The sequence below is a fragment of the Pseudomonas sp. S3_C06 genome, from assembly GCF_054667675.1.
Map to the genome: position 1 here is coordinate 3,976,067 of NZ_CP162747.1, position 41,434 is coordinate 4,017,500.

The following is a 41,434-nucleotide window of genomic DNA, read 5'->3' on the forward strand; positions in this document are numbered from 1 at the left end:
GGGGCGATGGCCAGCATCAGCCCGGAGAAACCGCCGATGGAAAACAGGATCACGAACGCCACGGCAAACAGCATCGGTGTCTCGAAGGTCATCGAGCCTTGCCACATGGTGCTGGCCCAGTTGAACACCTTGACCCCGGTCGGCACCGCGATGAGCATGGTCGCGTACATGAAGAACAGCTCGCCCACCAACGGAATGCCGACCACAAACATGTGGTGCGCCCAGACGATGAACGACAGGAACGCGATGCTCGCCGTGGCGTAGACCATCGAGGTGTAGCCGAACAGCGGTTTGCGCGCGAAGGTCGGGATGATCTGGCTGACCGCGCCGAACGCCGGCAGGATCATGATGTACACCTCCGGGTGGCCGAAGAACCAGAACACATGCTGGAACAGCACCGGGTCACCGCCACCGGCAGCACTGAAGAAACTGGTGCCGAAGTGGATGTCCATCAGCATCATCGTCACGCACCCGGCCAGCACCGGCATCACCGCGATCAGCAGGAACGCGGTGATCAGCCAGGTCCAGACGAACAGCGGCATTTTCATCAGGGTCATGCCGGGGGCGCGCAGGTTGAGAATGGTGGCGATCACGTTGATCGCGCCCATGATCGAACTGATCCCCATCAGGTGGATGGCGAAGATGAAGAAGGTCACGCTTTCCGGCGCGTAAGTCGTCGACAGCGGTGCGTAAAAGGTCCAGCCGAAGTTCGGCCCGCCACCGGGGCTGAACAGGGTCGAGACCAACAGCAGAAACGCCGCCGGCAACAACCAGAAGCTGAAGTTGTTCATCCGTGGCAGGGCCATGTCCGGCGCGCCGACCATCAGTGGGATCATCCAGTTGGCGAGGCCGACGAACGCCGGCATCACTGCGCCGAAGACCATCACCAGTCCATGCATGGTGGTCATCTGGTTGAAAAACGCCGGTTCGACGATCTGCAAACCGGGCTGGAACAGCTCGGCGCGGATCACCATGGCGAACGAGCCGCCAAGCAGGAACATCAGGAACGCAAACCACAGGTACAGCGTGCCGATGTCCTTGTGGTTGGTGGTCAGTACCCAGCGCATCAGGCCTTTGGCGGGGCCGTGGGCGTGGTCGGCATGACCGTGGTCATCGATGACAGCGCTCATGGCCGGTCTCCTTTACGTGAGTGGGCGGGGCGGGCCGGGGCGTGATGCCCCGGCCGGTTCACGAGGTACGCGATAGACCGGCTCATTTGCTTTCCGCCTGTTTCAGCTCCAGCACTTCTTTTGGCGTGACCATGTCGCCCTTGTTGTTGCCCCAGGCGTTACGTTCGTAGGTCACGACCGCTGCGATATCGACTTCCGACAGCTGTTTGCCGAACGCCGCCATGGCGGTGCCGGGTTTGCCGTGGAAGACAATGCTCAAGTGATCCTTGATCGGGCCGGTGGCAATTTTCGAGCCCTTGAGCGCCGGGAACATCGGCGGCAGGCCTTGGCCTTCGGCCTGGTGACAGGCAACGCAGGTGGTGTGATACACCTTGTCGCCGCGCTCCTTGAGTTCGTCGAGGGTCCAATCCTTGCTGGTCAGCTCTTTAAGCTGCGCGGCCTCGGCCTTGCGCTCGGCCAGCCACTTGTCGTAGTCGGCCTTGTCCTTGACCTCGACCACGATCGGCATGAAGCCGTGATCCTTGCCGCACAGCTCGGCGCACTGGCCACGGTAAAGTCCGGGCTTGTCGACACGCGTCCAGGCCTCATTGACGAACCCGGGGATCGCATCGCGCTTGACCGCAAACGCCGGCACCCACCAGGAGTGGATAACGTCGGCGGAGGTCACGAGGAAGCGCACCTTGGCCCCGGTCGGCAGTACGAGCGGCTTGTCGACCTCAAGCAAGTAGTGCTCGCCCTTGGCTTCCTTGTTGTGGATCTGCTCGGCGGGGGTGGCCAGGTTGCTGAAGAACTCGACGTCCTGGCCCAGGTATTTGTAGTGCCACTTCCACTGGTAGCCGGTGACCTGGATATCAATATCCGGCTCACTGGCGTCGTACATCTTGATCAGGGTGGCGGTCGCGGGTACGGCCATGGCCACCAGAATCAGCAGCGGCACGACGGTCCACATGATTTCGACGCCGGTGCTTTCGTGGAATTTTGCGGCGACCTGCCCGGTAGAACGGCGGTGCACCATCATCGACCAGAACATGGCGCCGAAGACGATGATCCCGATCACCACACAGATCCAGAAAATGGTCATGTGCAGGTCGAATACTGCGTGACTGATTTCAGTCGCTCCAGGCGCCATATTCACAGTCCAGGCGGCGTTGGCCTGGCTGAAAATCGACCACAACAGGAGGCCCATCCAGACGTGTGGATGTCGCATCATTGCGGGTTCCCCTTATCGTTCTTGTTATCCCGCCGGCTTTCGCCTGCGGCAAGGGAGCGGCTGCATCAGACTACGAACTTGAATCGCCGGGCCTTGCTGCGGGTGCAGTCGGGCGTCATCAGCTAACTCCATTCACTGGCGAGTATAGACAGCGACGGGAAATTGCAATGTGCGCACGTAAATCAACTGAAACAGCCGGGACTTGCGTTCAAGGGCACGAATGGAGAAGGATGCAGACGAGTGGTGGCAAACCGATATAACGCAGGTGCATCAAGGATGAAATAATTATGACAAATGCGTCTTAGCATTTTTCGTAAGCCAGCTAAGTTATGTCTTCCCTATTTCATTGCCTTGTTTCCTGGAGTTTTCATGAACACCGCCGCATTGCGCGAGCAGATCCAAAAAGCCCAACAACACGAAAAAGACACCGGCCTGCTGACCCGTCAGCTGGAAAGCAAGCTGCCTCATTTACACCCGGCGATCCAATTGCCGGAAGCCGACGCCAATGGTGTGCTGACGCGTTTTGTCGCCGCCTACATTGATGAAGTGCCAGACCTGCTGGATGCAGCCAATGAAGTTGCCAGGGAAGCGGGAATCGAATCGCAGATCAAACCGGTGCTGAAAATCGCCGAGCAGTATTTCCTCCAGCCGCCAGCCATCATGGCCGGGCACGTTGGCCTGGACAGCCTGCTTGATGAAGCCTATCTGGCGCACCGTTTTGTCGAAGAGGTCAACGACCTGTACATCAAGCATTTCGGCCAGCCACTGATCCCCCTGGACATGACGGTCGCCAACTTGATTGCTCACCAATTGATCGGTGAGGAATTTGCCAACCAACTGGACGAAGCGGTGCATCACGCGATCGACGAGATGCTCAACGACGAAAGTTTTGCGCTGGAGTCGGTAGAGGTTTACCGCGACAAACTCAGCAGCCCGGACACCGGCGCCGCGTGGAAACGCTGGCCGTGCATGGGCCGCCGACTGGGTGTGGGCCTGGAACTGGACCAGCCTGCTGCCTGAGTTACACACAATCGAATGTAGGAGCTGCCGCAGGCTGCGATCTTTTGATCTTTTACAATCAAAATCAAAAGATCGCAGCCTGCGGCAGCTCCTACAGGGGTTGAGTTCAACCAGCAAATTTAGCCGGCCGCGCCGATTCCGGTATTGGTCCGCACCCTGCCTTCAAGCCTGCGCTTCAACCCCCGCGACTCAATCAACAGCTTCGACCCCTTCGCCGCATTCGCCCGGCCCCACTCCTCCAGCAACTCCAGACACGAATGGTCGATGTAGCTCAGATTATTGAGCGGCACATGCACCGTCGTCCCCTGCGGAATACTGCCCAGCACTTGCGTCAGCGCCGGCACCTTGAGGAATGTCGCCGCACCGACCAGACGCAATTCCATCTCACCATCCTGTGGCAGATCGATCAGGCTGATCTTCAACCGCGACGCCTTGAACGCCAGTTTCAACATCGTCAAACCGAAACCGATCAACACACCGGTCAGCAGGTCAGTGAAGATGATCGCCAGTGCCGTCGCCGCGTAGGTGAACATCGGCATCCGCCCATAACGGCCCAGACCTCGAAACGCCTTGAGATCGACCAGTTTGAAACCGGTGTACACCAGCACCCCCGCCAGGCTCGCCACCGGAATGCTTTGCAGCACACTCGACAGCAACAGCACGAACGCCAAAAGCCACAGGCCATGGAAGATCGTCGAGTAACGCGTGGTCGCGCCGGCCTGGACGTTGGCCGAACTGCGCACGATGACCCCGGTCATCGGCAGCGCGCCGAGCAAACCGCAGAGCATGTTGCCGACACCTTGCGCCGACAGTTCCCGGTCGAAATCCGAACGCACGCCGCTGTGCATGCGATCCACCGCTGCGGCGGACAACAACGTTTCCGCGCTGGCGATAAATGCCACGGCAAACGCAGCGATCAACAGCGTCGGATCGGCCAGACTGAGCAGATCTGCCGGCTTCAACCAATCAATGGCTTCCGCCAGATTCGCTGGCACTTCAACGCGCTTCACCTGCAGGGCCAGCAACAGACTTGCCCCGGTCGCCAGACCCACACCGAGCAATGCCCCGGGAACGAAGCGCAGCGAATGCGGGCGAAATTTCTCCCAGAGCCACATCACCGCGATGGTCGACAGCCCGAGCAACCCGGCCTGCCAGCCAAACGACGGCAAGGCCTGCGCCACCGCCGCGGGGAACGCCGTAAGGTTATCCAGCCCCGAGGGCTTCGGTGATGCATCGAGCATCACATGCACCTGCGACAGCACGATCAACACGCCAATCCCCGCCAGCATCCCATAGACCACCGCTGGCGCTGTGACCCGAAACCAGCAACCGAGCTTCAAGCGCCCGGCCACCAGTTGCAGAAAACCGGCAAGCAAAAGAATCGGCCCGAGCATCTCGATGCCGTGCTGGCGCACCAGTTCAAACACCAACACCGCCAGACCCGCCGCCGGCCCACTGACCTGTAACGGCGAACCTGCCAGCCAACCGACCACCAGACCACCGATGATCCCGGTGATCAGCCCTTTGGCCGGCGGCAACCCTGACGCGATCGCAATACCCATGCACAGCGGCAGGGCGACCAGAAACACAACCACTGAAGCGAGCAGCTCCCGTGGCAACACCGCTTTCAATTGAGCCGCACGCATGGCGATTCTCCCGAAGTTTTCTTCAGGCATGGCAAGGCCGGGTCGCTGAATCAGCGACCGGCGTCAAACCACACAGATGTTTAGGAGGATTTAGAAGCGCGCTTTGGGCGTCGCCACCGGAATCGGATGGCTGCCGTCGAGCGGCAGGAAACGTCCCTGATCCGCGTCGTAAGCTTTGATTTCGCTGGTTTCGATATCGTAGACCCAGCCATGGATGAACAAATGACCGTTCGCCATGCGCGAGGCTACCGAAGGATGGGTACGCAAGTGCTGCAATTGGGCGATGACGTTTTCCTCGGTGAGGATCGGCATGCTTTCTTTTTCGTCGGCGCAGTTACAGTTCTCATGCACCATGGTTTTCGCGACTTCAGCGTGGCGCAGCCAGGCTTTGACTGTCGGCATTTTTTCCAGGCTGTCCGGATTGAGCACTGCACGCATGGCGCCGCAATCGGAGTGGCCGCAGATGATGATGTGCTGTACGCCGAGCGCCAGTACCGCGTATTCGATTGCGGTGGAAACGCCGCCGTTCATCTGCCCGTAAGGCGGCACGACGTTGCCGACGTTACGGGTTACGAACAGATCGCCGGGCGAGCTGTGGGTGATCAGCTCGGGGACGATGCGCGAGTCGGCGCAAGTGATGAACATCGCTTTTGGCGCCTGGGCCGTGGCGAGTTTCTTGAAGAGTTCTTCCTGCTGTGGGAAGACCTCATGATGAAAATGCAAAAAGCCGTCTACGATCTGTCGCAGCGCTGCATCGGCGGATTCCGCTTCAGGGGTTTGCGCCGACGCAGCCAACGGCTGTTTATCCTTGTCACTCATGATTCATCCTCTTTGGCGGATTAGGGGAGTCATTCCCATGTATTCCGGTATGAAGCCAGTGGCTGTTTAAAACATCCGGGTCATCCCGACCCGTCAGTCACTCGATGAACAAGGTAGCCGCCGAAACTTAACTCAAACTGAATCAAACGCTCTAGAACGTGTGTTCCAGGTCACAAAAAACGTGACTGGGTGATTTCGGCGGAAGGATTCCAACCCCTCAACCATAGGTCAATTGTCGCTAAATCAACGACATCTGGCGACCCGGCGGACAGAAGGCCGTGCAATCGAGGTTATAGCCCTCGCGGTGATTCAGGCCCAGACGTTTGATTGCCTTGGCGAAACGTTGCGCGAGCAGGTCGGCGAACACCCCTTCACCGCGCATACGCGCACCGAAACGACTGTCGTAGAGCTCACCGCCGCGGCTTTGGCGGATCAGGCTCAGCACATGCGCGGCCCGTTGCGGATAGTGCGCCGCCAGCCATTCTTCGAACAGCGGCGCCACCTCCAGCGGCAGACGCAGCATCATGTAGGCAGCGCTTTGCGCGCCGGCGGCGTGGGCCTCGCTGAGCAGGCTTTCGATTTCGCTGTCGTTGATCATCGGAATCATCGGTGAACACAGCACGCCGACCGGAATGCCGGCCTCGCGCATCACCCGAATGGCGCGCAACCGCGCTTTGGGTGCGGCGGCGCGCGGTTCGAGGATGCGTTTGAGTTCGTCGTCCAGCGTGGTCAGGCTGATCATCACCGCCACCAGCCGTTGCTGCGCCAGTTCGGTGAGCAGGTCGAGGTCGCGCAGAATCAGCGAGCCCTTGGTGACGATGGTCACCGGGTGCTTATAGCGCAGCAGCACTTCGAGGGTCTGGCGGGTGATTTTGTGTTCACGCTCGATTGGCTGATACGGGTCGGTGTTGGAACCCAGATTGATTGGCGCGCATTGATAGCCTTTTTTCCCGAGCTGTTCTTCCAGCACTTGGGCGGCGTTGGTCTTGGCGATCAGCTTGGTTTCGAAATCCAGCCCCGGCGACATGTCCCAATAGGCGTGGCTGGGCCGTGCGTAGCAATAGATGCAGCCGTGTTCGCAGCCTCGGTAGGGGTTGATCGAGCGGTCGAAGGGCAGATCCGGAGAGGTGTTGCGGGTGATGATGGTTTTTGCGGTTTCGATCATCACCTCGGTGCCCTGGGTCAGCGGCACTTCCTGATACCAGCCGTCATCCTCGGCGACCGAACGGTTCGGCGCAAAACGGTTGTGCGGGTTGCTGGCGGTGCCGCGGCCACGGGGCGGGAGAGGATTGATCATTGGGGCAGGCTCCGTGTCTGTATATGCATACAGTACCTGAGCCAGGCCGGTACGATCCAGTACCGTTCAGCGTTGGAATAATGGCTGAGTGGCAAAGTTAATATATATGCAAAGGCGAAGTACAACCCGAGATACATATGTTCCGTTGTCGCGACAAGTTATCGAATATAGTCTTTGGCACTTCCAAGGGCGGTTGTCCGGTAATCAGGTTAAAAGGATTTAATTAATGTCTTATCTCAATCAGCGTGGCGTATTCGTGCAAATGATGCTGCCAAATGCTTCGGAACCCAACACCATTGTTTCGATGCAACTGGCGCGCAAGGAGCTGGGCTGGAATGCCGAGCAAGAGCTGTCCACCGAGACGCTGGTCGATTCGATCTACGTGGTGGCGGTGTCCGGCGACCGTGGCAAGACCTTCACTATTCGCACCAACAAGAAAGATGTCGACGGCGATGGTGATATTGATAACGATGACAAGGCGAAGTTGATTGCACTGGCCAAGGCTTATGTAAGTATCGTTAATCCTTAAAAGCGAAGTTTGTTGCGCTATACGTATAGTAAAAACCCTGCATGAATGATTCATGCAGGGTTTCTGCTTTTAATGATGTTCTGTTACTTGGCCAAGATCATCAGTGGATGTTGTTTTCATATCGTCGCTGCGTAGGCCCGCAACCTCCTTGGCGCTGACCGGCGCGCCTTTGTTACCCCAACTGCCACGGATGAAACTCACCACATCCGCCACTTCCTGATCCGACAGGCGCCAGGCGAAACCGGGCATGGTGAAGGTCGAGGGTGCTGTATGCGTCGCCGGCAATGTGCCGCCCTTGAGCACGATGTGGATCAGCGACGTCGGGTCTTCCGATTGCAGTACCGGATTGCCCGCCAGCGCCGGGAACACCCGGGTGTAGCCATGGCCATCGGTGCGATGGCACGCGGCGCAGTTGTCGATGTATACCGAAGCACCGCGCTGACTGTCATCGCCGTTCCACAGGGCTTTCGCCGCTGTCTCGTCGTACTGATGCGGCTGATCGTTCGGATCAGTGGCCGGCAGTGACTTGAGGTAGCGGGCAATCGCTGTCAGGTCGGCATCGGTCATGTATTGCATGCTGTGGGTGACCACATCGCTCATGCCGCCGAACACCGCGCTGCGATCGCTGCGACCGGTCTTGAGGAACTGCACCAGTTGCTCCTCGCTCCAGCCGCCGAGGCCATCCTTGTGATCGCCGCGCAGGCTTTTGGCGATCCAGCCTTCCAGCGGCGCACTGCCGGCGAGGAAGGTTGTACCGTCAGCGGCGCTCAGGGATTTCTCCTGCATGGTCAGCGCACGTGGCGTATGGCAGGCACCGCAATGACCGAGGCCTTCGACCAGATACGCGCCACGATCGATCACCGGGTCGGTACTCGTCGCTTGGTAATCCTCGACCTTCGGCGCAAACATCCAGCGCCAGCCCATCAGCGGCCAGCGCATGCTGAGTGGCCACGGAATATCGCTGGCCTTGTTCTCTTGCGCCACCGGTTCGACGCCGTGCATGAAGTACGCGTACAGCGCTTGCATGTCGGTTTCGCTGACACGCGCGTAGGACGGATACGGCATCGCCGGGTACAACGTACTACCGTTTTTGGCGACGCCATGGCGTACGGCCTGATCGAAGTCTTCGAAGCTGTATTCGCCGACGCCGGTCTTGTCCGGAGTGATGTTGGTCGAGTAAATGGTGCCGATCGGGGTTTCCATCGGCAGGCCACCGGCAAACGGTTTGCCGCCCTTGGCGGTGTGGCACGCCACGCAGTCACCGGCGCGGGCCAGATATTCGCCCTGTTTGATCAGACTTTGATCAACGTCGGCCGCATGAATGGAGGCACTGCCGAGCAGCGCCAGGGTCGCGATAACGAGATTTTTCATGGTCATCGCTCCTTAAGCCTGAACCAGCGGGCCGGGGTTTTTCAGGTATTGCTCGCGGATCGCCTTCGCCGACCAGTAGGTCAGTGCCGCAACCAGGCCGGTCGGGTTGTATCCAAGGCCCTGCGGGAATGCCGAGGCACCCGGCACGAAGACGTTGTGTACGTCCCAGCTCTGCAGATAACGGTTCAGCGCGCTGGTCTTCGGATCGGTGCCCATGATCGCGCCACCGTTAAGGTGCGTGGTCTGGTAGGACGCAGTGTTGAAGTGGTCGCCGACTTTCTTGCCGATCACCGCGATGGCTTTCGGCCCCATCGCTTCAGCGACCTTGCCCATTTTCTCGACCATGAAGCGGTTCATCTTGATGTCGTTTTCCTGCCAGTCGAAGGTCATCCGCAGCAGTGGCAAACCGTAGGCATCGCGGTACACCGGATCGAGATCGAGGTAGTTGCCACGGTAGGACTGATGCGCGCCGTGGGCGTCCATCGATACCTGGTGGGTGTAGTAATCGGCGGTCGCACGTTTCCACGCACTGCCCCACGCCGGTGTACCCGGTGGATTCGACGTGCCGGCAATCGGTCGGCTACCAGCCTGGTTGACCCACATCGGCGAACCGCCGACGAAGCCGTGCGGGCCATGGTCAAAGTTGTCGGCGTTGAAATCGTCCAGCGCCACACCGTTGCCGCCGGCGCCGATGAAGTTGTTGGTGTGGGTGTCCTTGTCGAAGAACGCCTTGATGGTCGCCATGTTCTGGTAGGCGAAGTTACGCCCGACCACGCCTTCGCCGGTGATCGGGTCGTACGGTTTGCCGATGCCTGAAAGCAGCATCAAGCGCACGTTGTGCAACTGGAACGCGCCGAGGATCACCAGATCCGCCGGTTGCTCGATCTCGCGACCCTGAGCGTCGATGTAGGTGACGCCGGTGGCTTTGCTTTTCGTGCTGTCGAGGTTGATCCGCAGCACGTGGGCGTTGGCGCGCAGCTCGAAATTCGGCAGCGGTTTCAGCGCCGGCAGAATGTTCACGTTCGGCGAAGCCTTGGAATACATGTAGCACACGTAACCGCTGCAGAAACCGCAGAAGTTGCACGGTCCCATCTGCGCGCCGTAAGGGTTTGTGTATGGCCCGGAAGTGTTCGCGGAGGGCAGGTTGTAGGGTTTGTAGCCGACTTCTTTCGCCGCTTTGCCGAACAGCTGTGCGGAAACCGTATTCTTCTGCGCTTCCAGCGGGAACGGGTTGGAACGGTCAGGCGCGTAAGGGTTGCCGCCCTTGCCCTGACCGACCAGTTGGCCTTTAACGGTCCAGGCCTGACCCGAAGTGCCGAAGACTTTTTCAGCGAAATCGAAAAACGGCTCCAGCTCTTCATAGCTGACGCCGAAGTCCTGGATGGTCATGTCCTTGGGGATAAAGCTTTTGCCGTAGCGCTCTTCGTAGTGGCTGCGCATGCGCAACTCGATCGGGTCGACCCGGAAGTGCACGCCCGACCAGTGCAGGCCGGCACCGCCGACCCCATTGCCCGGCAGGAACGCGCCCAACTGGCGGTTCGGCAGGGCGATGTCATTGACGCTGTGGCGGATGGTGACAGTTTCTTTGGATATGTCCTGAAAGAGTTTTTTCCGAACGCTGTAGGTGAGTTCGTCGATCACCTGTGGATAGTTGCCGTCGGGGTAAGTGTCCTGCATCGGCCCGCGCTCCAGCGCCAGCACGTTGAGGCCCGCTTCGGTCAATTCCTTGGCCATGATCGCGCCGGTCCAGCCGAAACCGACGATCACTGCGTCAACCTTCTTCATTACCGTTGCCATGCTTACGCCCTCTCGCCGCGAATCGAAACTGCCGGGAAGGGGTATTGCTCGTTGCGTTCCACCCAATCCATGAAATCGGCGCGGGCGCCGGGGAAGCCGATCATGGTCCAGCCGACCATGCCTTTGTTGCCACCGTGGATCGGGTCGCAGAAGAACCCTTCCTTGGTGTTTTGCAGCAGCAGGTTGAAGAAAATCTTTGCCGGAACCGCATCGAATTGCGGCTTGCCCGCTTCAAGTTGCTTGAGCAAATCGTCTCGGGTAGCGCTGTCTTGCTCAGCAAATACTTTACCGTTGAGGGATTTTGCCCACTGATCCGTGGCGGCGATGCCGAGGCGGTAGATCTCTTTGGGCACCAGTTTGCTCTGCCAGCCCATTTCCGGCACGGCGTCGGCATTGAACGGGCCTTGCATGTACCAAAGGGCACCGGCGGCGTACGGCGTGTTCATCTGGCGGTCGATGTATTCCGGTACACCGGCTTCCAGCGCGCCCGGGCCTTGGGCATCGCTGGGGATCAGTTGCGCGACGGCGGCATTGATGAACGCCCATTCTTCGGCGGTGAAGTAGTTCGGCTGATACACGCCGGCTTCAGCGCGAGCGGGTTGCGCGACCGGTGCCGCAGGCGCGGCTTCGGGCGCCGCTTGCAGGACGCTGCTGCCCAGGCTGGTGCCAGCCAGGGTGACCACCGGGATCAAGGTCAGGGATTTGCGCAAAAACTCACGCCGCGGGTTGTCTCGATCTTCATCAGACATGGAGAAGCACCTCATCAGGGCATTAGGGGTGGCCGCTTCTGCGAGCGACTTGAAGATTTCTTGTCGAGACGGGACCGGTCTGACCCGGAGAAAAGGGACACGTCTGCAACATCATGTGACAAATGGTAGCAGGCTAAGGATCCGGATAAACCGATTCAGCGGAAAAAAGTCTGGTTTGTCGCCCCGGCGCGCGATGAAAGCACACGGATTCACGTTTCTTTGACCAGCGGCTCACGGGGCTTTGACTGCTAACCATCGAAGCTGCGATTCCTTTCATCGATGAATCCCGAAACGGTCACCCCAGCATGTCCCAAGTTCGTTTTCTTTCTGTTTTGTGCCTGTCGCTTTTCGCTCTGTTGCCGCTGATGCCAGCCCAGGCTGCTGCCGGCGCCGCCACTGGCCGCCCGGCTGATTGGGCGCAGACGGTCGAAGTGCAATACAACTTGTTCCAGATGTCGCCGACCCTGTACCGCAGCGCTTTGCCTGACGCCGGCGCGGTGCCGCTGCTGAAAAATCTCAAAGTCGCCACGGTGATCAACTTTCTTCCGGAAGCCGATAGCAATTGGCTGTCCGAACCTGGCATCAACCAGGTGCAGTTGCCGTACCGCACCAATCATGTCGACGACGCTGATGTGCTCAAAACCCTGCGTGCGATTCAGGCTGCCGAAGCCAATGGCCCGGTGTTGATGCATTGCAAGCACGGTTCCGACCGCACCGGCCTGATGGCGGCGATGTACCGAGTGGTGATTCAGGGCTGGAGCAAAGAGGATGCCTTGAGCGAAATGACCCAAGGCGGTTTCGGCGACAGTACCCACTTCAAGGACGGTATTCGTTACATGATGCAGGTGGATGTCGACAAATTGCGCACGGCGTTGGCCAATGGCGATTGCAGTACCAGTGCTTTCGCCACCTGCTCGATGAAAAGCTGGTTCAAGTCCGCCCACGTCGAGTGATCGGTCAGTCCGGTTGCGCTGCCAGATCAGCGGCGACCGGCTGGCCCATAAAGATTTCCAGCGCGCTGAACAGCGAAGTCGAATCACCAGAGAAGAACGCTTCACGCAGTTCCCGGCCGGTTTGCGCATTGAAGACCCCATCGCGCTCAAAGCGCTTGAACGCTTCGCTGGCCAGTACGCCTGACCATTTGTAGGCGTAGACCGAGGCTTCGTAACCGGTCACCAGATAATCGAAACTGTTGGCAAGGCGGCAATACGCGGGCAGTTTCAGCTGCGGTATTTGTTGCAGCACCGCTTCGAAGCACTGTTGCGCGTTTCGGCCGTTTTCTTCGCTGCGGTGCAATTCCAGATCGAATAAAGCCTCAAGCAGCAACGTGGCGGTATCGCGGCTGGTGTGCGTCGCGATGGCGGCCAGCGCTGACGTTAGTCGTGTGCGGCTTAGTGGCGCACGGGTTTTGTAGTGTACTGACAGCCACTGAAGCAGCTCCTCTGAAAGACTTAATTGTTCGAACAGTTGCCCGGCGAACTCGCCCGTATCACGCCCCAGTTGCGAGATACCCGACAGGTTGTGATGGGGCGAGCGGGTCAGCACCTGTTGCAGGCAATGCCCGAACTCATGGAAAAGCACGCGCAGGTCTTTATGTGAAAGCAGGCAGGGATGCTCGCTGGTCGCGGACGGGAAGTTGCAGTGGAGGATGGCGATCGGCAGGGCTGGCCGGCCCTCGGCATTGATGCGTCGGTTGCGCACAGTATTGGTCAAGGCAAAGTCAGGGGCGTCCTCGCGATGAAACGGATCAACGTAGATGTACCCCATCACCTGATCGTATTCGCTGACCTCCAACAGGCGCACATCCTCGTGCCAATGGCTGAGGTCTTGCTGCTCTGCCAGTTTGATACCGAACAGGTGTTCATTGAACTGGCAGAACCGGCGCAGCGTTTCATCCAGCGGAAAATACTCGCGAAGTCCTTTCAGTGTGCTCGCCGAGTGTTGCTGGCGTAATTGCTCAGCAAAAAACTCGAAATCCCAGGCCTGCAGTTCTGCGACGCCTTGCGTTGCGGCGAATGCTTGCAGCGCCTGTATGTCCTGCTCCAGTGATGCGCGATTGTGCTCGATCTGCTGCTTTAGAAAATGTTCGACCTGAGCGGGCGAGTTGGCCATGTGATTCGAAAGCCGCAGATGGGCAAAGCTCTCGAAACCCAGCAACCTGGCTTTTTCATGGCGTAACCCGAGTAACTTTTGCAAGACCGGACCGTTGTCGAACCGAAGAGCCTGCGGTCCTTGATCCGAGGCCCGGGTGCAATAAGCGCGGAAATACTCTTCGCGCAAACTCCGGTCTCGCGCATTTTTCATGAAGTATTCGTAAGTGTTGCGATCCAGCGTCAGCAACCAACCGCTTTTTCCCGTTCGACGCGCATTCAGCGCCAGTCGATCCTTGAACGCGGCTGACAAGCCGTCGAGCGTCGCCGCCTGGTCAATCTGCTTGCTCCAGGCGGCATTGCTGCGCTCCAGATTGATCTGGAACAATTGCTCCTGAAACTCGATGTCGAGGTTTATTGCGGTTAACCGCTGTCGCTGATCGGCGGGCAATTCGATGCCCGACCGACGAAAAGCGCGCAGTGTCTTGGCCAGCGACGCTTTGCGAAAGTCATCAAAGCTGTCGGCGATCGGGCTCTGCTGGAGACGTTGATACGTGTGGTAAAGCTCCAGGTTGGCAGCCTTCTGCACCCGATAGCGAGCCGCAGTAATGCTGCACAGGGCGCTTTGCTCTATCCAGTCGATATCCGTGGTTTTGACGGTTGAGAGCACTTCAATGATGCCCATGGTTTCAGCGAGCCGTGCGTCGGCTTCCGCGACGGCCACCACCAGATCATCCCAATTGGGGTGGTCGGTCTGGGTGGCGATCACTTCGGCGATGATCCGCTGATTATCGGCCACGATGGCATTGATGGCGGGTGCCAGGTGCTCGGCCTTTACGTCGGACCAGGCCGGCAGTTGCCAGCGTTGTAGCAGGGGATTGGTAGGGGGCATCGCGTCTTCCTTGACCGCAGGTTGAAAAAAATCAGCCTACGGAGAAAGCGCAAGGGCAAGGCATTAGATAGATACCACCTCGCACCGCTGATTCGGTGCGAGGCAGTCATGGCTCAATTGGGTTGGTCAGGCTTCTTTTTCAGTTTCGGGTTGGGAAAAAACTGCACGGCCTGCACGGTCTTGTCCGGCGCGGGTTTGTTCAGCGCGCTGGTGTTGACCCGCGTGCCCAATTCTTTCGGCACCGAAAGTCCTTGCTCATTGAGCGTGTCGGAGTAACCGCAAGCCACACATTCACGGTGCGGCACGCTGTCCTCGTTCCACATCATCAACTTGTCCGGCTCGCTGCACGCCGGACACACAGCCCCGGCGATAAAGCGTTTCTTGGTAATCACAGGCCCCTCACTCATGCTGCCGCGTCCTCACTCAGGCCGCTGTGGCGCAACAGTGCGTCAATCGACGGCTCACGGCCACGGAAGTCGACGAACAGCACCATCGGTGCCTGCGAACCGCCGCGCGCCAGAATTGCTTCGCGGAAGGCGCGACCGGTGTCAGCGTTGAGCACGCCGTCTTCTTCGAACTTCGAGAAGGCATCGGCCGACAGCACCTCAGCCCACTTGTAGCTGTAGTAACCCGCCGCATAACCGCCGGCGAAGATGTGCGCAAAACTGTTGGGGAAGCGGTTGTAAGCGGGTGGACGCATCACCGACACCTCGTCACGCACGCCTTCGAGCACTTGTGCAACGCTGCGGCCGTCACCGTGGGTGGCGTGCAGCTCGAAGTCGAACAGCGAGAACTCCAGCTGACGGACCATCATCAGGCCGGACTGGAAGTTTTTCGCCGCGAGCATTTTTTCCAGCAGATCCTGCGGCAGCGGCTCGCCGCTTTCGTAGTGACCGGAAATCAGCGCGAGGCCTTCCGGCTCCCAGCACCAGTTTTCCATGAACTGGCTCGGCAACTCGACCGCATCCCATGCCACGCCGTTGATGCCGGAAACACCGGCATGCTCGACACGGGTCAGCAAGTGATGCAGACCATGACCGAATTCGTGGAACAGCGTGGTCACTTCATCGTGGGTCAGCAGCGCAGGCTTGCCGGTGTCGGCCGGGGTGAAGTTGCACACCAGATTGGCCACCGGGCTTTGCAGCACGCCGTCGACGGTACGACGACGGTCGCGCGCGCCGTCCATCCACGCACCGCCTCGCTTGTTGGCGCGGGCATAGAGGTCGAAGAAGAAGCGGCCGACGTGCTGGCCGTTTTCCTTGATCTCGAACAGACGAACATCCGGGTGCCAGGTGTCGAAGCCTTTCTGTTCGGCGATCTCGATGCCGTACAGTCGCTGGACGATGGCGAACAACCCGCCCAGCACTTTATCGATCGGGAAATAGGCACGCAGGGTTTCCTGAGCAACGCTGTAGCGTTGTTCACGCAGTTTTTCACCGTAGAAACCGCTGTCCCAGCTTTGCAGATCGGCGCAGCCCTGTTCGGCGGCGTAGGCGCGCAGCTGTTGCAGATCCTGCTCAGCGAACGGTTTGCTGCGCTTGGCCAGATCGCGCAGGAAGCTCAGCACCTGATCGCTGGACTCGGCCATTTTGGTGGCCAGGCTTAGCTCGGAGAAGCTGGCGAAACCCAAGAGTTTGGCCAGTTCCTGACGCAGGTCGAGGATCTCTTCCATCACCGGGCCGTTGTCGTTCTGGCCGGCGTTCGGGCCTTGATCCGAGGCGCGGGTGCAGTAGGCGGCGTAGACTTCTTCACGCAGCGCACGGTCTTGCGCGTAGGTCATCACCGCGTAGTAACTCGGGAATTCCAGAGTGATCAGCCAGCCTTCGAGGCCTTTGGCTTGCGCCGCTGCTGCCATTTGCGCCTTGGCCGAATCGGTCAGGCCGGCGAGGGCGGCTTCATCGGTGACGTGCTTGGTCCACGCCTGCGTGGCGTCGAGCAGTTGGTTGGAAAAGCGGCTGCCCAGCTCGGACAGTTTGCTCTGCACTTCGGCATAGCGCTTCTGCTCGGCTTCTGGCAGGTCGATACCCGACAGACGGAAGTCACGCAGGGCGTGTTCCAGAATAGTCTTTTGCGCCACGTCGAAGCCGGCGGCTTGCGGGCTGTTGGCCAGCGCTTCATAAGCCTGGAACAGTTCTCGGTTTTGGCCCATCTCGGTGGAGTAGGCGCTCAGGGCTGGCAGGCACGACTCGTAGGCTTCGCGCAGTTCGGCGCTGTTGCACACGGCGTTGAGGTGGCTGACCGGGCTCCAGGCAGCGCCGAGGCGGTCATTGAGTTCGTCCATCGCCAGGACCAGGCCGGCCCAGGTCGGGTTCTGGACTTGGGTCTTGAGAATGTCGGCGATGGCGGCGCGGTTGTCGGCCAGGATCGTTTCGATGGCGGGCAGGACGTGTTCGGCACGGATCGTGGAGAACGGTGGCAGGTCGTAGGACTGCAGCAGAGGGTTGTTCACGCTCACGGTTGGCACCTTGGCTGGGGAAACATGCAACCATCTTAATTACAATCGGCATTCACCGCAGCTATCGACGACAGAGAGAGAAATTATCGTGTCCGTTCGCAAGTACCAGAATCACACCCCGCGCTTGAGCAAAGGCGCGTTTGTCGACGGCTCGGCGGTGGTTATCGGCGACGTCGAAATCGGCGAAGACAGCTCGGTCTGGCCGCTAACCGTGATCCGTGGCGACATGCACCGCATCCGTATCGGTGCGCGCACCAGCGTGCAGGACGGCTGCGTGTTGCACATCACCCACGCCGGCCCGTTCAACCCCGACGGCTTTCCGCTGCTGATCGGCGATGATGTGACCATCGCCCACAAAGTCATGCTGCATGGTTGCACCATTGGCAGCCGCGTGTTGATCGGCATGGGCAGCATCGTCATGGACGGCGCGGTGGTCGAGGACGACGTGATCATCGGCGCCGGCAGCCTGGTGCCGCCGGGCAAGCGCCTTGAAAGTGGCTTCCTTTATGTCGGTAGCCCGGTGAAACAGGTCCGTCCGCTCACCGACAAGGAAACAGCCTTCTTCACCTACAGCGCGGCGAATTACGTGAAACTCAAGGACCTGCATTTGGCCGAAGGCTACGACCAACTCTGAATTGAATTCGCGACTGCTCAGGAATTCCCATGCATTACCAAACCGTATTGTTTGACCTCGATGGCACCCTCACCGACCCGCGTGAGGGCATCACCCGCTCCATCCAGTTCGCCCTCGCCAAGCTCGGTATCGACGAGCCGGATCTGACCAAGCTGGAACACTTCATCGGCCCGCCGCTATTGCAGGCGTTCATGCAGTTCTATGAGTTTGACGAGGCCAAGGCTTGGCAGGCGGTGAATTTCTATCGTGAGCGCTTCAAAGTCACTGGCCTGTATGAAAACCGTGTGTTTGCTGGTGTTACGCCTTTATTGGAAACCCTGAGCGGGCAGGGACGGCAGCTGTATATCGCCACCTCGAAGCCATGGGAATTCGCCCGCGAGATCGCGCGGCACTTCGACTTCGCCCGGCATTTCAAGGTGATTTACGGCAGCGAACTGGATGGCACGCGGACCAACAAGGTTGAGTTGATTGCGCATCTAGTGAAGGAAGAAGGGCTGGATCCGGCGGATACGCTGATGATTGGCGATCGCAAGCATGACCTGATCGGTGCCCGGAGCAATGGGCTGGATGCGGCGGCGGTCGGTTACGGGTTTGGCAGTTTTGAAGAGTTGAATGCCGAGGCGCCGGCTTATCACTTTGAAACGCTGGAGGAGTTGCATCAGGCCTTTCTGCGGCGCTGATCAAATTGCTTTCGCGAGCAGGCTCGCTCCCACATTTGGAATGCATCCCCCTGTAGGAGTGAGCCTGCTCGCGATGACTTACTCCCAATCAACTCAACCGTTTGGATCTGCCAACATTTTCAAAGCCGCCTTACGCTCAGCCCCCGGCAACCGACCCAACCGCTCAACCTGCGCATAAAACCTCAGCCAATCCCCCCCAACCTGCCTGAACAACGCCGCAAACGCCGGCACCCACTGGTCATACAGCCCAAACGGCAACAACCGCGCATTGTTCAACGGCGCATTCACCCAAGCGTCATAACGCTTGTCCCCGGCCCACTGGCTGTCCCTCATCATTCGGTATTCGCGGCGAAACAGCTCGAACTCCGCCGCTTTGCGTTCGCGCATTTGTTCAGCGGGCAATGCCTGCGCATACAGCTTCTCCAGCCGTGACCGCACATCAAGCACCAACTCGATGAACTGATCACGCTGCTGTAACCGTGAGTCAGTATCCGCCGGCAACCCGCGAAACGCCCGCCACTGCCGCGTGCCTTCCTGCTCGACAAATGTGGCAAAGGACTCGTTGAACTCGGTGTCGTCCTTCACATAAAAGCGTTGATGCGCCAGTTCATGAAAGATCAGCGTGGCCAGACGCTCATCGCCCCAACCCATCATCGAATTGAGGATCGGGTCGTTGAACCAGCCGAGCGTCGAGTAAGCCTCAACACCGCCAATCGACACGTCCATGCCCTGCAGGCGCTGGATCGCCGCTTCGCCACGCGCGGCACTCTGACTGTAATAACCGCGATAGGCCACGCAGCCGGCAATCGGGAAGCAATGGTTCTGTGGCGTCAGGGAGAACTCCTGAGTGGCGAACACATTCCACACCACAAACGGCCGGCCGATGTCGGCATACAGGCGATAGCTCTGGTTATCCGGCAAATGCAGGTGTTCGCTGGCGAAGGCGCGGGCCTTCTGCGATTGCGCCAGGTGTGTGCGCAATTTCGCGTCGCGGCTTGGGTCGGCAATGACTTTTTCCACGGGTTCCCGCGCCCGCAGCAGTTGCAGTTGGCCGCTGGCCAACTGACTGTAATAGCTGACGCTGGTGCAACCGTTGAGCAACAAAAACAACACACCCGGAAACAAAACCCGAAAAACGCGATCAAGTAACCCAAGGCTTGGAAATGGCCTGATCAAAATAAGAAATCCCCCGGAGAGTCTGCCCGCAAGACTATCCCGCCTAAAGGAGCACCGCTATGCGCATATTGATGCTGACAGGGGGCCTGCTGACGCTGGCCGGTTGTGCCAATTTCGGAATGCCCGATCCCGACCCTTCGCAAGCCTGGATCGACCTTGATGCCCGGCAGCAGGACACGTCGTTGCAAGCGCTGAAGGTCGATAGCAGCGTGACCGACGACAAACGTTACTTCGAAGTGCAGCCAGGCAGCCATGAGTTGAAGGTGCGTTATCAGTTTCCGGTGGAGGCGACCAATATCGGTCCCGACGCTGAGCCGCTGTGGCGCGATTGCCAGTTGAGCGTGAAATTCAAGGACTTCAACGCCGGCCAGCGTTATCAGTTGCAGGCCGGCAGTATCGGCTTTCGACCATGGGCCAGGCTTTATGACGAGCAGCGCAAAGTGGTAGGTCAGGGCACACCGGCAGGCTGTCAGCGCACCTGATCGGCGCTATGCTGAGGATTCACATCCGTGGATATTCATCATGCGCCAGTTGCTGTTGTTGCTCGCTGCCGGTCTTTTGGCCGGTTGTCAGACGCCTTTGCCCCCGGCCGATCCGCACATGGCCTGGGTCGATTTTTCGACGCCGACACCCGGCGGTAAAGTGCTGATGGCCGAGCGTCTCGACAAACAGCGACTGAATGACGGGCGCTACTTTCAGGTCACCCCCGGCAGCCACGAATTACGCGTGCGGTTCGATTTCGAAGTGTTTGGTGGTGGCGGCAGCTTGATGAACGGCCCGGTGGAGCGGCTGTGCTATCTGTACATCCGCTATGACCATTTCGAGGCCGGGCAGCGTTATGTGCTGGAGGGGCGTTCGCTGGGGTTCACTCCGAGTGCCCGGCTGTACAACGCCAAACGCGAAATCGTCGCCGAGGATCGCGACTACGACTGCATTATCTAGCCAGGCTCAGCGATCGTTCTTCTGATAGATGATCGCTTTGGTGCCGTTCTCGCATGAGCCGACCACCATGGCGATGTCATGTTTTGCGGCTTCTTCCTTGCTTACGATTTCCAGTGTGTAGGACGGCACTGCTTTGGCCTGAATCTTGATCTCAATCTCGTTCTTCAATTCTTCGCAGTCTTTGGGTGCCGCAATTACCGAGGTGGCCAGTGCACTGCAGAGAATCGCCAAGCCAATACGTTTCATGAGTGAAGCTCCCTGAGGCAGCGCGCACGGGCGTGCGCTGAAGCTGCTGTCATTGATTCGACCATACTTTTACAGCGAGGGTTCTGACTTCGCTCACAAGTTGTGCTGAAGGTTTCAAACCTTGGTTGATCTGCAGATGGCTATCGCGAGCAGGCTCACTCCTACAGGGGATCTTCGTCGCTCACAATAATTGTGTCCGCTGGAGATCAACTGTAGGAGTGAGCCTGCTCGCGATAGCGTCAGACCGGTCAGCGACAAATTAGCTGACCAGCGAAGCGTCTAGCGTAATCTTCGCATTAAGTACCTTGGACACCGGGCACCCTTCCTTGGCCTTGTTGCTCAGTTCTTCGAACTGCGCCTGCGTCGCCCCCGGAATTTTCGCCTTGAGGATCAGTTTCACCGCCGTGATCGCGAACCCGCCCTCTACCTGATCGAGGGTCACTTCAGCCTGAGTGTCGATGCTGTCGGCCTTCAGCCCCGCATCGCCCAGAATCATCGAAAACGCCATGGAAAAACAGCCGGCATGCGCGGCACCGATGAGTTCCTCCGGGTTGGTGCCCTTGCCACCCTCGAAGCGGGCCTTGAAGCCGTACGGTGCTTCTCTGAGGACACCGGTTTCAGTGGAGATCGAGCCAATACCGGTTTTCAGATCACCTGCCCAATGTGCGGATGCTTTCTTAACGATAGCCATGTCTGCCTCCTCAATATCTGGCGCGGAAACGCCGCGTCGTCGTGGTTTTTACTTGCAAGGCTTCTGAGGATAGACGCCGCAGCAAAGTTCAGCCCGGTTGAATCGTTGACTTTTTTAGTAGGAAATTTCGACTCGGCTATTGAAACTCGGGTATATGCCCTCATTGCACAAAACACGCTTATGAATTCGGCAGGTTTTCGTTCGCAAGAAAAACCTGCCTCCCCACTCGGAGACGCAGGTTTATGAAACAACTGTCCGACGTAAAATTTTCCACCCTCGATCTGGTACCGGTGCGCGAAAACGCCAGCCCGGCGCAATCGCTGCGCAACTCGCTGGATCTGGCGCAGCACGTCGAGAAATTCGGCTACACGCGGTTCTGGGTGGCCGAACACCACAACATGGATGGTATCGCCAGTTCCGCGACCTCGGTATTGCTGGGCTATCTGGCTGGTGGTACGTCGACCATTCGTGTCGGCTCCGGCGGCGTGATGCTGCCCAACCATGCGCCGCTGGTGATAGCTGAGCAGTTCGGCACACTGGAAAGCCTGTATCCGGGGCGTATCGACCTCGGTCTGGGCCGCGCGCCCGGTTCCGATCAGATGACTGCTCGAGCGCTGCGCCGTGAACGCTCCGGCAGCGCCGATGATTTCCCCGAAGACGTCGCCGAACTGGCGCGCTACCTCGGCCCGCGCACCCCGGATCAGCGCGTGATCGCCATGCCCGGCACCGGCACCAATGTGCCGATCTGGCTGCTCGGTTCCAGTCTGTTCAGTGCGCAACTGGCCGGTGAGCGCGGCTTGCCTTACGCCTTCGCCTCGCATTTCGCCCCACGTTTCATGCACGAGGCGATCCGCGTTTATCGCAATCACTTCAAGCCGTCGGCGGTGCTCGACAAGCCGTACGTAATGCTCGGCGTGCCGCTGGTGGCGGCGGACACCGATGAGCAAGCCGATTACCTGGCGACCTCGGTGTACCAGCGCATTCTGGCGCTGATGCGTGGGCAGAGTCTGGTGCAGCGTCCGCCGGTGAAAAGCATGGATGGCTTGTGGTTGCCCCATGAGCGTGAGGCGGTGGGGGATTTCCTTGGGCTGGCGATGGTGGGTGGCCCGCAGAAGATCCGCGCGAAGCTGGAGGTGCTGATTGAGCAGACCCAGGCGGATGAGCTGATTTTTACCAGTGATCTCTACGAACACGCTGATCGTGTGCATTCCTACGAGTTGTTGGCGCAGGTGATGAAGGGCTGAAAGGCCAAAAAACACCCTCACCCTAGCCCTCTCCCGGAGGGAGAGGGGACTGACCGAGGTGTTCTTGCGCCCAACATCGACCTGAAAACTCCAGTCGTACTCAGGTTCTGAACAACCCCCGATCTGCTCCCTTTCCCCCTCGCCCCCCTGGGGGAGAGGGCTGGGGTGAGGGGGATCAATCTCAAACACACCACAAAACTTTCAGACACAAAAAAGCCGACGCCTTCACGTCGGCTTTTGCATTTCAGGCACGACCAGTCTACTTCGTGTAGACGATGACCTTGGCGCCGCCTTCGCAGGTGCCAACAACCTTGCCACCAGCTGCCGCACCCTTATCAACAATCTCCAGCGAATACCCGGAAACGCCCTTGGCATCCAGCTTCGCCGCAATCTCGCTTTTCAGCTCTTCACATGGCTTACCGGCAGCAAACGCACCACCCGCAAGGCTCAACAAACCTACTGCCAACATGAACTTCTTCATCGGTCGCACTCCCTGGTCGGATTAAAAGAGGCGGGCATCGAGTCGTTCACTCGATGCAGCCACCCTGTAGCGCTTTGCCATTCCTATGGCACTCGGCCAGCGCGCAAGTTCAGAAGACTAGACCAAACTCAGCTGCTGGCAATGCGGAAGCCGACTTTCAGCGTCACCTGAAAGTGCGCAGCCTTGCCGTCCTTGATGTGGCCGCGGGTATCGACCACTTCAAACCACTCAAGATGCTTGATGCTCTTGTTGGCTTCGGCCAGCGCGTTGTTGATGGCGTCTTCGATGCTGCTGGCGGACGAACCGACCAGCTCGACTTTCTTGTACGTGTGATGGTCACTCATGGCGATCTCCTTGGCGTGTGGAATTGAGACTAGCAGTGAATCTGCACTGTTGATTTCGGTGGCTGTGCGCGGACGAAGTTCAGATTTTCTGCACTTTCTCAAACCGCTGAAGTCCCAACCAACACACGCCACTCATCACCAATGCAGGAGAGCCACCATGGCCAACACCTCTTTACGTAAAGCCTCGTTGCAAAGCATGGAAGCCGAGATCGAGAGTCTGCTCAAATCGTTGGAAAGCTTGAAGGACGACGCTTCGGACGAGTCGCGCAAGACCCTCAAGGCGCTGAAAAGCAATGCCGAAAGTGCGCTGAAACATTCACGTCACTTGCTCAGCGATGCCTATGAAGAAGTCAAAGTGAAAACCCGCGAAACCGGGATCGCCACCCGTGATTACGCCCAGGAACATCCGTGGACGACGGCCGGTGTGGCAGTCGGTGCGATCGGTCTGCTCGCGGCTTACTTGCTGTTCAAGCGCGGCGAGTGATCCGTCTGGCGCAGCTCGCTCTTGAGCCATTGCGCCAGTTGCCGGGCGCGTCCGTCTGCGGCGCGCTTGGGTAGCCACAACGCCAGTTGCGCCGGGGTTTCACAAAAGCCCCATGGCGCAACCAGGCGACCTGCCTTCAAATCCTCGATCACCAGCGGCTCCGGCGCGATTGCCACGCCCAAACCGGCGACTGCTGCTTCCAGCAGGTAATACAAATGCTCGAAACCCTGTCCCAACCTCAATGCTTTGGCATCGAGGTGGTTTTGCTGTGCCCAGCTTGGCCAGGCTTGTGGGCGGGAAGTTGTGTGCAGCAGCGGTTCATCGAGCAGCGCTGAGGCTGGCGCTGTTTGCAGGCGCGGATAGCCGCTGAACAGCGGACTCATCACTGGGCCGATGCGTTCTGCAGCGAGTTCGTAGACCTGCATGTCTGCCGGCCATGGCGGCTCGGCGAACAGCAGCAAAGCATCCAGTCCCGGACGTCGTGGATCGAGATCGCCTTCTCCCGCCGACAGATGCAGGCGCAAATCCGGCAGATCAGCATTCAATCGCCCCAAACGCGGAATAAACCATCGCGCCAGCAAGCTTCCAGAACAGCCGAGTACAAACGGCGCATCGGCGGTGCTCTGGGTTAACTCGGCGCAAACACTGCGCAGCCGATCAAAAGCTTCGCCGCTGGCATCGCGCAAACGCATGCCGGCATCTGTGAGTTTCAAGCCGCGACCATCCTTGACGAACAGGCTGACACCCAGGTGTTCTTCGAGCACTTTGAGCTGACGACTGACCGCGCCATGGGTGACGTGCAATTGCTCGGCAGCCTGACTGACGCTGTTCAGACGGGCGGTCGCTTCGAACGCGCGCAGGGCGTTCAGCGGGGGAAGGTCGTGGCTCATGGTATCTGTGAGTTTTCCTGACAGGTTGTGGCGATCTTATCGGTTTTCAGCTTGGAAGGTCAGGGGTAGAGTGGTCGTCATTGTCTCTTGACCCGAATTCACCTGGAGCGACTCATGACCCAGACTTCGAACACCTCTGATCTGCGTAACGGCCCGGACGATAACGGCCTGTTCGGCTCGTTCGGTGGCCGCTACGTGGCGGAAACCCTGATGCCGTTGATCCTCGATCTGGCCCGCGAATACGAAGCGGCCAAGGAAGATCCGGCATTCAAAGAAGAATTGGCCTACTTCCAGCGCGATTATGTCGGACGTCCGAGCCCACTGTATTTCGCCGAACGCCTGACCGAGTTCTGCGGCGGCGCCAAGATTTATCTCAAGCGCGAAGAGCTGAACCACACCGGCGCGCACAAGATCAACAACTGCATCGGCCAGATCTTGCTGGCGCGGCGCATGGGCAAGAAACGCATCATCGCCGAGACCGGCGCCGGCATGCACGGCGTTGCCACTGCCACCGTCGCCGCACGTTTCGGTCTGGATTGCGTGATCTACATGGGCACCACTGACATCGAACGTCAGCAGGCCAACGTCTTCCGCATGAAGCTGCTCGGCGCTGAAGTGATTCCGGTCGTGGCCGGCACCGGCACCCTGAAAGACGCGATGAACGAAGCGCTGCGTGACTGGGTGACCAACGTCGACAGCACCTTCTACCTGATCGGCACCGTGGCCGGGCCGCACCCTTATCCAGCAATGGTTCGCGACTTCCAGGCCGTCATCGGCAAGGAAACCCGCGATCAGTTGCAGGCTCAGGAAGGCCGTTTGCCGGACAGCCTGGTGGCGTGCATCGGTGGCGGTTCCAACGCCATGGGCCTGTTTCACCCGTTCCTCGATGACAAGAGCGTCGAGATCATCGGCGTTGAAGCGGCCGGTTACGGCATCGAAACCGGCAAGCACGCGGCGAGCCTGAACGGCGGCGTTCCGGGTGTGCTGCACGGCAACCGTACTTTCCTGCTGCAGGACGACGATGGCCAGATCATCGACGCCCACTCGATTTCCGCCGGCCTCGACTATCCAGGCATCGGCCCGGAACACGCGTGGTTGCATGACATCGGCCGTGTTCAGTACACCTCGGTGACTGACGACGAAGCTCTGGATGCGTTCCACAAATGCTGCCGCCTGGAGGGGATCATTCCTGCCCTGGAAAGCGCCCACGCCCTGGCTGAAGTGTTCAAACGTGCACCGAAGCTGCCGGAGGATCACCTGATGGTGGTCAACCTGTCGGGCCGTGGCGACAAAGACATGCAGACCGTCATGCACCATATGGAACACTCGAAGCAGGAGAAACACTGATGAGCCGCCTGCAAACCCGTTTTGCCGACCTCAAAGAACAGAACCGCGCGGCGCTGGTGACCTTCGTCACCGCCGGTGATCCGGACTACGACACCTCGCTGGCGATCCTCAAAGGCTTGCCGGGCGCGGGCGCCGATGTGATCGAGCTGGGCATGCCGTTTACCGACCCGATGGCCGACGGCCCGGCGATTCAACTGGCGAACATTCGTGCCTTGGGCGCCAAGCAGAACCTGGCGAAAACCCTGCAAATGGTTCGCGAGTTCCGTGAAGGCAACAGCGATACGCCGCTGGTGCTGATGGGCTACTTCAACCCGATCCACATGTATGGCGTCGAGCGCTTCATCGCTGATGCGAAAGAGGCCGGTGTCGATGGTCTGATCGTGGTCGACATGCCGCCTGAGCACAACGCTGAGCTGTGCGATCCGGCACAGGCTGCCGGTCTGGACTTTATCCGCCTGACCACGCCGACTACCGATGATGCGCGTCTGCCGAAGGTGCTCAACGGCAGCTCCGGTTTCGTTTACTACGTGTCGGTCGCCGGTGTGACCGGTGCTGGCGCCGCAACCCTGGAGCACGTCGAAGAGGCGGTGACCCGTTTGCGTCGTCATACCGATCTGCCGATCAGCATCGGTTTCGGCATCCGTACGCCGGAGCAAGCAGCGTCCATCGCGCGTCTGGCCGACGGCGTTGTGGTGGGCTCGGCGCTGATCGATCACATCGCCAACGCGACCACACCTGACCAGGCCATTGATGGTGTGTTGAGCCTGTGTTCGGCACTCTCCGAAGGCGTGCGTAAGGCCCGCGTCAGCTGAAGGTAAAGTTCCTGATACAGAGGAATTAGCGCCTCGCAACACAGACTAAATGAGCAAGACCGAGGGCTTCAGAACATCGTTCTGAAGCCCTTTTTGCTGTTTGTGCCGTGAGGAAATACCCGATGAAAATGCCGAAACGTCTGATGGCCGGACTGGGCGTGCTGATGATCAGCGCGACGCCGCTGCTGGCCAGCGCCGATCCGCGCGACGATCACGACCACGGCGGCCCGCAGCAGGGCCATTACGATAACCGTGGCGACAATCACGGTGATGATCACCGTGGTCCGCAAAATGATCATCGAGGTGGCCCGCCACCGCGCGACTTTGGTCCGGTGCGTCAGACCATTCGTGACAACCATGGCTACTTTGTACGCGGTGCACCGCCGCCTCCGGGGATTCATCTGGAGCGTGGCCGGCCGTTGCCGCATGGGTATTACGGCGAGCGTCTGGATAATCGGGCGTTAGGTCGTTTGCCGGTGTATCCGGGCTACGAATGGCGCCGGGCGGGGGGCGACATTGTGCTGATCGCGGTGGGCACCGGGATCGTTTACGAGATTCTCGACGGGGTTTTGTATTAATCCTTAGTCAGTCAAAAGATCGCAGCCTGCGGCAGCTCCTACATGGGATTGTGTAGGAGCTGCCGCAGGCTGCGATCTTTTGCTTCAGGGCAGCTCCAGTCCGCCGGAGGCCTTGTGCAGTTTGCGCAGACGCGCGCCAATCTGCTTCACGTTCTCCTCACTGGCCGCAATTTCGGCGGCTCGCTTGGGCTCCAGCAACTTGCGCACTTCGGCGTCGAGATCGCCCGACAGCGCGAGCAGCTTCTTCTGCCGCTGGCTGCTCTCCGCTTCGAGTCGACTGAACTCGGTCGGCTGCGGCAATCCGTAACCCTTGGAATCGAGCAATTCCGCCGGACGACTGAGGAACCCGCTGTTGGCGAGAATTTCCTGCAAGGTCGCGTTGGCCTTGTCCATGCCGCCGTTTTCCAACTCGCGCGCACCGAGGTAACGCTGCTTGACCTCGTCTTGTGCCAGCAGCAATTGGCGGCGATAACTCGCCTGCTCCAACAAAAGCAGGGCGGCGCTGGTGCGCAAGTCGGCGCGCTCAAACCACTCACGGCGTTCTTCGGCTGTCAGCGAAAGCCATTCTTCAACGGTGTTCTGCTTGATCGGCAATTGCTTCTTCAGCACATCGAACATCGCCTGATAGCGATCGCGGAACGAGTCGAAGCGGTAACCCAGACGCAGCGCTTCTTTCGGATCATCCAGCACACTGGTGTCCGCCAGACCACGGCCCTTCATCACTTCCAGCAAGCCGTTGGGCATGATGCTGTCGAGGCCGACGAACTGTGTGTTGTTGCTGCCGCTGCGCAACAGTTTCAGGCCTTCCACGGCGCAATTGTTCGACAGGAAGAAGTAGTTGCCGTCATAGCTCCAGTGCATCTCGGCGGCGTGTTCGACCACGCCTTCGATCTCGTCCCGTGACAGGTTCAGCGGCACGGAAGCGAGGCTGCGCAGTTCGGTCTTGGTGTATTCGTCGATGACCTGCGCGAGCGGCAGCACGAACAGCCGCGACGGGTATTTGCCGACCAGTCCGTCCCAGCTCGACAGCTGTACATCACCGACAAAGGCGCGGTAGGACAACACCAGATGCTGGTCCAGATCGAGTCGGCAATCCGGCCCGCGCGGGCGGCCCGGTGCGCAGATCACTAGGCGCAACATGCTGTGGCCCCAGCGGCTGACCCAGTTCTGATTGGCCTCGGCCAGCAGGTAGTCGACGGCATAGACCCGTTCCGGATCGACTTGCCCCAAGGGTTGTTTGGCGAAGTCGTTGCCGGCATTGAGGAACGAGAAGGTTTTGCTGCAGGCGTCCTTGGCTGGCGGTGCCCAGCCGAAGTGTTGCTGGTAATAGCGATACAGCGCCGGGCGGCGGCAGGCGTAGCTCGGGTCGAGGAGGAAATACTCCATGTTGACCGCGACGAACTCCTTGGGGCTGGAGATTTCGTAAAGGTCCGGACTGCGGGCGATCTGCCGATTGTGTTGTTCGCGCTCACCCCGACGGCCGACATATTGCTGCCAACCGGCGAGGTCGAGCAGGCGCGGGTCATCGCTGAGGGTGAAGCGCCGGCCGTTCTGGCCGCGACACTCGTCGGGAATGCCGATCAGCCCGGCGCTGTTGAACCGTCGAGTGCAGCGCTGGATCAGCGTGCGTTCGGCATCCGGCCATAAGCGGGCGCGGTCATAAATATGGGTAATTTCGTGCAGCACCGTGGCGAGCAGTTCCTGGCGCACAGTGCCGTGAGGGCGATTGGTTTTTTCTTTGGCCGCGCTGCCGTCGGTGAGGCTTGCGAGCAGTTTGCGGTTCAGGTCGAGTTCGGAAACCAGCGTGGCCTGGCCATAGGCATTGCCGGGCATGTCATCGGTCCAGCCGACATCGATGCGCCGATCCAGCCGCTCGATAAAACTCGGCGGCAGCTTTTGCATCGCCTCATCGATCAGCGCCTGGCTGGCCTGTTGTTGGGCGGGGCTCAGACCGTCGGTCTTGAGCCGCAATTGCAGGCCGGCGTGGGCGCTGTTGCCAAGCAGCAACAACGCCCCGGCCAGTAGCCAGGTGCCGAGTGACTTCACAGTGCGAGGATGGCTTCGGCGAGAACCTGATCACTGGCGTCACGCGCTTCCGGCACACGAGTGCGCAGGGTGTTCAGCGCTGCTTCCAGATGCGCGCCGCGGATATCGCCGTTGGTGGCGACGAAGCTGGCAGCGTCATCGTGCGCTTCGCGGATAATTTTCGAGTCGCGAATGGACGTGGTGGTGTCGGAAGTGAAATCGATGGTGCGCTGGGAGGCACGAACGATGATGTTACTGGTGGCTACCAGGGTGTGCGCCTGGGCCACGTCGGCCAACAAAAACAGGCCAAGGGCGGCAGCAATCAGCGGGCTACGCATGGAACGACTCCGGAGGGGCAAGGATAACTGGGGTACAGGATAACTATTGGACGAGAATTGCCTCTGCCAGTTCAAGATCGCTGACATGAAGTTTCGGCCGGGTTTTGCGCAAGTAATGCAGCGCAGATTCCAGACGAGCACCTCGCCATTCACCGTCACTGGCAACAAACGCGGCCGCGTCATCGTGAGCGGCGAGCAGTAGTTTACGGTCGAACGGTGCGGAAGACACCATGCTGGTGGCGTAACCACTGACGACGGTGCCTTGGGTCGACGCATTGAAAGCATCAAAGGCATTGACCGGCGTCGCCCAGCAGGCGGAGAACAATACGGAGGGAATCAGTAGATTTGGAAGAAAGCGCATCGGACTCGGTAATTTTTGGTGAGCCCAAAGGCTAGCGCAATGCCCGGGCCAGAGCCAGAGCCAGCGCCGAAACATCGGGACACGACCGGCGTGTCCCGATTGGTACCTGGCGCTTAGATCGTCAGGATGGCCTGAGCCAGTTGTGCGTCTGTGGCTTGCAGCTGTGGCGCCTGGTGACGGATGTGATCCAGTGCGCTTTCCAGTTTCACCCCACGGATTTCACCTTCGCTGGCCACGAAGCTGGCAGCGTCGTCACGGGCGGCGAGGACGATTTTGTCGTCACGGAAAGATGAAGTCACATCGGACGTGGCGTCGGACGAGGACTTTAGTGCACCGACAACGGCGTCGGTGGTGACGATAAAGCTGGTGGCGCTGGCGTTGGCAGCCACGGCCAGCAGGGCGGCGGCACTGAGCAGACGAAGACGGGACATGATGTAACTCCTGTGGATAAACCGTAGAGAGAGGTGGCTCGGTATCTGAGGAGTCAGACGCCAGTGACACAACATTCGCCACGTTCTGTGTGGATATTAGGCGCAGAACCCGATACCTAACCAGCATCCAGACGAAAAACTGTAGGAGCTGCCGAAGGCTGCGATCTTTTGCTTTGGATTTTCAAGATCAAAAGATCGCAGCCTTCGGCAGCTCCTAAAATTGTAATGGTCTTATTTCGAATGATGTTAACTGTACTGGTATGGCTTTTTAAGAGCCCAAAACGACAAAACCCGTCGCGGTTTCCCACGACGGGTTTTGTTTGTTCAATTCGGGTTGCTGGCGGTGGGTCTAACGACCAGAGCCAGCGACGCTACTTAGCGCCAGAACGGCTTGCTCAGCTCTTCGTAGCGTTGTGCTTCGCTGATACCGGCGTCAGCCAGCAGACGCGAATCCAGACGAGCCAGTTGATGGCGGCTGGAGATGCGGCGCTGCCACAACATCAGGTTGGCGATAACGCGCAGAGGCAGGGAAGCCTGGGTGTTTACAGCTTTGTCTTCGAAGAACAGTTCGGAACTGAGTGTACGTTCCATGGTTGACATCCTTCCGCTTGTGGCGGGATCAGGTAGTGGTTTGACTGGTGCCCATGATCCTCTCGTTTGCCTAGTCTCTCTAGATACAGTTCAACTGTATTGTGAGTGACCAGTTAACTGTTTATAGGGTGTGTACGGGTCAAAATCGAGCAAACTGTACCTGTCTGCACTTAAGTGGTGCGTTTTTGATTGATTCGAGGAAAAAGGTAGGCAAATGCTGTAGGAAAAGACCAGTACAGCAGTACAGTTTTTGTCAGTCTTGAGGATTGCAACAATCCGCTGACGCAAACTGTGTTTGCGCCAACGGTTTATTTGTGTGAATTACACCGCCAGCATGCGCCCGGTTTCTTCCAGGTTCATGTGCCAGCTCAACGCTTCACGCAGGATGTGCGGGGTGTGGCCACCGATGGCACAGGCCTTCGTGAAGTAATCATTCAGCGCCTGACGGAAGTCCGGGTGCACACAGTTATCGATGATCACCCGTGCACGCTCCCGTGGCGCCAGGCCGCGCAAGTCGGCCAGACCCACTTCGGTCACCAGAATGTCGACGTCATGCTCGGTGTGGTCTACGTGGCTGACCATCGGCACTACGCTGGAAATCGCGCCACCCTTGGCGATCGACTTGGTCACGAACACCGCCAGATGCGCATTGCGCGCGAAATCGCCAGAACCGCCGATGCCATTCATCATCCGCGTGCCACAGACGTGCGTGGAGTTGACGTTGCCGTAGATGTCGAACTCCAGCGCCGTGTTGATGCCGATGATGCCCAAGCGACGAACCACTTCCGGGTGGTTGGAGATCTCCTGCGGACGCAGCACCAGTTTGTCCTTGTACTTCTCCAGATTGCCGAACACGTCACTGTTGCGGCGCTCCGACAAGGTGATCGAGCTGCCCGAAGCAAAACTCAGCTTGCCGGCGTCGATCAGGTCGAAGGTCGAGTCCTGCAGTACTTCCGAGTACATGGTCAGGTCTTCGAACGGCGAATCGATCAGGCCGCACATCACCGCGTTGGCAATGTTGCCGATCCCCGCCTGCAACGGGCCGAGCTTGTTGGTCATGCGCCCGGCGTCGACTTCCTGCTTGAAGAAGGTGATCAGGTGCTCGGCGATGGCGTTGGTATCGACGTCCGGTGTTGACACGGTGGACGGCGAATCCGCCTGCTGGGTGATGACAATGGCGACAATTTTCTCCGGAGAAATCGGAATCGCCGTGCTGCCGATGCGGTCGTCGACTTTTACCAGCGGAATCGGCGTGCGCGTCGGGCGGTAAGTCGGGATATAGATGTCGTGCAGGCCTTCGAGGTTGGCGTTGTGCGCCAGATTGATCTCGACGATCACCTGTTTGGCGAAAATCGCGAAGCTCGCCGAGTTGCCTACCGAGGTGGTCGGCACGATGTGGCCCTGTTCGGTGATGGCCACCGCTTCGATGACCGCGATGTCCGGCAGCTTCAGTTGCTGGTTGCGCAGTTGTTCAACGGTTTCCGACAGGTGCTGGTCGATGAACATCACCTGGCCGGCATTGATTGCCTTGCGCAAGGTGCTGTCGACCTGGAACGGCATGCGGCGCGACAGTACGCCGGCTTCGGTCAGTTGCTTGTCGAGGTCGTTGCCCAGGCTGGCGCCGGTCATCAGGCTGATCTTCAGCGGCGTGACCTTGGCGCGCTCGGCCAGTGCGTGAGGAACGGCTTTGGCTTCGCCGGCACGGGTGAAACCGCTCATGCCGACGGTCATGCCGTCCTCAATCAGAGCGGCTGCGTCGGCGGCGCTCATCACTTTATCCAACAACGAAGGCAGACGAATACGGTCACGGTACATGGATTATTATCTCGGGAAGCGAGTAGCAGGATGCGCAGTCTAGTGAATTTGACGGGCGCCTGTCCCGCTACCAAGGTCGCAAACGAGGCGTCTATTTAGCGGGTTTCAAGTAAAACACCGTTACTGGATCTGCAACAACGCGGCAAATTGTCCGACGTTTTGCGCAAACAAAAACGCCCCGACGAGTCGGGGCGTTCGGTATTGCAGCGGGGGTATTACTCGACCGCTTTAACCATGTCTTCGATGACTTTTTTCGCGTCGCCGAAGACCATCATGGTCTTGTCCAGGTAGAACAGTTCGTTGTCCAGACCGGCATAGCCGCTGGCCATCGAGCGTTTGTTGACGATGATGGTCTTGGCCTTGAACGCTTCGAGAATCGGCATGCCGGCAATCGGCGACTTCGGATCGTTCTTCGCCGCCGGGTTGACCACGTCGTTCGCGCCGAGCACCAACACCACGTCGGCTTGGCCGAACTCGGAGTTGATATCTTCCATCTCGAACACCTGATCGTAAGGCACTTCAGCCTCGGCGAGCAGAACGTTCATGTGCCCCGGCATACGGCCGGCAACCGGGTGGATCGCGTACTTCACGGTCACGCCACGGTGGGTCAGCTTCTCGGTCAATTCCTTCAGCGCATGTTGTGCACGCGCTACCGCCAGGCCGTAGCCCGGCACGATGATCACGGTGTCGGCGTTGGTCAGCAGGAAGGTTGCGTCGTCAGCCGAACCGGATTTCACCGGACGTGCTTCTTTCGCACCGGCCGGGCCTGCATCAGCTGTGTTGCCGAAACCGCCGAGCAGTACATTAAAGAAGGAACGGTTCATCGCCTTGCACATAATGTACGAGAGGATCGCACCGCTCGAACCCACCAGGGAACCGGCAATGATCAGCATCGAGTTGTTCAGCGAGAAACCGATACCTGCCGCCGCCCAGCCGGAATAGCTGTTGAGCATCGACACCACCACCGGCATGTCTGCACCGCCAATCGGGATGATGATCAGCACACCCATCACGAACGCCAGCGCCAGCATCAGCGCGAACGCAGTGAGGTTGCCGGTGAACATGAAGGTCAGGCCGAGAGCCAGCGTCGCCAGACCCAGCACTGCGTTGAGCTTGTGCTGCCCGGCGAACTGTACCGGTGCGCCCTGGAACAGGCGGAACTTGTACTTGCCCGACAGCTTGCCGAACGCAATCACCGAACCGGAGAAGGTGATCGCACCGATGGCTGCACCAAGGAACAGCTCCAGACGGTTGCCCGCCGGAATCGAGTCGCCCAGTTGCTTGACGATGCCCAGCGACTGCGGCTCAACCACCGCGGCGATAGCAATGAACACGGCCGCGAGGCCGATCATGCTGTGCATGAACGCGACCAGTTCCGGCATCTTGGTCATTTCAACGCGCTTGGCCATGATCGAACCGGCGGTGCCGCCGACCAGCAGACCAACGATGACGTAACCGATACCGGCGGTTGCCAGTTCAGCACCGAGCTTATAGATGAGGCCAACGGTAGTCAGAATGGCCAAGGCCATGCCGAGCATGCCGAACAGGTTGCCGCGCCGCGAAGTAGTCGGGTGTGACAGGCCTTTGAGGGCCTGGATAAAGCAGATCGACGCGATCAGGTAGAGCGTCGTGACGAGATTCATGCTCATTACTTCGGCGCCTCTTCTTTTACTTTCGGGGCTTTCTTCTTGAACATCTCAAGCATGCGGCGGGTGACCAGGAAGCCACCAAACACGTTGACCGCCGCCAGTGCCACGGCGAGGGTGCCCATGGTTTTGCCCAGCGGCGTGACAGTCAGTGCAGCAGCGAGCATGGCGCCGACGATCACGATCGCCGAGATGGCGTTGGTCACTGCCATCAATGGCGTGTGCAGCGCAGGTGTAACGTTCCAGACCACGTGGTAACCGACATAAATCGCCAGCACGAAGATGATCAGGTTGTAGATACCGGGGGAGATAAGCTCTTCCATCGTCTGAATCCCTGCTTAGGCGTTTTTGCGGATGACTTGGCCGTCGCGGCACATCAGGCACGCGGCGACGATGTCGTCTTCGAGGTTGACGTCGAACTGGCCTTCTTTAGTGAAGACCAGCTTGAGGAAGTCCAGCAGGTTGCGTGCGTACAGCGCCGAAGCGTCTGCAGCGACTTCACCAGCCAGATTGGTCGGGCCACAAATGGTCACGCCATTCTCGACGACGACTTGATCAGCCACGGTCAGCGGGCAGTTGCCACCCTGCGCGGCGGCGAGGTCGATGACCACCGAGCCCGGTTTCATCTGCGCCACCGTCTCCGCGCTTAACAGCGTCGGCGCCTTGCGGCCCGGAATCAGCGCGGTGGTGATGACGATATCAGCCTGCTTGGCGCGCTCGTGCACAGCCTGCGCCTGACGCTGCATCCAGCTCGCCGGCATTGGCCGCGCGTAACCACCGACACCGACGGCGCATTCACGCTCTTCATCGGTCTCGTACGGCACGTCGACGAACTTGGCGCCGAGGGATTCGATCTGCTCTTTTACCGCCGGTCGCACGTCAGAAGCTTCGATCACCGCACCCAGACGTTTCGCCGTGGCAATCGCCTGCAACCCGGCCACACCGGCGCCAAGAATCAGCACGCGCGCCGCTTTCACGGTGCCCGCAGCGGTCATCAGCATTGGCATGAAGCGAGGGTAATGGTGAGCGGCCAGCAACACAGCCTTATAGCCGGCAATGTTCGCCTGCGACGACAACACATCGAGACTCTGCGCGCGCGAGGTGCGCGGCGCCGCTTCGAGGGCGAACGCGGTAATCCCGCACTCGGCCATCTTCGCAATGGTTTCGTTGTTGAACGGGTTGAGCATGCCCACCAGCACCGTGCCGCGCTTGATCAGCGTCAGCTCGGCATCGCTTGGGGCGACCACTTTGAGAATCAGCTCGGCGCCAAGCGCGTCATTGGCACTGCCAATGGTTGCGCCTGCCGCTTCATAGGCACTGTCGACAACACTGGCTTTAACGCCGGCGCCGGTTTGCACAGTGACCTTATGACCTTGGCTGATCAGCTTTTTAATGGTTTCCGGGGTTGCAGCAACCCGTGTTTCACCGGTCTGGGTTTCGAGAGGAACACCAATGTGCACGTCAAATCTCCTGCGTGATCTTATTGAGTAAACCCATGCACTACGGATGGTGCGACTGGGGCGGCCGATCAGCACGATCCCGCCAAATCAGGGCGGGGCGCGGCATTTTGCAGGCGAACTTTATGCCCTTCAAGGGATTATGACGGGTGACGGAAAATTAACTACAAGTCATGCCGTGACCGAATGTCGCAGATGGCTAGCTGAATCCCTTGCAGGCCGTGCCTTGCAAGGATTCTGGCTGAATATTGAAAAATTTCTCATCGGTGGCGTGAATAGGCAGTAATGAGTCGCCGATGAAGGCTCAAAGCCACGTCGTCAGGCGCTTGTGGGACGTCTGTACGACTTTCGGATACAGTCGGTTAAATTGCGACAAATACTTATATCTGTAGGGCTTTTATTTTCCTGACTACGGGGTTAGTTATCGCTGCAAGCCTTTATCCTTCTAGGCTGTAGCTCTGTGCCTGAGTTACCAGCCAGTCACGAAATGCCTTTAATGACGCTGACTCGACCTTTCGCTCAGGAATCATCAGGTAATAGGCCTTGATGCTAGAGAGTACCTGCGGGTTGGCAATCACCAAGCGCCTCTCGGCCAGTTCACGCTGGATCAGGAACGGCGGAATCAGTGCAATGCCCATGTCGTGCATGGCGGCCTGAGCGAGCATGGAGAATAGCTCGTAGCGCGGACCTGTCATGTCGCGGGGGATATTCAGGTGTTGTGAGTTGAACCACTGACGCCAGGCATAGGGGCGGGTGGTCTGCTGCAACAACGGTAGCTCGGCGATTGCCTCGGCTGTCAGATGCGTCTTGTCACCGAGTAGGGCAGGGCTGCACACAGGCATCGGATTCTCGCCCATCAGTCTGTGGGATTCGGTACCGGACCAGTCGGCATCGCCGAAGTAGATCGCGGCATCGAATTCGGTATCGGCAAACAGGAAAGGTCGGGTGCGGTTGGTCAGGTTGACCGTGACTTCCGGGTGCTTGAGCTGGAAATCCTTAAGGCGCGGCAGAAGCCATTGGGTGCCGAAGGTTGGCACTACCGCCAATTCGATCACGTTGGTGCCTTGCTGGCCCATCACTGAGAGGGTGTCGCGCTCAACCGCATCGAGTTGCGTGGCGACCCGGCGACTGTAGGAAAGTCCTGCCTCGGTCAGTTTCACCCCGCGTCGCGAGCGTCGGAACAGTTCCACGCTGAGGAACTCCTCAAGGCTGGCGATCTGTCGGCAAATGGCGCCTTGGGTGAGGGAAAGTTCTTCAGCGGCTCGGGTAAAGCTCTCGTGCCGTGCTGCGGCTTCGAAACTGATCAGGGCCGTGGTGCTGGGAATCTTCCTGCGCATGTACGTCAACCTCACTAATGCGCCGCATAAAAGGCATTTCGCGACGTTTCGGAGTGAGAAATTAGCACAACAGAATGCGAAATCCTCGTTTGCCGCGACGGCGAACCACGCCTAGGATCAATGCCACGTTAATTCACCCGATTTGCGAGGACACACTCATGGGCGGTAAAGCTAGCTTCAACTGGATCGATCCCCTGCTGCTGGATCAACAGCTCACCGAAGAAGAGCGCATGATCCGCGACACCGCCGAGCAGTTCGCTCAACAGAGCCTCGCACCGCGTGTTCTCGAAGCTTTCCGTCATGAGAAGACTGACCCGGCGATCTTCCGCGAAATGGGCGAAGTCGGCCTGCTGGGCGCGACCATCCCCGAGCAGTACGGTGGCAGCGGCCTCAACTATGTCAGCTACGGGCTGATTGCTCGCGAAGTGGAGCGTGTCGACTCTGGCTACCGCTCGATGATGAGCGTGCAGTCGTCGCTGGTGATGGTGCCGATCAACGAATTCGGCACTGAAGCGCAGAAACAGAAGTACTTGCCGAAGCTGGCTTCCGGCGAGTGGATCGGTTGCTTCGGCCTGACCGAGCCAAACCACGGTTCTGACCCGGGCGCGATGATCACCCGGGCGCGCAAAGTAGACGGCGGCTATAGCCTGACCGGCGCGAAGATGTGGATTACCAACAGCCCGATCGCCGATGTGTTCGTGGTCTGGGCCAAAGACGATGCTGGCGATATCCGTGGTTTCGTACTGGAGAAGGGCTGGAAAGGCCTGAGCGCTCCGGCGATTCACGGCAAGGTCGGCCTGCGTGCGTCGATCACTGGTGAGATCGTCATGGACAACGTGTTCGTGCCGGAAGAGAACATCTTCCCGGACGTGCGTGGCTTGAAAGGCCCGTTCACCTGCCTTAACTCCGCACGTTACGGCATCTCCTGGGGCGCACTGGGTGCTGCCGAGTTCTGCTGGCACACCGCGCGTCAGTACACGCTGGATCGCCAGCAGTTCGGTCGTCCATTGGCAGCCACTCAGCTGATCCAGAAGAAGCTGGCTGACATGCAGACCGAGATCACGTTGGCGCTTCAGGGCTGCCTGCGTCTGGGCCGTATGAAGGACGAAGGTACTGCGGCGGTCGAGATTACTTCGATCATGAAGCGCAACTCCTGCGGCAAGTCGCTGGACATCGCCCGTATGGCTCGCGACATGTTGGGCGGGAATGGTATCTCCGATGAGTTCGGCGTGGCCCGTCATCTGGTCAACCTGGAAGTGGTGAATACCTATGAAGGGACTCACGACGTTCACGCGCTGATCCTGGGTCGTGCGCAAACCGGTCTGCAAGCGTTCTATTAATAGGAGAGCGACCATGGGCGCGCTGTCGCATCTGCGGGTACTGGATTTATCGCGAGTGTTGGCCGGGCCGTGGGCCGGGCAGATCCTCGCCGACCTTGGCGCCGAGGTGATCAAGGTAGAGCGCCCGGGCAATGGTGACGATACGCGTGCCTGGGGCCCGCCGTTCCTTAAAGATGCGTATGGCGAGAATACGTCGGAGGCGGCCTATTACCTGTCGGCCAACCGCAACAAGCAATCAGTGACCATCGACTTCACCCGCCCCGAGGGCCAAAGGTTGGTGCGGGAGCTGGCGGCGAAGTCGGACATCCTTATAGAGAATTTCAAGGTCGGCGGTCTGGCGGCTTATGGGCTGGACTATGAATCGTTGAAGGCGATCAATCCGAACCTGATCTATTGCTCGATTACAGGGTTCGGCCAGACCGGGCCATATGCCAAGCGCGCCGGCTACGACTTCATGATCCAGGGGCTGGGCGGGCTGATGAGTCTGACCGGCAGGCCTGAGGGTGATGAGGGCGCTGGCCCGGTAAAGGTTGGGGTAGCGTTGACGGATATCCTCACCGGCCTGTATTCGACCGTGGCCATATTGGCGGCGTTGGCCCATCGCGATCACGACGGTGGTGGTCAGCACATCGATATGGCATTGCTGGATGTCCAGGTGGCATGTCTGGCTAACCAAGCGATGAATTATCTGACCACGGGCAATGCACCGAAGCGCTTGGGCAATGCGCATCCGAACATCGTGCCCTATCAGGACTTTCCTACGGCTGACGGTGATTTCATTCTTACCGTGGGCAATGACGGGCAGTTCCGCAAGTTTGCCGAAGTAGCGGGGCAGGCGCAGTGGGCAGACGATCCGCGCTTCGTTACTAATAAGCAGCGTGTGGCCAATCGGGCGGTTTTGATTCCGCTGATTCGCCAGGCAACAGTGTTCAAGACGACTGCCGAGTGGGTTGCCGAACTGGAGCAGGCGGGGGTTCCATGTGGGCCGATCAACGATCTGTCGCAGGTGTTTGAGGACCCGCAGGTAAAAGCGCGTGGCCTGGCGATAGAGTTGCCGCATGCGTTGGCGGGGATGGTGCCCCAAGTGGCTAGCCCGATTCGCCTGTCGCAGACACCGGTTGAATATCGCCGGGCGCCTCCTTTATTGGGTGAGCATACATTGGAGGTTCTGCAGAGTGTGCTGGGCCTGGGTGCGGGTGCGGTGGCTGAGTTGAAGGCGGCTGGGGTTCTCTGACGATCCCTTCTATATAGGAGGGATCGCTATATAGTGGAATTCTTGGTTGTTTTTTAACCAATCTGCAAGTGATTGAAAGAAAAGCGAAATTAACGGTTGACGGCAGATTTCAGATGTCTATAATTCGCCCCACTTCCGGCGCAGTCGAAACGGAAAACTCCTTGAGATTCAATGAGTTATGTAGGTTTCGGCAGCGGGTTGCTTCAGTTCATCGAAGCCAGAAGGAAGTTGAAAAAGAGGTGTTGACAGCAGCGTGTAACGCTGTAGAATTCGCCTCCCGCTGACGAGAGATCGGAAGCGCAAGTGGTTGAAGTTGTTGAAGAATTCTTCGAAAACTTCTGAAAATAATCACTTGACAGCAAATGAGGCTGCTGTAGAATGCGCGCCTCGGTTGAGACGAAAGATCTTAACCAACCGCTCTTTAACAACTGAATCAAGCAATTCGTGTGGGTGCTTGTGGAGTCAGACTGATAGTCAACAAGATTATCAGCATCACAAGTTACTCCGCGAGAAATCAAAGATGTAACCAACGATTGCTGAGCCAAGTTTAGGGTTTCTTAAAAACCCAAAGATGTTTGAACTGAAGAGTTTGATCATGGCTCAGATTGAACGCTGGCGGCAGGCCTAACACATGCAAGTCGAGCGGATGAGAGGAGCTTGCTCCTGGATTCAGCGGCGGACGGGTGAGTAATGCCTAGGAATCTGCCTGGTAGTGGGGGACAACGTTTCGAAAGGAACGCTAATACCGCATACGTCCTACGGGAGAAAGCAGGGGACCTTCGGGCCTTGCGCTATCAGATGAGCCTAGGTCGGATTAGCTAGTTGGTGAGGTAATGGCTCACCAAGGCGACGATCCGTAACTGGTCTGAGAGGATGATCAGTCACACTGGAACTGAGACACGGTCCAGACTCCTACGGGAGGCAGCAGTGGGGAATATTGGACAATGGGCGAAAGCCTGATCCAGCCATGCCGCGTGTGTGAAGAAGGTCTTCGGATTGTAAAGCACTTTAAGTTGGGAGGAAGGGTTGTAGATTAATACTCTGCAATTTTGACGTTACCGACAGAATAAGCACCGGCTAACTCTGTGCCAGCAGCCGCGGTAATACAGAGGGTGCAAGCGTTAATCGGAATTACTGGGCGTAAAGCGCGCGTAGGTGGTTCGTTAAGTTGGATGTGAAATCCCCGGGCTCAACCTGGGAACTGCATTCAAAACTGTCGAGCTAGAGTATGGTAGAGGGTGGTGGAATTTCCTGTGTAGCGGTGAAATGCGTAGATATAGGAAGGAACACCAGTGGCGAAGGCGA

Annotated in this window: 41 protein-coding genes and 1 rRNA gene (2 of these 42 cut by a window edge); 15 read left to right on the forward strand and 27 right to left on the reverse strand. The window is 58.8% G+C overall.

Annotated elements, in window-relative coordinates; translation table 11 throughout:
* Positions 1-1,130, reverse strand: the 5' portion of a protein-coding gene (gene ctaD, locus AB4N44_RS17775; protein ID WP_095119635.1) for a cytochrome c oxidase subunit I. It extends 457 nt beyond the left edge of the window; the window shows 1,130 of its 1,587 coding nt (coding positions 1-1,130); it begins with the start codon at positions 1,128-1,130; the stop codon falls past the left edge of the window.
* Between the two features lie 82 nt (positions 1,131-1,212).
* Positions 1,213-2,340, reverse strand: a complete 1,128-nt coding sequence (gene coxB / locus AB4N44_RS17780) for a cytochrome c oxidase subunit II (RefSeq protein WP_127925324.1) — start codon at positions 2,338-2,340, stop codon at positions 1,213-1,215.
* Between the two features lie 369 nt (positions 2,341-2,709).
* On the opposite strand from coxB, the gene AB4N44_RS17785 reads away from it, so the two are divergent.
* Positions 2,710-3,360, forward strand: coding sequence for a hypothetical protein (locus tag AB4N44_RS17785; protein ID WP_127925325.1), 651 nt, complete (start codon positions 2,710-2,712; stop codon positions 3,358-3,360).
* A gap of 119 nt (positions 3,361-3,479) precedes the next feature.
* On the opposite strand, the gene AB4N44_RS17790 is transcribed toward AB4N44_RS17785, so the two are convergent.
* The 3 genes from AB4N44_RS17790 to AB4N44_RS17800 form a co-directional block, all read right to left on the reverse strand.
* Positions 3,480-5,006 carry a SulP family inorganic anion transporter gene (locus AB4N44_RS17790; protein WP_122604742.1) on the reverse strand — a complete coding sequence of 509 codons (1,527 nt, stop codon included), beginning with the start codon at positions 5,004-5,006 and terminating at the stop codon, positions 3,480-3,482.
* A 90-nt stretch (positions 5,007-5,096) separates the two neighbouring features.
* Positions 5,097-5,825, reverse strand: a complete 729-nt coding sequence (locus tag AB4N44_RS17795) for a carbonic anhydrase (protein WP_007911720.1) — start codon at positions 5,823-5,825, stop codon at positions 5,097-5,099.
* 238 nt (positions 5,826-6,063) lie between these two features.
* Positions 6,064-7,122, reverse strand: coding sequence for a PA0069 family radical SAM protein (locus tag AB4N44_RS17800; RefSeq protein ID WP_316917389.1), 1,059 nt, complete (start codon positions 7,120-7,122; stop codon positions 6,064-6,066).
* Between the two features lie 226 nt (positions 7,123-7,348).
* On the opposite strand from AB4N44_RS17800, the gene AB4N44_RS17805 reads away from it, so the two are divergent.
* Positions 7,349-7,651, forward strand: a complete 303-nt coding sequence (locus AB4N44_RS17805; RefSeq protein ID WP_460108223.1) for a hypothetical protein — start codon at positions 7,349-7,351, stop codon at positions 7,649-7,651.
* 69 nt (positions 7,652-7,720) lie between these two features.
* Here AB4N44_RS17805 and AB4N44_RS17810 read toward each other — a convergent pair whose 3' ends face one another.
* The 3 genes from AB4N44_RS17810 to AB4N44_RS17820 are packed head-to-tail and all read right to left on the reverse strand — an operon-like array spanning position 7,721 to position 11,568.
* The gene (locus AB4N44_RS17810) at positions 7,721-9,022 is read right to left on the reverse strand and encodes a c-type cytochrome (protein WP_460108220.1); all 1,302 of its coding nucleotides are present in this window, start codon (positions 9,020-9,022) and stop codon (positions 7,721-7,723) included.
* 12 nt (positions 9,023-9,034) lie between these two features.
* Complete coding sequence (locus tag AB4N44_RS17815) at positions 9,035-10,819, reverse strand: GMC family oxidoreductase (RefSeq protein WP_460108218.1); 1,785 nt, start codon at positions 10,817-10,819, stop codon at positions 9,035-9,037.
* Between the two features lie 2 nt (positions 10,820-10,821).
* A complete protein-coding gene (locus AB4N44_RS17820) occupies positions 10,822-11,568 on the reverse strand; it encodes a gluconate 2-dehydrogenase subunit 3 family protein (RefSeq protein WP_460108216.1) in 747 nt (248 codons plus the stop codon).
* Between the two features lie 305 nt (positions 11,569-11,873).
* On the opposite strand from AB4N44_RS17820, the gene AB4N44_RS17825 reads away from it, so the two are divergent.
* The gene (locus AB4N44_RS17825) at positions 11,874-12,521 is read left to right on the forward strand and encodes a dual specificity protein phosphatase family protein (protein ID WP_127925331.1); all 648 of its coding nucleotides are present in this window, start codon (positions 11,874-11,876) and stop codon (positions 12,519-12,521) included.
* Positions 12,522-12,525: 4 nt separating this feature from the next.
* Here AB4N44_RS17825 and AB4N44_RS17830 read toward each other — a convergent pair whose 3' ends face one another.
* From AB4N44_RS17830 to prlC, 3 genes are all read right to left on the reverse strand, one after another.
* Positions 12,526-14,550, reverse strand: a complete 2,025-nt coding sequence (locus AB4N44_RS17830) for a M3 family metallopeptidase (RefSeq protein WP_460108213.1) — start codon at positions 14,548-14,550, stop codon at positions 12,526-12,528.
* A 113-nt stretch (positions 14,551-14,663) separates the two neighbouring features.
* The gene (locus tag AB4N44_RS17835; protein WP_127925333.1) at positions 14,664-14,957 is read right to left on the reverse strand and encodes a YheV family putative zinc ribbon protein; all 294 of its coding nucleotides are present in this window, start codon (positions 14,955-14,957) and stop codon (positions 14,664-14,666) included.
* Positions 14,954-17,005: an oligopeptidase A gene (gene prlC, locus AB4N44_RS17840; RefSeq protein ID WP_460108210.1), complete on the reverse strand. Its 2,052-nt coding sequence runs from the start codon at positions 17,003-17,005 to the stop codon at positions 14,954-14,956. The genes AB4N44_RS17835 and prlC overlap by 4 nt, the downstream gene beginning before the upstream one ends.
* An 88-nt stretch (positions 17,006-17,093) precedes the next feature.
* Here prlC and AB4N44_RS17845 point away from each other — a divergent pair, with 88 nt between their 5' ends.
* Both AB4N44_RS17845 and AB4N44_RS17850 read left to right on the forward strand, forming a co-directional pair.
* Positions 17,094-17,639, forward strand: a complete 546-nt coding sequence (locus tag AB4N44_RS17845) for a gamma carbonic anhydrase family protein (protein ID WP_127925335.1) — start codon at positions 17,094-17,096, stop codon at positions 17,637-17,639.
* Between the two features lie 29 nt (positions 17,640-17,668).
* On the forward strand, positions 17,669-18,319 hold the full coding sequence (locus AB4N44_RS17850) for an HAD family hydrolase (RefSeq protein ID WP_127925336.1): 651 nt from the start codon (positions 17,669-17,671) through the stop codon (positions 18,317-18,319).
* 93 nt (positions 18,320-18,412) lie between these two features.
* On the opposite strand, the gene AB4N44_RS17855 is transcribed toward AB4N44_RS17850, so the two are convergent.
* The gene (locus AB4N44_RS17855; RefSeq protein WP_127925337.1) at positions 18,413-19,495 is read right to left on the reverse strand and encodes an aminopeptidase; all 1,083 of its coding nucleotides are present in this window, start codon (positions 19,493-19,495) and stop codon (positions 18,413-18,415) included.
* 59 nt (positions 19,496-19,554) lie between these two features.
* On the opposite strand from AB4N44_RS17855, the gene AB4N44_RS17860 reads away from it, so the two are divergent.
* Both AB4N44_RS17860 and AB4N44_RS17865 read left to right on the forward strand, forming a co-directional pair.
* Positions 19,555-19,977, forward strand: a complete 423-nt coding sequence (locus tag AB4N44_RS17860; RefSeq protein ID WP_127925338.1) for a PA0061/PA0062 family lipoprotein — start codon at positions 19,555-19,557, stop codon at positions 19,975-19,977.
* A 40-nt stretch (positions 19,978-20,017) separates the two neighbouring features.
* Positions 20,018-20,437, forward strand: a complete 420-nt coding sequence (locus tag AB4N44_RS17865; protein WP_455806001.1) for a PA0061/PA0062 family lipoprotein — start codon at positions 20,018-20,020, stop codon at positions 20,435-20,437.
* A 6-nt stretch (positions 20,438-20,443) separates the two neighbouring features.
* Here the strand turns inward: AB4N44_RS17865 and AB4N44_RS17870 are convergent, their stop codons facing one another.
* Positions 20,444-20,683, reverse strand: a complete 240-nt coding sequence (locus tag AB4N44_RS17870) for a DUF1161 domain-containing protein (RefSeq protein WP_455806002.1) — start codon at positions 20,681-20,683, stop codon at positions 20,444-20,446.
* A gap of 259 nt (positions 20,684-20,942) precedes the next feature.
* Positions 20,943-21,374 (reverse strand): OsmC family protein, encoded by a 432-nt coding sequence (locus AB4N44_RS17875; RefSeq protein WP_127925340.1) that lies wholly within the window; start codon positions 21,372-21,374, stop codon positions 20,943-20,945.
* A gap of 242 nt (positions 21,375-21,616) precedes the next feature.
* Between AB4N44_RS17875 and AB4N44_RS17880 the strand changes: the two genes are divergently transcribed.
* Complete coding sequence (locus AB4N44_RS17880) at positions 21,617-22,618, forward strand: LLM class flavin-dependent oxidoreductase (protein WP_127925341.1); 1,002 nt, start codon at positions 21,617-21,619, stop codon at positions 22,616-22,618.
* Positions 22,619-22,877: 259 nt separating this feature from the next.
* On the opposite strand, the gene AB4N44_RS17885 is transcribed toward AB4N44_RS17880, so the two are convergent.
* Both AB4N44_RS17885 and AB4N44_RS17890 read right to left on the reverse strand, forming a co-directional pair.
* On the reverse strand, positions 22,878-23,099 hold the full coding sequence (locus AB4N44_RS17885) for a DUF1161 domain-containing protein (protein ID WP_150749954.1): 222 nt from the start codon (positions 23,097-23,099) through the stop codon (positions 22,878-22,880).
* A gap of 128 nt (positions 23,100-23,227) precedes the next feature.
* On the reverse strand, positions 23,228-23,443 hold the full coding sequence (locus AB4N44_RS17890; protein WP_007911688.1) for a dodecin: 216 nt from the start codon (positions 23,441-23,443) through the stop codon (positions 23,228-23,230).
* A 157-nt stretch (positions 23,444-23,600) separates the two neighbouring features.
* Between AB4N44_RS17890 and AB4N44_RS17895 the strand changes: the two genes are divergently transcribed.
* Positions 23,601-23,927 carry an ElaB/YgaM/YqjD family protein gene (locus AB4N44_RS17895; protein WP_007911686.1) on the forward strand — a complete coding sequence of 109 codons (327 nt, stop codon included), beginning with the start codon at positions 23,601-23,603 and terminating at the stop codon, positions 23,925-23,927.
* On the opposite strand, the gene AB4N44_RS17900 is transcribed toward AB4N44_RS17895, so the two are convergent.
* The gene (locus tag AB4N44_RS17900; RefSeq protein ID WP_460108204.1) at positions 23,900-24,817 is read right to left on the reverse strand and encodes a LysR family transcriptional regulator; all 918 of its coding nucleotides are present in this window, start codon (positions 24,815-24,817) and stop codon (positions 23,900-23,902) included. The two genes, AB4N44_RS17895 and AB4N44_RS17900, sit on opposite strands and share 28 nt — an antisense overlap.
* A 114-nt stretch (positions 24,818-24,931) precedes the next feature.
* On the opposite strand from AB4N44_RS17900, the gene trpB reads away from it, so the two are divergent.
* The 3 genes from trpB to AB4N44_RS17915 all read left to right on the forward strand — a co-directional run bounded on the left by trpB (position 24,932) and on the right by AB4N44_RS17915 (position 27,554).
* Positions 24,932-26,164, forward strand: a complete 1,233-nt coding sequence (gene trpB / locus AB4N44_RS17905; protein ID WP_455806004.1) for a tryptophan synthase subunit beta — start codon at positions 24,932-24,934, stop codon at positions 26,162-26,164.
* The gene (gene trpA, locus AB4N44_RS17910; RefSeq protein ID WP_220557254.1) at positions 26,164-26,976 is read left to right on the forward strand and encodes a tryptophan synthase subunit alpha; all 813 of its coding nucleotides are present in this window, start codon (positions 26,164-26,166) and stop codon (positions 26,974-26,976) included. The genes trpB and trpA overlap by 1 nt, the downstream gene beginning before the upstream one ends.
* Before the next feature lie 122 nt (positions 26,977-27,098).
* On the forward strand, positions 27,099-27,554 hold the full coding sequence (locus AB4N44_RS17915; RefSeq protein WP_460108201.1) for an anti-virulence regulator CigR family protein: 456 nt from the start codon (positions 27,099-27,101) through the stop codon (positions 27,552-27,554).
* Between the two features lie 84 nt (positions 27,555-27,638).
* Here the strand turns inward: AB4N44_RS17915 and AB4N44_RS17920 are convergent, their stop codons facing one another.
* The 10 genes from AB4N44_RS17920 to AB4N44_RS17965 all read right to left on the reverse strand — a co-directional run bounded on the left by AB4N44_RS17920 (position 27,639) and on the right by AB4N44_RS17965 (position 37,555).
* Positions 27,639-29,600 carry a DUF7844 domain-containing protein gene (locus AB4N44_RS17920; RefSeq protein ID WP_460108198.1) on the reverse strand — a complete coding sequence of 654 codons (1,962 nt, stop codon included), beginning with the start codon at positions 29,598-29,600 and terminating at the stop codon, positions 27,639-27,641.
* Complete coding sequence (locus AB4N44_RS17925) at positions 29,597-29,917, reverse strand: DUF2388 domain-containing protein (protein ID WP_007911662.1); 321 nt, start codon at positions 29,915-29,917, stop codon at positions 29,597-29,599. Before AB4N44_RS17925 ends, AB4N44_RS17920 begins: the two co-directional genes overlap by 4 nt.
* Positions 29,918-29,960: 43 nt before the next feature.
* Positions 29,961-30,278, reverse strand: coding sequence for a DUF2388 domain-containing protein (locus AB4N44_RS17930; protein WP_127925348.1), 318 nt, complete (start codon positions 30,276-30,278; stop codon positions 29,961-29,963).
* Between the two features lie 113 nt (positions 30,279-30,391).
* A complete protein-coding gene (locus tag AB4N44_RS17935; protein WP_007911658.1) occupies positions 30,392-30,709 on the reverse strand; it encodes a DUF2388 domain-containing protein in 318 nt (105 codons plus the stop codon).
* Positions 30,710-31,084: 375 nt separating this feature from the next.
* Entirely contained in the window at positions 31,085-31,300 is a 216-nt protein-coding gene (locus tag AB4N44_RS17940) for a DUF1127 domain-containing protein (protein WP_007911656.1), read from the reverse strand.
* A gap of 321 nt (positions 31,301-31,621) precedes the next feature.
* Positions 31,622-33,115: an acetyl-CoA hydrolase/transferase family protein gene (locus AB4N44_RS17945; RefSeq protein ID WP_460108196.1), complete on the reverse strand. Its 1,494-nt coding sequence runs from the start codon at positions 33,113-33,115 to the stop codon at positions 31,622-31,624.
* Positions 33,116-33,330: 215 nt separating this feature from the next.
* A complete protein-coding gene (locus AB4N44_RS17950; protein ID WP_007911651.1) occupies positions 33,331-34,764 on the reverse strand; it encodes an NAD(P)(+) transhydrogenase (Re/Si-specific) subunit beta in 1,434 nt (477 codons plus the stop codon).
* A complete protein-coding gene (locus AB4N44_RS17955) occupies positions 34,764-35,084 on the reverse strand; it encodes an NAD(P) transhydrogenase subunit alpha part 2 (RefSeq protein WP_003187417.1) in 321 nt (106 codons plus the stop codon). Before AB4N44_RS17955 ends, AB4N44_RS17950 begins: the two co-directional genes overlap by 1 nt.
* A 15-nt stretch (positions 35,085-35,099) precedes the next feature.
* A complete protein-coding gene (locus AB4N44_RS17960; protein ID WP_460108193.1) occupies positions 35,100-36,221 on the reverse strand; it encodes a Re/Si-specific NAD(P)(+) transhydrogenase subunit alpha in 1,122 nt (373 codons plus the stop codon).
* Positions 36,222-36,655: 434 nt separating this feature from the next.
* Positions 36,656-37,555 carry a LysR family transcriptional regulator gene (locus AB4N44_RS17965; RefSeq protein ID WP_460108191.1) on the reverse strand — a complete coding sequence of 300 codons (900 nt, stop codon included), beginning with the start codon at positions 37,553-37,555 and terminating at the stop codon, positions 36,656-36,658.
* Positions 37,556-37,713: 158 nt separating this feature from the next.
* On the opposite strand from AB4N44_RS17965, the gene AB4N44_RS17970 reads away from it, so the two are divergent.
* From AB4N44_RS17970 to AB4N44_RS17980, 3 genes are all read left to right on the forward strand, one after another.
* The gene (locus AB4N44_RS17970; protein ID WP_007953903.1) at positions 37,714-38,895 is read left to right on the forward strand and encodes an acyl-CoA dehydrogenase; all 1,182 of its coding nucleotides are present in this window, start codon (positions 37,714-37,716) and stop codon (positions 38,893-38,895) included.
* A gap of 13 nt (positions 38,896-38,908) precedes the next feature.
* Positions 38,909-40,129 (forward strand): CaiB/BaiF CoA transferase family protein, encoded by a 1,221-nt coding sequence (locus AB4N44_RS17975; RefSeq protein WP_150749961.1) that lies wholly within the window; start codon positions 38,909-38,911, stop codon positions 40,127-40,129.
* A gap of 577 nt (positions 40,130-40,706) precedes the next feature.
* Positions 40,707-41,434, forward strand: a 16S ribosomal RNA gene (locus AB4N44_RS17980); it runs 809 nt beyond the window's last position.

Excerpts from the sequence above, each read along its gene's own strand:
- coxB (WP_127925324.1), bottom strand. The coding sequence starts at position 2,340 with ATGATGCGACATCCACACGTCTGGATGGGCCTCCTGTTGTGGTCGATT.
- AB4N44_RS17785 (WP_127925325.1), top strand. The coding sequence starts at position 2,710 with ATGAACACCGCCGCATTGCGCGAGCAGATCCAAAAAGCCCAACAACAC.
- AB4N44_RS17790 (WP_122604742.1), bottom strand. The coding sequence starts at position 5,006 with ATGCGTGCGGCTCAATTGAAAGCGGTGTTGCCACGGGAGCTGCTCGCT.
- AB4N44_RS17795 (WP_007911720.1), bottom strand. The coding sequence starts at position 5,825 with ATGAGTGACAAGGATAAACAGCCGTTGGCTGCGTCGGCGCAAACCCCT.
- AB4N44_RS17800 (WP_316917389.1), bottom strand. The coding sequence starts at position 7,122 with ATGATCAATCCTCTCCCGCCCCGTGGCCGCGGCACCGCCAGCAACCCG.
- AB4N44_RS17805 (WP_460108223.1), top strand. The coding sequence starts at position 7,349 with ATGTCTTATCTCAATCAGCGTGGCGTATTCGTGCAAATGATGCTGCCA.
- AB4N44_RS17810 (WP_460108220.1), bottom strand. The coding sequence starts at position 9,022 with ATGAAAAATCTCGTTATCGCGACCCTGGCGCTGCTCGGCAGTGCCTCC.
- AB4N44_RS17815 (WP_460108218.1), bottom strand. The coding sequence starts at position 10,819 with ATGGCAACGGTAATGAAGAAGGTTGACGCAGTGATCGTCGGTTTCGGC.
- AB4N44_RS17820 (WP_460108216.1), bottom strand. The coding sequence starts at position 11,568 with ATGTCTGATGAAGATCGAGACAACCCGCGGCGTGAGTTTTTGCGCAAA.
- AB4N44_RS17825 (WP_127925331.1), top strand. The coding sequence starts at position 11,874 with ATGTCCCAAGTTCGTTTTCTTTCTGTTTTGTGCCTGTCGCTTTTCGCT.
- AB4N44_RS17830 (WP_460108213.1), bottom strand. The coding sequence starts at position 14,550 with ATGCCCCCTACCAATCCCCTGCTACAACGCTGGCAACTGCCGGCCTGG.
- AB4N44_RS17835 (WP_127925333.1), bottom strand. The coding sequence starts at position 14,957 with ATGAGTGAGGGGCCTGTGATTACCAAGAAACGCTTTATCGCCGGGGCT.
- AB4N44_RS17850 (WP_127925336.1), top strand. The coding sequence starts at position 17,669 with ATGCATTACCAAACCGTATTGTTTGACCTCGATGGCACCCTCACCGAC.
- AB4N44_RS17860 (WP_127925338.1), top strand. The coding sequence starts at position 19,555 with ATGCGCATATTGATGCTGACAGGGGGCCTGCTGACGCTGGCCGGTTGT.
- AB4N44_RS17865 (WP_455806001.1), top strand. The coding sequence starts at position 20,018 with ATGCGCCAGTTGCTGTTGTTGCTCGCTGCCGGTCTTTTGGCCGGTTGT.
- AB4N44_RS17870 (WP_455806002.1), bottom strand. The coding sequence starts at position 20,683 with ATGAAACGTATTGGCTTGGCGATTCTCTGCAGTGCACTGGCCACCTCG.
- AB4N44_RS17875 (WP_127925340.1), bottom strand. The coding sequence starts at position 21,374 with ATGGCTATCGTTAAGAAAGCATCCGCACATTGGGCAGGTGATCTGAAA.
- AB4N44_RS17880 (WP_127925341.1), top strand. The coding sequence starts at position 21,617 with ATGAAACAACTGTCCGACGTAAAATTTTCCACCCTCGATCTGGTACCG.
- AB4N44_RS17885 (WP_150749954.1), bottom strand. The coding sequence starts at position 23,099 with ATGAAGAAGTTCATGTTGGCAGTAGGTTTGTTGAGCCTTGCGGGTGGT.
- AB4N44_RS17890 (WP_007911688.1), bottom strand. The coding sequence starts at position 23,443 with ATGAGTGACCATCACACGTACAAGAAAGTCGAGCTGGTCGGTTCGTCC.
- AB4N44_RS17895 (WP_007911686.1), top strand. The coding sequence starts at position 23,601 with ATGGCCAACACCTCTTTACGTAAAGCCTCGTTGCAAAGCATGGAAGCC.
- AB4N44_RS17900 (WP_460108204.1), bottom strand. The coding sequence starts at position 24,817 with ATGAGCCACGACCTTCCCCCGCTGAACGCCCTGCGCGCGTTCGAAGCG.
- trpB (WP_455806004.1), top strand. The coding sequence starts at position 24,932 with ATGACCCAGACTTCGAACACCTCTGATCTGCGTAACGGCCCGGACGAT.
- trpA (WP_220557254.1), top strand. The coding sequence starts at position 26,164 with ATGAGCCGCCTGCAAACCCGTTTTGCCGACCTCAAAGAACAGAACCGC.
- AB4N44_RS17915 (WP_460108201.1), top strand. The coding sequence starts at position 27,099 with ATGAAAATGCCGAAACGTCTGATGGCCGGACTGGGCGTGCTGATGATC.
- AB4N44_RS17925 (WP_007911662.1), bottom strand. The coding sequence starts at position 29,917 with ATGCGTAGCCCGCTGATTGCTGCCGCCCTTGGCCTGTTTTTGTTGGCC.
- AB4N44_RS17930 (WP_127925348.1), bottom strand. The coding sequence starts at position 30,278 with ATGCGCTTTCTTCCAAATCTACTGATTCCCTCCGTATTGTTCTCCGCC.
- AB4N44_RS17935 (WP_007911658.1), bottom strand. The coding sequence starts at position 30,709 with ATGTCCCGTCTTCGTCTGCTCAGTGCCGCCGCCCTGCTGGCCGTGGCT.
- AB4N44_RS17940 (WP_007911656.1), bottom strand. The coding sequence starts at position 31,300 with ATGGAACGTACACTCAGTTCCGAACTGTTCTTCGAAGACAAAGCTGTA.
- AB4N44_RS17945 (WP_460108196.1), bottom strand. The coding sequence starts at position 33,115 with ATGTACCGTGACCGTATTCGTCTGCCTTCGTTGTTGGATAAAGTGATG.
- AB4N44_RS17950 (WP_007911651.1), bottom strand. The coding sequence starts at position 34,764 with ATGAGCATGAATCTCGTCACGACGCTCTACCTGATCGCGTCGATCTGC.
- AB4N44_RS17955 (WP_003187417.1), bottom strand. The coding sequence starts at position 35,084 with ATGGAAGAGCTTATCTCCCCCGGTATCTACAACCTGATCATCTTCGTG.
- AB4N44_RS17965 (WP_460108191.1), bottom strand. The coding sequence starts at position 37,555 with ATGCGCAGGAAGATTCCCAGCACCACGGCCCTGATCAGTTTCGAAGCC.
- AB4N44_RS17970 (WP_007953903.1), top strand. The coding sequence starts at position 37,714 with ATGGGCGGTAAAGCTAGCTTCAACTGGATCGATCCCCTGCTGCTGGAT.
- AB4N44_RS17975 (WP_150749961.1), top strand. The coding sequence starts at position 38,909 with ATGGGCGCGCTGTCGCATCTGCGGGTACTGGATTTATCGCGAGTGTTG.